The organism is Acinetobacter guillouiae (genome assembly GCF_002370525.2).
GTDB classification, from domain to species: domain Bacteria; phylum Pseudomonadota; class Gammaproteobacteria; order Pseudomonadales; family Moraxellaceae; genus Acinetobacter; species Acinetobacter guillouiae.
Genome location: NZ_AP014630.1, coordinates 1,557,131 through 1,614,801, shown reverse-complemented (window position 1 = coordinate 1,614,801; position 57,671 = coordinate 1,557,131). Strand labels below are relative to the sequence as shown.

Genomic DNA, 57,671 nt, shown 5'->3' with positions numbered 1-57,671 from the left:
TTCTGGATAAGCATTTTCCAAATAATTAATAAAATCAACAAATGGTCGACCAGCTCCAATTGGAGGTAATTGATTTGGATCGCCTACAAAGATAATTCTCTCTGCATGAGAATCAACAAGTTTTAATATGCAAGAAAACATATCTTCTGTCAGCATTGAACTTTCGTCGATAATAACTGTTTTTGCAATACTTGAGCTAGGATCAGTTGGCAATTTATAAGCCATTGTGTTCCAACTGAAGCCTTTTGCGCGAATTAAGAATTGCGCTACAGTCATAAACTCGGCTTCAACCCTATTTCTTTTAAATGAATTTTCAAGTTGAACTCTTGCTTTTCCAGTAGGAGTTAACGCTAAAACACCACCTGCTTTAATTTTTTTTGAAGAAGCAAAAATTCCTAATGCTGATGTTTTACCCGTTCCAGCTCTCCCTAATAAAACAGATATTTTAGATGATTCGAGAACTTTCAATGCTATTGCCTTTTCACTTCGAGCTAATTGATCGTTTTCTTCATTATTTTCCTCAAGTTTTCCAAAAAGATTGTTAATAACTTGTTCCCAATTTTGTTCACTTGATAAATTAGTTTCTAAACGGCTAGTTATAGTAGCCACTACCAGCTCTTTATAATCTTGATATTCTTTCAGCTTTATATATGTATTTTGTACATCAATATACAACTCACTTTCCTGCAAGAAATCTAAAATACCGTCAATCTTTTCCGTTTGAAAATTCGCTTTTTTATCTAATGGTAATTTATTAATTTCTTCAATAATTTGCTTATAACTCAGTAAAGTATGTCCTTGATTTGCAGCTTGAACTAAAACAAATATTGCCATAGCTCTAAATCGGCGCTTATCATTTTCAGTTCTCATCTTAGTTGGTTTATTTAGCGGATACTTATTTTCCACCAACGAATTCACAAACATTGCATTGTCAATTTGAGAAATAGTAACCCGATGTTCATCCTTTTCTTTGCGTGTAAGTTCAAACAATAAATATGGATTTTCAACAATTTTATCCGCATTTTCTTTTAAAACATTCCATGCATAATCAGCTTGTTTAACAGACAAATTCAATCTAGATAAAAGCTCAAAGTATCGAGGTTGTAGACTTATTTTTTAATAAACCTGTAAACTCATCCTCTTTCTCAGTTAAGCTGTAATCTAATTTCTCATCGCTTGTTTCTTTTTCCCCAGAAAAATATAGCCCCAATTCAGAAATCAACTCATTTTCTGAAGTATCAATATATTTCGCAATATCGAAACCATATCTAACACTGAAAGCTGATAAAACTGAACCTAATCCAGGAAATATTCCACGTTGATTCCAAACATTCTTTAATTGTTTATCAATATATTCAAGTTGAACATTCACCCATCCTTGGTTTGCTTTTTTAAGATGGAGTTCTGCTATATTTTTTAAAGCAATTATCGCTTGATTTAGCACATCGATAGCTGCATCGTAACTAACCCATTCGGCAGCATATGAAAATTCAGATCTAAAACCTGTTGCTTCAAATAGGATTACTTTAGATACATCAAAATCAGGATGATCCTGTATATATTCAGAAATTTCATGATACGGCATTAGAAAACCATCTCGTCCATCAACTCTGATTGAATGAGCAGCATTAGTTTCCCAAATATAATTTTTTTCATCACTACTTTTATCAGAGTCATACTCATTGATTTCAATAGTTGAAACTATATTCCCTATTCCAGCTATTACACGTCGACTATCCTCGATAAAGGGTACTTGTTTGTAATATGGAAAAATCAATGAATGACTAGGGCTAATACCTGAAAAAAAATATTCAAAAATCCCTTTTTGTGATTCTCCATGTGACACCCATGAACTTTTCCAGCTCAACATTCTTTCTGTTTTTTCTAAATCAAAATAAAAGTTGTGATATTTTTGTTTTTCAGTTGCATTGTCTTTTAAAGTCCATGAAAAAGGTCTTAAAAGAAATGAATAAGGCTTCATTTCAAAATCTGTTTCTTCAAAATGCTTAAATTTATCATTTTTCCCTTTTTTATAAGGGTGATTCATTTTCAGATTAAGCTTGGTATCACTCATAAATGCTGCATTCTCTGTAATCCAGCTTTGCATACGTAAACTTCCAACTTTTTCGTAACTTTTGCCTTTATTCAGTTGCTCAAATTCTAGATCACGAAATGTTGCAATATTTGGGATTACTTGGGCAGCTACATCATATTTAGGATTATCATCAACCCTCCCTGTATAATTATTATCTTTCCACGGAATTCTTGTTGAAAAGTGTTGTACATAATTTATCTTTTGCTTTACTTTTTCACCCATTGATATTTTCCTTCTAGAATTTTTTATTCATTATCGATAATGATAAAAATAATTTTCTTCGCTGCTTAGACTATGTAAATTAGATTCAATACTATTATATAGTTGGCTTTTCTAATAATCAAAAAAACAAAATAATATAGGCTATATAACTCCGAAAAAAATCGAACAATTACATCATATGGATGTAGATATATTTATTATAAGGATTCAGCAGGCAAAATAGACTACCCATATGAGATCTGTGAACATGTACTAGCGCATAAATTACCAGATAAAGTTTAAGCAGCTTATTTACGTGGGGCTTATCTTTAAAGCGTAAAGCATTGATAATGTATTGATTTGAATTTTATGGAAAATATGATAAAAGTATTACTTCTACCACAAGTGGCAGAAGTATTAATTGCTGGAATTTCATCTTTCAGTTGGCAAAATAATGATTTATGAAAGAGGCTTAATGGCCCATATGAAGATCATCAAGCCAACAATACCTGCAACGATCCACTCAAATTTAGAGTGACCAATAATATTATTAAAATTCGAATAATATTGATTTGGCCTGATAATTTATTTAAGTTTTTATGTGATTTATAAAATCAATAAAAACTGTATTAATATCCATTTATAAAATCATCTACGGCTTGATTAAATTGTGTCACAACCTGTATGAGATATTGAATCTTTATCTGAAATTCTTCAAAACCAACTTGTTTATCACAGTAGCTCTCTAACTCACTACTGCATCTTTCAATTTCTGAAGCACCAATTATCTGAGCTGCACCAACTAAACGATGAAAACAACGCCCCAATGCAATATAGTCTTCCTGCACCATGAACTGGCTAACTTGTTTTAAATCCTGAATATTTTCATTTTTTGTCGTAACTAATAATTGAATTAATAAATCATTATCATTTTGCACCAATTGATTTAATTTCTCTAAATCTATCAAGTGTTCAAGCAAAATTTGTGATATTTGATTTACACTCGAATTGCGATCAACTTGATTTAATAAATTTTCGAGTTGAGCCAATCGTAATGGTTTAAATAGACATTCATCCATGCCAGCCTCTAAACAACGAGCTCTTTCCTCAGCTTGAGCATTTGCAGTTAATCCAAAAATTGTCAAAGCTCCACACTGTTCCTGACGTAATAATTTTGTCAGTGTTAAACCATCCATCACTGGCATATTACAATCTGTAATCACTAAATTAAAATCATGTTTACGAAATAGTTGTAATGCTTGATCACCGTTTTCTGCCTCTACAACTGTATGCCCTAAACGGATCAATTGTGATTTTAATAGCAATCTATTTGCGGGATGATCATCTACTGCCAAAATATATAATGATTGTGAACTTATAGAAAACTCAGTTTTATCAACTACAATAGGATGAGTTGAAACCCGATGTTCAACAGGAATATCAATTGTGATTTGAGTTCCTTTTCCAAGCTGACTTTGCATATGAATTGTTCCTCCCATCATTTCGACGAGTTGCGAACAAATTGCAAGTCCTAGCCCGGTTCCAGTCTGTAACTTACCTGCAGCTGCCTGTCGATATGGTACAAAAATTTGTTGCTGATCTTCTAAGGAAATACCTACACCAGTATCTGTTACATTCAGTTGTAGGTTAATCGTATCTTCTTTTCTATCTAAAAACTTGACTAAAACTTCAACACTTCCTTGTTCAGTAAACTTAATTGCATTGCTCACGAGATTCGACAATATCTGGTGCAAACGAAGCGCATCAATATTAATTTCATCTGGGTGTAATATATCAATATGACAATAGAGTGTTAAATTTTTCTGTAGTGCTAAACCATCAAAAACACGGACCACTGGTGTAATTAGCTCTTGAACAGGAGTCCATTGAGTATCTAACGTTAAAGCTCCAAATTCTATTTTCGCCATATCTAAAATGTCACCTATGAGCCCCATCAGTGACTGAGCAGACTCATAAGCGACTTGAACAGTATTCATATCACTATGAGAAAAATTTTTATTGGTGACTATAAGTTCAAGTAAGCCAATAATTGCACTAATTGGCGTTCTGATTTCATGACTCATGGTTGCAAGAAAAGTTGTTTTACTACGATTTGCTTGCTCAGCTCGCTCTCTTGCGGTAGACAATTCGGTTAAAAGATATTCTTGTTTTGTGATATCTTGCCAGCTACAAATTACGCCATTAATCTTTTCATGAATATCAACATAAGGTACCATTTGATGCTGGATAATACGCGTTTCTTCACCATTATAAATATTATATTGATGCTTATATAAAGGCCCGTCTTGAACATGATTAAAGATATCTTGTAAGGTTGGATAGATTTCATAAAGCGGATGCGTTGGTGAGGTTAATGGTGTATTTTTGATCTGCTCCAAATCGCTTTTAAAGAACTTTCCCCAAGCCTGATTATGCTCTAATACTATACCTTGAGCATTTACAACATAAATCGGTACGAGCATACTATTAAATAATGTTTCTCTAAACACAACTTGTTCCTTAAGCTGTGTTTGAACCAAATTACGTTTTTTTATTTCTCGTCGTAAATAATAATTCCAGAATAAAGAGGTTAATACTAGAACTAAAAATATACCTGTTAACCAATAAAATTCTCTACGATATTCGACCCAAGTATCAAGATTTACTTCTGGTGTACCTTGCCATTTGTTAGCAATGATTGAAATATCTCTTGGAGCAATATCTGATAAAACTTTATTTAAGATACTGTACAGTTCTGGATTGTCCCTACCAACAGCAAAAGCCATTTGAGCAGATTGATCACTAATTTGAGTGGCAATTTTAAGATCTCCTCGAAAATAGCGATCAATTATATAATTCGCACTAATTAGATTTTGCACTGCCCCATCGACTTCATTTTCTTTAACTTTTTGCATAGCTAAACTTGCAGTTGTAGCTTTAACCAATTTAATCCTTGGATATTTTTCTTTGATCCATCCCCATAAAGCATGATCTGGCACTATTGCTAGTGATTTAATTTCTGAAAGATTTTTTGGCGCACCAGCTTTATCATGAACGATTAAAACAAAGGGAGGTTCTACATATGGACGAGTAAATAACACATGTTTTGCACGTATATCGCTATAACTCATTGAAGCAATAAAGTCGGCTTTCTTTTGGCTGATCATCTTGAACATCTGAGATGGAGATTCAGCCGTAATCACATTAAAATTGATGCCTGTACGTACATGAATCAAATGTAAAATATCAATTCCAATTCCATGAGATTTTCCTTTAGCGTCCAACATTGTATATGGTGCATATAATGGATTTATAACCACTCTTAATTCTTTATTTTGAGCTAACCAACGTTTTTCATTTTCTGTTAATACAAATGAAGATTGCGCTCTCCATATATCTTCACCTAAACTCCATTGACTCGTAATTTCTTGATGTTGTACTAAGGAAATTGTTTTTAGAACAGTGTTCACAATCCTTTGAAGCTGAGTATCATTTGCTCGAAATAGAAAATGCAAACCTTTTGTTTCAGAGGTGGGCAAAACATCTATAATAGACAATACATTGGAGTAACTGCGTTCAACAAAAAAGCTTGCCTCAGTAAGGTTACCAATAAAGTAATCATTTTCTCCAAAAGCTACTGATGATAAAGCTACAGAGGAATTAGCGTATCGTGTGATTTTTGCATGTGAATAATGTTGTGTCACCCACTCATCTGTTAAATATCCTTTTAATACAGCAATTCGAGCATTTGAAGGAATTTTCTGAGTATTTGAGAGAGATACATCACGTGCTACAAGTGCATTATAAGAAGGTGTTAAAGGCTGACTCTCAATAAAGTTCTGATCTTTGTTTGGTCTATAATCAACCATCAAATCGACTTCACCACTATTGAGTGCATTTAGTGCCGTGTCACGATCTGAATAACGTTGCACTTTCATATACTGCCCTAGGGAGCGTGCAATTAGTAAACTGTAATCAGCAGCAATTCCTTCAACAGTACCTCGTTCAGACTCTAAATCAAAAGGTGGTTTTGCAGGTAAATATATAGCAACATTGATCTCTTGTTTTTTCCCTAACCATCGCCAATCATCACTATTTAAGTCAAACTTCAATGGTGGAAATCTTTCGCGACTAAAAATTTGCATCAATTCTGGATCTTTAGCCAATAGTTGACTACTCAAAACACAGAGAAAAATGCTACAGAAAAACAATATTTTAGGCATAGAGTAAGTTAATCCAAGCTATTTCTTTTGACAAAATCGTAAAACTCCAACATATTGTTTAAGTTAAGTTTTTCCATCAACCGTCGTTTATATGTACTCACTGTTTTATCACTAATGTTCATAAGTTCAGAAATACTGATGATTTTCTCCCCTTTTGCTAAATAATGTAGGACTTGTAATTCCTTTGCAGATAAATCAGCTAGCTTATCTTGCTCACCTTTTTCACTACTTGAAGCTACATCGTTCCGCGTTAAATGGCGCGGAAAATAACTATAACCACTCCTAAGTGCACGAACTGCATCATGTAACTCTGTGGGTTGATTTTTTTTACTAATGAAACCATCAGCTCCTGCACCAGCACAACGCTTGATATAGTGTTCGTCATCTTTACCACTGAGGACTAACATTGCTCCGTCATATCTATTAGCTCGCAGTCGGTTAACAACATCAATTCCATTCATTGAAGGAATATCTATATCTATCACAACCAAATCTGGATGATGCTGTTTAATCAAATAAACTGCTTCAATCCCATCACCAGTTTCGGCGACAACATTCATTCCTTCTTTTTCCAGAAGTATACGAACAGCTAAACGTGCTACAGGGTGGTCATCAACGATCAAAACACTGTTCATATTTACCTCAATAATTTTTCAAGTTTAAGCAGTTTCAGTTATAAAGCTTATTTTACTACTTTATACAAAAGGTCCTAGACTCTACAACTTTATACAATCATTTATTAATCGATTGATTAACAACAATAAAAAAAATGACAACTAAATCAAAAACAAAGTAAATAAAAAACAATACGAATTTTATAATAAATAAATAAAACTTATTTACCTCTATTTTATTTAATTTAGCTCATTAAAAGTTCTTGAAACTCCGATATGTTTAAAAAAAATTGATTAATATTTAATAATTTCTTAAAAAACTCGTTTCAAAAATAGTTCAAGCACAACAGGCACAAGGCCTGTAAAATCACATAAAAAAGATATAGATCGATTATCTGGAAGATAATTAATAAAATTAAAAGTTAATTAAAACATTATAACATCAACTTAAAAATTAAAATTCAATCAATTTAAAAAATAAATAAAATATTAAATCTATAAACCTTACAAAAAAAACATGAAATTATTACAAGAAAATCAATACCACTTTACATTTTTAAAAAAATAAACTGGCATAATTTACTACATAAACAGCAATATGAATAAGTGATTTAAAATATGTTTACTAACTCCTTCTCATTTAATTTTTTTTCATAACACTATTTTCACTATGGATAACATTTAACATATATGTTTATTATTACTTTTTATCATATAAAAAATAAATAATAAACAATGAAAAAACCAATATTGCTAAAAACAGATATTGGTTAATTAAAAAAACTACATTTAATAAGCTACTTATATGTTACTGAAATCGTTGCCTGAGCACTAACACTACCAACTCCAACTTTTATAGGATTATTATCTTTTCTATAATAGCGTGCGTAAAATAATTTAGAAACAACTGGCATTACGCCACCACTTAAAACTCCAAAGTCATATAGCTTATTGTAATAAACAGGTAGATTCGTTGTTGCATCATAAACTCTAATCCCTACACTCTCAGTATCTTTTTCAGTATTAGTCAAAACATCACTATAATTTTTCAGGTTTGCATTATCCCCCATAGAATAATAAAGCGCTGTATTTGCCAGCCCTTCCGAACAATTGGCTTTAATAAAAAATGGAGTTTGACCTGCCTCTGCTCCAACTCCATTTAAACTATTTTGAACAGAAACTTGACTTAAATTTACTGGTGGAATATCCAAATTACAGGTTTTTGTCACCTCAGGATTAACAACTAATGTAATATAGACATCATCTCCACCTCTATAGTAATCAAAAATTTTGTCAGAATCGTATACATAATTAAAAGTCTGAGCAGTACCTAAACGTATACTAGCTCTTTCAACTACTGTGGGAGCTTGTGTAAAATAAACCCTTGTATCTAAGATCTCCAGCTTGATATGCGGAGAAAAGTTTCTATCTGCGCCTTGAGACCCATCTAAAGACCATCCATCGCCATTTGCCTTTAACATATCAAGCTCCGTTTTACGCGGGTTTTCAGGATTATTTTCTCTGAATCTAAAATAAATATAGCCATGCGTATTTAAGAAAGTTGAACTGGTATTCCTTATTTTATAATAAGTTAATCCGCTAACATTAAGACTTCTAGACATGTCAATATCTGATGATGAAAAAATCTTAAATGAAGCATTTCTCCATTCATTATCATAACGAGTCTTATAATTAGGAATTGTTGATTTACAATCTGCCAAAGTTGCACTTACATTAAGAGAACGCCCAAACCCCCAACCAGAGCCCTTACGTATGAGTGTGTCTTCAAAAGTGGTAACTTCAGGTCCCAACGGAGTATTTGGATTAGCTGGGCAACTATATGTATAAGCAAATATTTGCTGATTTCCAAGAAAACTTAAATACAGGATTGCTATAAAATTTACTAAAGTTTTCACGACTTAAACTCCACATCAATTAATTAAATCACCTGTATTCTTTTTTCTTTGAAAGAAGAACAAAAATACACCCACAAGTAGAATTAAAAATTCCATTGCTATCAGATCTTGTTTAATAGTATGCTTATTAAACAAACAATTGCCTTACCCCTTTATAAACTCTACCGAATTAAGAGAAAGCACTCGAAAGTTCAGAAAATTCGAATGCCTTTCAATCGAATCTAAAAATTATTTATAGAAAATGTTATAACTAAGTGAAGCATTCACTTTACCTTCACCAGCTACACCTGTTGAGAAATAACGAGCGTAGTAGTTAAAGTCGTTACTATTGTCTGGTGCCGCACCAACTGGAACACCCACACTTGTTGTTTGTGTAGCTGCGGAAGCAGTTAAATCAATAACTTTTTGACTATCATTTAATACTTGGATTTCAACATTCGTTGCAGCATCAGCCTCTGCATCATTAATTAAACGACCTAAAGCATTAATTTTGGCTACTTCATATTCAAAATAAGGGGTTGCTGTTTTTGCTTGATCAACACATCCAGCACCTTTTAAGTTAATCTTAAATGGCGTAACACCTGCAGTTGTTCCAGCAGTAGCTAATGACGTGATATTCACTTGTGGCATGGTTACGTTTCCTGCTGCTTCTCCACCTTCCATACCCGCATCACAAGTTTCACCAACTAACGAACCAGAGAAATTAATCGTGCCAGTCGCAGCAAATACTGTTGATGTTGCACTTAGTACTAAAGTTGCTAAACCTAAACTCAATTTTTTCACTTAAAAACCCTCACATTAAAGAAAAGCGGTATTTAAAAATTACAGCCACCGGACTCACGATCAATATAAGCCTTAAAACAACTAGAATTTCAATTTACCGAAGGGAGCATTTTATGAAAAAAAATTCAGCACAAATATCAGATAAGAATAACATTGCTGTAATACAAGCCTATAAATCTCGTAAGAAAAGGACTACAAATTTATTTTATTTATAATTAAAATAGAATTTAAAAAAATTTATAAAATTAAAAAATATTATAATCAATACTTATTATTAAAATATTACTACACATCAAAAATTTAAAAATTATTTAATAAAATTAGCAGAAATCAATGCAACCACCTTATACCACATCAAAAGCATTTACTAAACATTCGACAGTATAAAAATAGAACTTAAATACTTTTCAATGGATAATTTTCCATAGTCTTATCTTTTTCATTTATCAAAGGCAAGATTAATTAAAAAATATCAAAATCATTTGTAAATCATAAATGTTGCCGCTTGATTCTTAACAATTATAAAGCCAACAGGCTCATTATAGTTTTTTTTTGCAACAAAGAGTATAAAACTATTTTAACATACATATACCATCTTTTAAAAAATCAAAGCCAAATTAAGTAATAAATTCAACTAAGCATTTGCTTGTTGCATCATAAATTTCAAAACCGGCTTATCAGAATTTTACCCATAGAATAGTAAAATACTGTATTTACTAGCTCTTCTAAGTAATTCGCTTGAATAGCAAATTAAGAGAGAATTACTTCAGTGTTAGCCAATTTTAAAATATTTTAAGAAAGCTGTATTTAATGCTCTGTAAGAATATTTAAATCACAGTTTTTTGTTTCAATTGAATTAACAGCTAACCTAATATAGGCATTAGACTCACATTAATTAATTTATAAATATTAAGATTTGAAGTAGATGAAAATATATAAAAAGAAGCATATTTGTATTCTTCATCATGACATGATGCGTAATTAGGAATGATAGTCTTACTATCTACTAAATTTGCACTAGTGTTTAGAGATTACCAAATCCCCGACATATGCCTTTACGAACATGTACTTCTTCGAAAGTAGTTTTCCCACGCCCTATAGGGGAGAATTATCCAGGCACATAGCATTTGCATAAACCTGATGACTTTCAAACAATTGTAAAAAGAAACTTAAATAATTATTGACGAGAATTTTTACTTTCATCACTTACATTCCACGTCAATCAACTGCATTTTTTTTGTATTCTTTTGCTTAGATAAGACTCGCTGAGGCGCATTTATACGGCAAGCCTGGCGTTCTGTTGCCCCCCATTGCACCAAAATATCTTGATTTAATAAGGCCGCTTTTTCTATAAACAATTGGTTAGACTGACCAAACATTCCAACAATTTGACCATCAGTACTCAAAGCTTGAACACCTATTGGAATCTGTTTTGTCATGTCAAAATTAAGAACATTAAGTAAAATATTTGAGGTTTTTTCCACATCAAATTTAACCAAAGTTGCACTATTGCGGCGCGGAATCACTTCAGCCTGGTTAGACTTAACATTAATATCAAAATCAAGATCTTGGATATTGAGCGAAATTAAGTTTTTATCATAAGGAGATAAGTTTGCATAAACTGCATTACCAAAATAATCAATCTTGCTCCCCCACGCATTCATAATATTTGCACCGCGAGCACCTTCAGCATGAATAATTGTATAAGTATCCGAGATTTGATTGGTCGCAGTTATACCATAACGATGTGCAACCAATGCACCACGAGCACTTACACTATATTGAGATTGCTGATCACTACTACTCACCATTACACCAAATTTTACTTGAGGCAAGTTGTAACTCAAATTGGTTGAAATCGAAGAATTTTCAGCACTATTTTGATTCCAACTTTGATTGGCTGTCACGCTATAGTTCATCTGCTTTTGCTCGCCCAATGTTCCTGTAAAACCTAAGGTAGCATTGGTTGGCTGCCCTTCAGTTTTTGAATGCTGAATATTTGAATATGTATTTATATGTTTTTTTCGCCACTCTAAAGGCATTGACAAAGTCAAATACACTTTTTGATCTTTGTTATTGCTGTTATAACCACTTAAACTGCGATTACTTTGAGAATATCCGATTGAGTAATTTAACTTATTCCAGCGATTAGCATAGCCCAAATCATATTGCATATAATCATCCATACTATCCCAGTAATTACTTTTCAAAACGCTGAGTGAAATTGAACCCAACTTACTATTTGCAAAAGTTTTGTACAAAGACAAGTTAAACTGTTGCTTTAAACGATAAGATGAAAATAGATTATCTAGTTCCACTTGCCCCAAGTCTTTATAGTTAAGTAGTAGCATTGTATTATTTAAAGTTTGATACTTTTGATCTTGATATTGCGCAGTGGCGCTGATAGACAAATTAGATGGCGCATGACTATACTGATAAGCCAATTTAAAGCGCTGCCCCATATAATCTTTTTGTATAACTGTCGTTTTAGCTTGTTCTAGATCAAATCTAAAACCGCCAAGTGACGTATTTTTTCCGAGACTAAGTACATAGTTTTGATACACTTTACTCGCATTTATAGCTGCAGATACACTCGAATAATTGGTCAAACCAAATTCAGCTCCAAACTGTGCAACATAATCATCAGTAACAATGTTGTTTAATTTATACTGTCCAACTGCCATGCTATAGTTAAATTGACCTACTCGAACTAAACTCATATTACCTTGCATAGGTACAATAAACTGACGTTTTTCACCACCATTTTCAGTAACTTCAACCGTTAAATCGCCATTATTACCAATCGCGGTCAAGTCATTGAACTCAAACTCACCCACAGGTACGGTACGTTCATAGATTTTTCGTCCATTTTGATATATAGATACTAATGCATTGGTATTCGCTACACCTTTAATCAAAGGTGCATAACTACGCTGTGACATGGGTAACATACTAATATCTGATGCTAATTGCATTCCACGAATTTGTGCAGACTCTGTTACATAACTCTGTGTACTAAAATCACCTGCTGTTAATCGTGCATGTAAAGGTAAAACATCTGTCGAAATTGCATTCATATAAGAGTGATAGGAACCCAAACCTGTTCCACTTGAATCAAAACTCCCAGCATGACGAAAGCTCAAACCACCTAGATTTAGACCACCGGTTAAACTAAGATAATTACTGCTTAATTCTTTTTGCTGATGTGTTTTGCTTGTATATCGGTTAAAATCATAGCTAACAAATGCAGAAGTCACACCTTTATCGAATTGCTCTGGTGCGATATATCCATGAGGTCGTTGATTAACAATGACTAGCGGCAATGATATATTTAATGTCAAATCTGACATATTGACATCATAATAAGCATCAGCACTCAAATCTTTAATGGTAAGACAGTCTTGTTTGGGAAGATTTTCCAAAATCTCTCGTTTTAGATCTAAACGACTTAACAACTGCTTATCAATGCATAAAACAGCTGTACGACTTGCATCTAAGTGATCGAATTTAAAATCAATTAAGCCCAAAGTCTTTTCACCATTTATAGTGGTCTGAAGTGTATAGACCCCTGGTATAACACCATTAGAGCGCTTAAAATTACTCAAATCAATATCTTGGCTAGCACCACCAAATAAGGAACGTGCATTAAACGCATACAACTTAGCTGATGAATCACTACGAGCCTGTAATTCCTCAATTTCCATCTCCGCCTCTGTTGCATATGCATACTGCGTTAAAAGAATAGCCAATGCACTATACTTCACTGTAAAATTCATGACGTACTCTGTTCTACTTGCATTACAGTTTGCGAAGCTCCATTAACAAGCATTGCCTTATAATAACGATTTGCCCCAAAATCATTAATCAATGCATAATTAATTTGAGTTGGTTTAAATGTTAATTTAATTTCTACGGCTTCAGTAGAAAAAGGAGCAACCATCAACGGCTCAGAATAAACTAGATTCTCGGCACCAGTATTTATAGTCACATTGTAAAAGTTAATATAGTAAGGAGATGGGTTACTAATACTAAGTATATTGGTACGATCATCATATTTAAATGAGGTAGTCGAGAAAGCTTTATCCTGTGAAATTTTAATTTGTTGCGGACGATAGATTAACTTAATGCGAGATCGAATAGACACTTGCAATTTATTTGCTTCAGTACCAGCCTCTTGCTCTGTTGCTGCTACATCCAAGATATTAAACCAAAATAAGCTCTCGCGATCATTTGGTAGCAATGAATTATCTTTCGTAATTAGACGCAACATTTGTCCCTTTTTCGAAGGGATTTGTGTAAGAGGTGGTGTTAAAATGAAAGGAATCTCAGATGCCTTTGGAATCTCCTTTGGATCCCCGCTATCGAGCCATGCTTGAACCAATGCAGGCTTGTCATCTGGATTATTTAATTGCACTGTGACGCTTGATTGATTGGAAGGGAAAATAATCCGAGTACCAGTGATTGTCACTCCAGCAAAAGTAGCTGATGATATATAGCATGCAACCAATACAATCAATTTAAAAAAGAATTGTTGAATATTCATTTCTCTTCCCCTTTACCAATCGAATCTAAAAATTATTTATAGAAAATGTTATAACTAAGTGAAGCATTCACTTTACCTTCACCAGCTACACCTGTTGAGAAATAACGAGCGTAGTAGTTAAAGTCGTTACTATTGTCTGGTGCCGCACCAACTGGAACACCCACACTTGTTGTTTGTGTAGCTGCGGAAGCAGTTAAATCAATAACTTTTTGACTATCATTTAATACTTGGATTTCAACATTCGTTGCAGCATCAGCCTCTGCATCATTAATTAAACGACCTAAAGCATTAATTTTGGCTACTTCATATTCAAAATAAGGGGTTGCTGTTTTTGCTTGATCAACACATCCAGCACCTTTTAAGTTAATCTTAAATGGCGTAACACCTGCAGTTGTTCCAGCAGTAGCTAATGACGTGATATTCACTTGTGGCATGGTTACGTTTCCTGCTGCTTCTCCACCTTCCATACCCGCATCACAAGTTTCACCAACTAACGAACCAGAGAAATTAATCGTGCCAGTCGCAGCAAATACTGTTGATGTTGCACTTAGTACTAAAGTTGCTAAACCTAAACTCAATTTTTTCACTTAAAAACCCTCACATTAAAGAAAAGCGGTATTTAAAAATTACAGCCACCGGACTCACGATCAATATAAGCCTTAAAACAACTAGAATTTCAATTTACCGAAGGGAGCATTTTATGAAAAAAAATTCAGCACAAATATCAGATAAGAATAACATTGCTGTAATACAAGCCTATAAATCTCGTAAGAAAAGGACTACAAATTTATTTTATTTATAATTAAAAACACTATTTAATTAAAATTATTTTTTAATAAAACAAATGCGCACCCCTTAAATATATAAAATTACAAGAATTCTATTACTAGACCAAAAAAATAAAGGAAAAAACCCTAAATGTAGCTCATAAATCTTTTATAGTGGATTCAATAATTACACCCCAAACATAAAAATTACCCTATCGAACCTATTTTTAATTAACCACCAAACAATCACTATTGACTCATTCAACCACGCATAAAATATTAAAACCTAGCTTTCATCATTTGATACAATATTTTTATCATTAACACTTACACACACCAAACATATTATAGACAAGGCTTGTAGGTGTATTTTCAGGATAAACATCAACATCTTTAACTTTAAATATTTTCCCTTCCACTAAAATACTTAATAAATCTTTACGTCTCGTTAGAACAACACCTTTGGTCATTTGATTAACGCGTGCTGCAACATTCTTAACAGAAATACTATTATTAAAAAAGAACACTTTACGACCAGACTTTATCTCTGAAGGATTTACTTTCTGATATGATCTACAATGACTACAAACCCATTTTTCCATAACTAACTCCAATATTATTAATAATCAACATAATGATAAATTGTCTAGAAATTGTATATATCAAGAAAAAAAATAATATAAAGAAAGAATAATAATAGCGTAAAACAAATATGATTAATTTGTAAGGAAATAACTACAAAATTACTCAAAAACTAAAAAAATTCCTTTTGACATCTTTTTCTTACAAGTTTTGAAAGAAGTTATTAAAAATTAATATTAAAAAACTACAACAATACAATATATTTCTGATTAATTATGCAAATCAATTCCATTAAATTACTAAAACTCCAAAATCAAAACATTTACCATACAGCTCAATAGGTTTTTTATGAAAAAAATATTAGTAATCATTGGTTCATTAATTTCTTCAGTAACTTTTTCAGAACCAACAGGTGAAATTATATTTTCGGGTTCAATTGTCGCAGATACGAATTGTCAGCTTTCAACAATAAACAATAAAGTACAAATAAACTGTTATGACAGTAATCAAGCAGTACCAACACATGAAATTCTTTTCCATTCAAGATTAGAATATATTAATCAAGATAAAAACCTAGCAATCATGCATTTAACTTACAACTAAACAATATAGGTTTTTTAATAAAAATATTTATAGTTATTACATTAAATTATTAGTAGATTATCCTAAATTCCACTATCTAGACCCTTGTGAAATCAGTGCTTTATTTCATTAGCTTTTAATTTTCAAATATAGGAATACAAAAAATAAGGAGGTATATGACCTCCTTTAGTTTAATTATCAACTCTATTCTAGGGAGTATCCATGTTCATGATTTATATTGATCATCAGTTTTTTAGAAAACTCAGTGAAAGGGAGTTAGGTGCTATGATCAAGCACAGACAAATACTAAGAAAATAGAAGAAAAGTTGATATTGAGAATTAGTACGTATGGCGGACTCCTTGTGTATTAATGAAGAACTACCACGAGCACTACTAAATAATGGTGGCAGAATGAAGAAGGGCAGCAAACTGGTACACCTGATGTATCTACCTGACCAGGGAACTCCTGATGTTTCTTAATTGCTAGTTTTAGATACCTCCTCATATCTAGCCTCAATACATTCTACAGCTATATCGACATCACTATCTGACCACACATTTGTATTATTCGTATACGAGTCTTTTACATAGATCTTTAATGAACACCCTTTAAAAGGTTCATAATCATCAATCGCTTGACGAAGCATTCGTTCAACTCTTTCTTGCTCTATATTACTAGAAGGGGCTGTCCATTTAAACAAAGTGTCTTCTGAAATCATCTTGTTCCAGATCTCCTTGCTTAAGAATTTGATAAAAATTATGTATAAACAATTTCATAAGATGCTAAAGATTTAAAAACTAATTTAAGCAATACCGCCACTAAAAGGGTACAACAATAATGGCTAAGACCACAGTTAAAAACATTAAAATATAGTTTTTTGACTTACAGTTTTTTATTCATCATTCGCTGTTAGATTTATTTTATTATTAAGCTTATTCAATTATTTATTTTCCTTTAATAAAGTCTGAATATTTACTCAATCAGACTGATATTTTAAATTAGCACAATGCAGATATCTTATCATTTTTTATATTATAAAGTCATTTCATGTTTTCAAGTCCTAATGCAAATTTTACTGTTGCTCAGTCAATTCGCTTCTAAAATGTAATAAATCTTCAGAATAACTTTGATGTTAAATATTATGATCAAAATATTTATTATAAAGAATTACATAAGAATAGTAGATTAGCTCTAATATTCTTATTCATCCTTAATGTAAATTTCCTCCCAATATTTTCAAAATATTTTACAAATCTTCCAATAATTTCAAAGAAAGTTTTCTTAACATAGTCAGCTCCTCATCATTCATATGCATTGAACATCGCAACTGATTGGGTAGATCAATCACTTTTTCTTTTACCTCTAAAGCTTTATCCGTCAATATTACTTTTTTCACCCGCTCATCTTCTTTGATTGATACCCTCTTCAAAAACTCTTTTGCTTCAAGTTTTTGAACCAATGGCGTTAAGGTACCTGAGTCAAATAAAGTCTTTTCACCGAGTTCTTTTAGAGAAATGTCATCTTCTTCGTACAAAGCTAAAAGAACGATGAACTGAGGGTAAGTTAAATCGAAATCTTTAAGTAATGGACGATACTGGCGCGTAAGTGCATTCGCCACTGAATAAAGCGAGAAACAGAGTTGATCACCTAATATCTTGTTTTCTTTCATATTTAAACCAAAAATTAAAATTATCTAAAAATTATTATAAATAATTCTTGACCATAAGTATCTTGCGTGCAAGTATTATATACGCAAGATAAATATTGAACTGAGCTTTCGATAGAACCAACTTCATATTGGACACAAAGCCTTGGCTCAAAGTTGTATTTAAAATTTCTAACTTAAAGTGAGTTTTCACCATGAAAATCGCAACAGCTTTATTAACATCTGTTCTTTTCACTACAGCTGTTTCAGCTGAAGCTATCAATACTCCTGCTCCTACTGCGGGTGTACAAGCCTTTCTAAACGTACTCAATTCGGGTAACGGCAAACCAATGGAATTGATGACTCCAAACGAAGCTCGTCAAGTTTTAATCGGCGCACAAAAGGGAGCGAAACTTCCACCAGCACAAGTTTCAGAGAAAACAATTCAAATAAATGGTCAAAGCATTCAGCTAAAAATTGTTAAACCAGAAAATGCTAAAGGCGTTCTTCCTGTATTTATGTTCTTCCATGGTGGCGGTTGGGTGTTAGGCGACTTTGCTACTCATGAACGCTTAATTCGTGATTTAGTTCGTGAGTCTGGTGCGGCGGCTGTATATGTTAACTATACGCCTTCTCCAGAAGCTCACTTCCCTGTAGCAATTAATCAGTCATACGAAGCAACCAAATGGGTCGCTAAACATGGTAAAGAAATTGGTGTTGATGGTAGCCGTTTAGCTTTAGTAGGTAATAGCGTTGGTGGCAACATGGTTGCTGCTGTTGCCCTTCAGATTAAACAATCTGGTGGTCCAAAAGTGCGTTACAACGTAATGTTATGGCCTGTTACCAATGCTGGTTTCGACGATGCTTCTTACAATCAGTATGAAAAAGGATACTTCCTGACTAAGAACATGATGAAATGGTTCTGGGACAACTACACAACCAATACCAATGATCGCAATAATATTTTGGCATCACCACTTCGCGCTACAAGTGAACAGTTAAAAGACTTCCCACCTACATTAATTCAAACAGCTGAATTAGATGTATTGCGTGATGAAGGTGAAGCTTTTGGCCGTAACTTAGATAAAGCTGGTGTTCCAGTGACTGTAACTCGTTATAACGGTTTGATTCATGACTATGGCCTGTTAAATCCGTTAAGCAACGAACCATCTGTGAAAACTGCGTTATCACAAGCTGGATCTGAACTTCAAAAGCATCTGAAATAATGCTTTAAGAAAGTACTAAAATGTAAGTCTAATAAAGAAAGCATGATTAAAAAATCATGCTTTCTTGCTTTTTGGGTTCTTGAATAAACTTAATGCAAAGGCATTTTTTCAAATGAACCTTGTTGAGCACCAAGCTCGGAACGTACCACTTGTAACTCAAAGCCCTGTCTGTCTAACTCAGCTCTTTTACTTTTGTCAGTCAAAGAAACAACGATACTCACCAAAAATGCGAGTGGCATAGAAAACAAAGCTGGATTATCAAATGGGAATATTGCTTTTTCATGGCCTAGTACACCAACCCAAACTGTCGGTGATAAAACTACAAAAGTAATTGCCGAAATGATTCCGACAAACCCACCAAATATGGCGCCGCGTGTGGTTAAATCTTTCCAATACATAGAAAGAATAAGTACAGGAAAGTTAGCGGAAGCAGCAATACCAAATGTAAGTCCCATTAAAAAAGCGATGTTCATTTTTTCAAATAAAATTCCGCATGCTATGGCAATTACACCAAGAACTACCACTGAAAGTCGAGATACAACCATTTCCTGCTTTTCAGTTGCCTTGCCTTTTTTAATCACTTTTTGAAATAAATCATGGGAAATAGCAGAAGCGCCAGCAAGTGCCAAGCCAGCCACTACAGCTAAAATCGTTGCAAATGCTACGGCAGATAAGAAACCTAGCAATAAATTTCCACCAAGGGCTTTTGCTAGATGCATTGCAACCATGTTACTACCACCAATTAAATCTCCGCCTAAGTGTCCATCTACAAAGTAATTAGGGTTAGTACCTACTATGGCGATTGAAGCTAAACCTAAAATACAAACTACAATAAAGAAGTAACCAATATAACCAGAAGCATAAAAGACTGAACGGCGTGCTTCAGCAGCATTTGGAACCGTAAAAAAGCGCATCAGAATATGAGGTAAACCTGCTAAACCGAAGATCAAACCAATAGACATAGAGAGTGTATTAATCGGGTTGGATAGCATTGGACCCGGTTCTAACACCTTTTGTCCTAATTTGTGTGCATTAACGGCAGCCGCAACCATATTATTTAAACTAAAACCAAACGCTTTAAATGCCAGAAACACTAAAACTGTTCCACCAAAGAGCAAAAGAATAGCTTTAACTATTTGTATCCATGTGGTTGCAAGCATTCCTCCAAAAATGACATACACCAACATTAGACAACCGACCAGCATGATGGCAATTTTATAATCTAGACCAAACAGTAATTTAATGAGCTGACCAGCACCCACCATTTGCAAAATTAAGTAGCAACATACAACAATAAGCGAGCCGCATGTTGCCAAAATTCGAGTTCGCTGCGGATCTAGTCGATACGAAACAATATCTGCAAAAGTATATTTACCAAGGTTTCTTAGTCTTTCGGCCATTAAGAAAGTTAAAATCGGCCAGCAAACAAAAAAGCCCGTCACATAGATAAAACCATCATAGCCTTTGAAGAAAACCATACTGGAAATCCCCAGTAAGGTTGAAGCAGACATATAGTCTCCGGCAATTGCTAAGCCATTTTGCTTTGCCGAAATGGCATTGCCTGCCGTATAGAAATCTTCTTTCGATACTGTTTTCTTTGCAGCTTTAAAAGTAATAAATAATGAAAGGCCGACTACACACGCAAACATGATAATTGCGGTCCAATTTCTTGGCTCAGTTTGGGCAGCCCAAACAGCAGGACTAAGTAAAGTCAGAATAGTAAAAGCAAAATATTTATTCATAATGATATTCCTTTCTTAATTTTTCTTTTTGTTTGTCAAAATATTGATTTGTAATAAATATATATAACCCCGTTATGACCCAGCTCGATACAATAACTATTGCAGCAATCGGTAAACCAATTGTGACTTTGCTTGCTTCTAGTGGCATTGAAAGTAATTCAGGGCGAAAGGTAGCGGTTCCTATAAAAATAAAATAAATGCTGAGTACAATTGAACTTAAAAAAACGGCGAATCGATTTCGTTGCTTTACCATCTTTTTAAATTTCGCATCAAAAACGATATTTGCTTCCTGAGGGTAGTTCATATAAAAAGTCCTTTTTTATGTAGATGATTATTTACATTCAGCAAAAGCACTATTGGTGAAATAGTCGTGATAACGTTCTCTCAATATTTTTTTACTGATTTTTCCAGTGGGCGTATGCGGTATTTCTTCAACCAATATGGTTGCTGACGGAATGGCCCATTTATGTAATTTGGATGATAGAAAAACGACAATTTCAGAATGTTCAATTGTTTCTTGTGGAGATTTTGGCACCAAAATTAAAAGTGGGCGTTCTCCCCATTTCGGATGATTGGCAGCAATAACGGCGGCTTCTGCAACTTTTTCATATCCCATCGCTGCATTTTCAACTTCAACACTACTGACCCACTCTCCTCCTGACTTGATCATATCTTTGGCACGGTCTGTAATATGCATATATCCATATTTATCTATGCACGCGATATCTCCCGTATCGAACCATTTGTCCTCTTCTTCTAATGCTTTGGGTTGATTGATATATTGCTTGGCAATTGTATGACCGCGTACTTCTAGAATGCCTTCATGCATCCCATCGTGAGGAAGCAATTGATGATTTTCATCACGCAATCTCATTTGAATACCAAAGATAGGTTTGCCACATTTAATCGATTGGGTTTCGATATTATTTTTGATTTGATCTAATCGATTACAGACCGCCATTGAACTGGTTTCAGTCATTCCCCAAGCATTTTCAACAGAAATTCCATAATGGCTCAAAGACTCAATCAGCGAATATGGCGCAGCAGAACCACCAGATATCGCCCGTTTTAAACTGACTGATGAAATATGGTGATCTTCAAGATAATTTTTAAAAGCATTCCAGATGGTCGGAACAGCCATAGAAATATCGACGTGTTCTGATTGGATCAGATTAAAAATTTTCTCGGTTTGACCTGCAAATGAGTGAGGCCAAACGATTTTTGCCCCCGATAAAACCGCATTAAATGGCACTCCCCACGCGCTAATATGATAAAGCGGAACCAAAGGCATAATGCAGCTATCATGCGTTAAGCCAATCGCATTTGGCATAGCGAGTATTAATGCATGCAATACGGTACTACGATGGGAGTAAAGAACACCTTTAGGATCACCAGTAGTACCTGATGTATAGCAAAGACCACTTGCACATTCTTCAGGGATATCTGGCCAATCATAATAAGATTGCTCTGGAGCAATGATTTCCTCATAAAAGACAAAATCAAATTGTGCTTTTAAATTTTTATTGGGATCACCAAGCACAATAAAATGTTTTATGACTGGCTTTATATTGTCATAAATAGAATCAACTAATGCCAAACAATCTGGTTCAATAATGAGTACTTCATCTTGAGCAGAATTGATAATTTGAATGAGTTGTTCAGGCGCCAATTTAGGATTAATTGTATGGTAAATTCTTCCCGTACATGGAATGGCATAGTGCAATTCAAAATGCTGATATGAGTTCCATGCCATCGTTCCGACTTTAGCATCAGAACTTATATTTAATCGGTCTAGCGCATTGGCAAACTGAGCTACACGTTCAAAAGCATCTTTATATGTATATCGATGTTTAGTTATCCCATCTGCTTTCAAAGTCACAATTTCTTGATCTGCGTAAACTGTCAAAGCATGCTGCATTATTGAAGTAATGTTTAAATTACAATGCATCATTAATCCATTCGTCATTCTTATTTCCTCACACAATTTAGCAACTGATTCAGATGCTTATATGAGTCAATGCAACTATGATGCCAGATATTTTAATTATTATTTTCAAAAACTTACGTGATTTTATTATTTTTCTTTTTTGAAAAAATTTCAATTTTGAAATTAATTATTTATGAGTTTCATTCTACGCCATAAAGTCGTTCGACTAATCCCAAGTTTTTGCGCAGCAAGGTCTAAATCACCATCTACTTCTGCAAGTGTCCGTTCAATCAAACTCAACTCTTGATTAACTTTTACTTCTTTTAATAAAGGTTGCGCAGCGTGGTGACTTTGAGATTGAAATAGCTCGGGTAACTGTTGCTTTAAAAATTCTGGAGTTAAAATTTCATGATCAAGCTGTAATAGCACATTGATTCTTTCAACAATATTTTCAAGTTCGCGTATATTGCCCGGCCAAGAATAGTGTAAAAAAGCCTTCTGTAAAATACTCGGCAAATCCTCCAGTGTTTTTCTATATTTCTCTAGAAAGGAATTTGCTAAATATAAGATATCTTCTTTTCGTTCATTTAAAGAGGGTGTATACACTCTTAAAATATTTAAACGATAGTAGAGATCTGCCCGAAAAGTTCCATTTCGTACTAACTCTTCTAAGTTCGCATGAGTTGCAGCAATCACGCGTATATCTAAATGATGACTCACCACTGAGCCTAAGCGGTTAATTTGTCTTTCTTGTAAGACTCGTAAAAATCTAGTTTGTAGATGTAATGGCATATCTCCAATTTCATCTAAAAAAAGCGTACCCGTATGAGCAGCTTCAATGAGGCCAATACGCCCATTTTTCTTAGCCCCAGTAAAGGCACCTTCTTCATAACCAAATAACTCGCTTTCTAACAAGCTTTCTGGAAAAGACGCACAGTTGATTGCAACAAATGGTGCTTTATAACGGCTGCTATGATTATGAATACTTTGTGCTAAAACTTCTTTACCTGTACCACTTTCACCAGTAATGAGAATGGTACTATCGGTTTTTGCATATGCTTTGGATAACTTGATGATTTGTTGAAAATTAGCGTTTTTCGTCAAAATCTGGTCAAAGGTATATCTTGTATTAAAATTCTTTGATGAAACCTTTCTAAACTGACTATTAGACTGCTCTAATGCATTTAGTTCCTGCACTCTTAAGATATAGCCATCTATATAGTCATTTTTTAGTTTGGAAATATATACAGCAAGTTTTAAATTTTTAAATTGAACGAGCTGATGACTGTTTTCTTGATCGATATCGAAGTTTAATCCTTCAAAAATTTCGAGTGCTGATTTGTTTAAAACATCTGAAGAGTCTTTTTCAAGTAACGAACTCATTGAATTATTAATTAAAGAAATCTTTTTTTGCTTTGTAATAAAACAAATGCCTTCATTTAAGTGATTAAATATCTCGGTTAAACGTAAGGTTGAATATTGTTCTCTGCGAATTTTTTCAAGCGTACGTAAGGCATTTTGCAGAAGATCTTTTAAAGACGGCACACTAATCGCCAAATGTCCGACTAGATTTTCATTCAGTGCTAGCTCTACTGCAACAGGCGAGCCAATAATGGCATCAAAACCTTGATTTTTAATTAAATGAATTGTTTTTTTAGCATCTAAATATGAATCATAGTTAAACTGTTGTATATCTAAAGCAAAAATATCTGAGTAGTTCTCAAGATCGACCGTAGATGTATTCCCAACCAAAGCAATGCGCTTATATTGTTTTAAGTTTGATATGGCCTGAATGACATCAAAAGTACCAGTTCGAATGACCTGAATATCAATGTTTAATTTCTTTTGTAGAAAACTTGCGGTTGCTCCCGTACATAGAAGAATCTGACAGCCATTTTCTACTAAGCTTTGAGCAACATCTTGTACATCTGAAATATGGCATTCCACCAAATCAATTTCGTTCGACTCTACTTCACTAATCGCGTGCTCAACCAAAGAACGAAAACCATTAATATTAGGTTTTTTAATATAGGTGACCAAAATATTAATTGGTTTTCGATTAAGCATTTTTTACTCCATTAAAAAACGTTTTATATAGGCGCAGCGCTATGACCGCCATCGACTTTAATTTCGATACCTGTTATGCCTTGACCTGCTTGCGAAGCAAGTAACAGTAAAGGTCCATTTAAGTCATCAAATTCTACAAACTTCCTTGTTGGAATTTTCTTTAAAAGCTGTTGGCCCAATTCGCCAGTTAAATATTCTTCATTAATTTCAGTAACCATATAGCCTGGCGCGATGGCATTTACATTTATACCAAATCTAGCCAACTCTACTGCCATAACTTCTGTTAAATGGCGTAATCCAGCCTTTGATGCACAGTATGGACTAACGCCAAGGTTTGTAGACTGAGACAGAATTGACGTGATATTGATGATCGATCCTTTACGACAAGCCTTAACCATATGTTGCACAACTTCTTGTGCACATTGCCAAGGTGCTTTAAGGTTAGTATCGACAATCTTATCCCAATCTTCATCGTTATAGTCTAAGAAACGCTTGGTATCACTCACACCAGCATTATTAATTAGAACATCTACTGTGACTCCTTCAGCTTCTAAAGAACTAAGCATATCTTTCACAGCGGAACGGTCATTTATATCTAATGCAAAGGTATAAACTTTCACTCCAAATTCATTTTTTATATGCGATTCTAATTCCTTCAATCGCGCTAACCGTCTGGCACAAATAACGATATTGGCGCCTTCTTTTGCAAATAATTCAGCTATATGATGCCCTAAACCACTTGAAGCACCCGTAATTACAATATATTTATCTTTTACATCAAAAATATTCATTCTCTTATCCCTGTTTTATTATGCCTGCTTCCCTAATAGTTTCTTGGCAATGCTCATACGGTGAACTTCATTTGCGCCATCATAAATTCTGAAACCACGTGCATCTTTAAAAATCTTGCAGACTACTGATTCATCTGTCATTGCCTGTCCACCTAAAATCTGAACTGATCGGTCCACCACACGCCAGATACCTTCAGAGCTGATCACTTTGACTAGGCTTGACTCGTAGTTTCCTTTCTCACTCAAATCTAAAACCTGCGCACAATAGTGAACAGCTAATCGAGTTGTTAAAATATCCATTTCATTATCGGCAAGCATAAAACCTACGCCTTGATGATCTCCTAATCTCTTACCAAAAGATTGGCGTTCTCGTGCATATTGAGTAGCAATATCATGTGCTCTCCTTGCTTGCCCCAACCATCTCATACAATGTGTTAAACGTGCTGGTGCAAGACGAACTTGAGCATATTTAAAGCCTTTACCAATTTCACCCAACACATTTTCTTTAGGTATACGTAAGTTTTCAAAGCGTAAAATGCCGTGTCCACCTGAAAAGCATGAGTCCATAGCATTCATATTTTTTTCTAATGTAAAGCCTTCAACATTGGTGTCTGTTAGAAACATTGAAGCGGAGCCATCTTCCATTTTTGCCATAATAATCGCAACACTCGCTCCATCGGCTCCTGTAATTAACCATTTACGCCCATTAATAATATAGTCATCGCCATCTTCAATTGCTGTTGTTTGAAGCATGGATGGATCCGAGCCAACACCCGGTGCCGGTTCCGTCATGGCAAAGCACGATCTAATTTCTCCAGCTACCAATTTTCTTAACCATCTTTGTTTTTGCGCATCGTTTGCGACAGCATCTAAAAGATGAATATTTCCTTCATCTGGTGCATGAATATTTAAAGCGATTGGACCTAAAGCAGAATATCCTGCTTCTTCGAAAGCTACAGCCTTTTGCAGATGCGACCATCCAAGCCCTCCCATTTCTTGACTTGCATGGGGAGTTAGCAGCCCCCAACGACGCACACGACTCACCAATTCTTGGCGTAAAGCTTCACTTGGGCCATGACTATCTTGACGAGGATCACTTTCTAATGGAATCACCTCTTGTTGAATAAATTCTCTAACTTTCTGTTGTAGCTCTAATAATTCATTAGATAGTGTGATCATGAGTTGAGCTCCTTTAATTTAAAGCCTTGAGTCGCGATATAAGTTTCATACACATCATCCATAGCGCTATTAAATAGCTCATTTTTAATCATATTGTACGGGGTGAAATTTTGAAGCTTGATTCGTTTGCTTATTACCTTTTGATTTTCAATCGTTAGATCAAGAATATTTAAGCAGCCATAATCTTGTTCCTGCGAATAGACATCTTTAAAGTCATGTCCATATACCCAATTAATGAGTATTCGATTTACAATATCGTGTGAAGAAATCAGGATGTTCTGGTCTTTGTCTGCTGTTAAAATCATGTTTTCAAACCATGTCAGTACACGAGCAATAAAAAGCGACCAACTTTCGCCTTGTACAAATAATTCAAGATTATTTTTATGGAACTGATAGGCCTTTTTGATTTCCAGCTCAGCATGATCCAACGAAATTTCTCTTAAACGTCCCGCTCTTATTTCTCGAATATCATCGAATGATTGAATGTGTGTATGCTCGTTTTGATAGCGCTTCAAAATTTCGGCTGTTTGAATCGAACGAGACATGGTAGATGAGTAAATTTTTGCAAAATTAACATTTTGTAGTTGATGAGCCAATTGTTGTATTTGCTCTATTCCTCGGTCTGATAACTGCGCAAACTTAGGATTAATCGGGTTCTTATCTGCATCAAAATATGAAACGTGTCCATGCCGAACCAAATAAATTCGTAACCGATATTTATCCATGTTGAGCTGCCTTTGGTTCAGTAATTTTTAACTCTTCCGAATTAAGTGATTTTAATATCTCAAATGTTTGATCCGATTGTTTACCTTCACGAATATCGCTAATAAACAATTGAATTGCCTCATCAACATCTTTGATTGGAAAAGAAAAATAATCTTGCACAATGCCTGAACGATGCAATGTAGAAATATCCTTTTGCAAAATATAAGCCTGCAAAATTTCCAAGCTTCTCATGAGCATTAACAAGTTATATTTCTGACTGCCCGATTGCGGTAAAAGCTCATTCTTAATGACGGCTTGGCTGGCTTTAATCAGGTCAATTATTTTATGCTCGCTCATTCTTTTTCTCCCAATATTTCCAGGATATTTTTTTCAAGGCGGGGAACTAAAAATTCCGTTAGGGCTAATTCGAGCGATGGAGTATCCATCTCGTTGTTTCGGTCAGACTGCTGCATCGCAATAATTGCCCATCGAACATGAGACAGTACATGCCAAAACTTCATTTCAAATTCAGGGATATAAATATCGGAAATCTCAGCATAAGCATTCGCAAAGTCCTTATATGAACCTATTCCCCCCGCTATATTTTCATCTTGACCAAAACGCCAGCATTTAGAGGTAAACCATCCTAGGTCTTCTCTTCGATCACCCCATTGAGTAAATTCCCAATCTAAAATTCCTGAAATTTGATCATCATTAATCATGATGTTACCAATGCGGTAATCACCATGGACTAAGACCAAATCATCAACTTTTGGAACGTTGTTAAACATCCATTGAATAGCGTACTCAAGGATTGGACGCTGTCTTTTTAATTGATCCAGTTGCTCTAAAAAACCTGTAAGCTTTTTTTCTAAATATTGATCTTTATCTGGTTTAGGCAACAATTTTTCTAATATGTCGTCTGATTGAATGGCGTGAATTAAGGCAAGTTGCTTGCCAATGTCTTGAGTAATCTTTTTACATTTTTCTTCTTCTGTAATTCGAACTAATTTATGGCCTTCTGTTACGCCATCAATTTTTTTCATAATGAAGAAATCACTATTTAAAAAGTTAGGTGACTTCTCGAAATAAAGTGGTTCTGGTACTTTAATGCCAAAGTGATATAACCGATCTAAAAGTAAAAATTCCTGCTCCCGATCTGAACTAGCTTCTACACTAGATTCGGCATTTTTTCTCAGTACTAAAGCAAAATCTTCAGATTGAACTAACCAATTCTCTTGGATAGCTCCACCACTCATCTTTCTTAACTGAATTTCATTAGGTATTAGCCCTAGACTCTCCTGCAATATTCCGCTCAATTGCAGTATATGATTAGCATTCATTATTCACTCCTTGTAACTATTTTCATGGGAGCAAATTACATGCCATTATTTTTTTATTTAAATTCAAACACTTAAAAATTAAATACCATTTCAAATATGAAACTTATTTCATATTTGAAATTTAGTAAAAAGAAATAAATATAAACTTGTTATGAAAATATTTATTATTTGTCTTCAAGTGCCTCAATAATAGAAAGCGCTGTTACACGTGCCGAAAAAGGATTCTGACCAGTAATTAAATTTTCATCTCTCACTACGTATGGAGCAAACGGAAGCCATTTTTTCATATAGTTTGCACCATATTCTTTAGCCAACTCTTCAGCATTGTATGGTACTTTCTTTGCAACTCCCGCTAGTACCTCTTCACACCAAGCAAAGCCAGTTAAATTTTTCCCCTCAATAAGACGTTTACCATTGGATAAATACACATTTAGAAGACCACAATATCCATGGCAAACACTTGAAACAATTCCTCCTTTCTCATAGATATTCTTAGTGATTTCTTGCAATTCCAAGTTATTTAAAAAATCCCACATTACACCATGTCCACCTGTGTAATAAATCACATCGTAATCTTGCCAATTGATATCTGAAGGTTTTCTTGTATTTTCCAATAAGGCCATAAATGTGGAATCATTTTTTCTTTTCATTACTGATTCATCGGCAACCAATCGCCCCAAAGCTTTTGGTTCAAGTGGAGACCTCCCACCTTTTGGGCTTACTATATCTTGTATATAAGACTTTTTTTCAAATTGATCATAAGCATGTGTAAGTTCACCCAACCATAAACCTGTAAGGCGATTGATATTTTCATATTTATCTACATTTGTCACAATGTGTAGAATTCGTTTTGTCATTTTCATTCCCTATTTTTCAAATTAATTCGTCCATTTGTTTTTAATCTAGAGATAAATACTGAACTATTAAGTTTTAGCTCTAGATCTTGCTTTTTAACTACTATAAGCTTAAAGTTTGCTTTAATGTCAAGAGGAAAACAGTAACCATGAATATTAGTGAACTTTCTAAACGTAGTGGTCTAAGTACGCCAACTATCCGTTATTATGAACAAATTAAACTATTGCCAAAAGCAAAACGTAAAGCCAATGGTTATAGAGAATATAGTGAAAATGATTTAAAGCAATTAATCTTAATTCAGCAAGCACAGCAAGTAGGTTTTACTCTAAATGAAATTAAAGCTTTCTTACCATCCAATGTGGTGAGTTGGGATCATGATGAACTTACAAATATTATTGAAAACAAAATTCGTGAGATAGAGGATTTTGAAAGAAAACTATTTGTCAGTAAGCAAAATCTAACATCAATGCTGAATGCTATTAATAATAAGCCTGACGAAATTACTTGTGAAGAAAATGCTGAACGTTTACTAAACCTTTACTATACAAATGAAAATGTTTAAAGTCCGGAAAAACTTAATTTCTATTTTCATTAATTTCAGCTCATAAAGAACTAGTTATTTAAACTCTTTTTGAGTATTTTTAATTTAGATTCTAAATTCAGTTAATTTATTGTTAAAAAAAGCTTGACCTTAAACCTTACTTTAATCTTAGCATTAATGCATGGCCTATAGGAGGAACATATCAATGTTCAGCAAGCTTAATCTACCTCGAACAGTTACTGCATTATCCGTAAGTTTATTATTGAGTTTTTCAGCTCAAGCAGTCGAAACTAACTCAAGTTCTGTACAACAACCATCAAATTCAAGTACTTCACAGGAAACAACTGTTGTAGAGTTTGGACCATATAAAGTGAATGTTCCAAAAGGCGGCTATTACGATCGTTTTCGTATGAACCCGAATCTAGACGAAGTTGCAAAAGATCCTGCAGCTGGAAATATTGATTACTTTCGTACCATTCCTAAAAAATTGGTAGAGACTCGAGTTGGAAAAGTTTGGTCGCCTAATTTCTACTATCGTACTAGCAGTGTACAACTCTTGATGCTAGCTCCAATTTCTAAATTGAAAGCTAAACTTCCTGCTCCACTTGAACCATTACAGCCCTTCCCTGGATACGGCTTGGTTTCATTGACATTCTTCTCTTATGCTGTTGGTGATGTTGACCCATACGATGAAGTATCACTTGCTATAGTAGTGCGTCAACCGGGTGCTCATCATTTCAATACCACTGAATTATTAAGCTCAATGCGTAACCATAAATATTATGGCCATGTATTAGCTTTACCTGTAGATACCGAAATTGCTCGTGTCCGTGGTGTATATGGTTATCAACTACCAAAATGGTTAACACCTATCGATGTGAAAATTGGTGTTAAAAATGTTCAAGCTAGCATTTTTAATACTGATGGCAAGCCAGACTTAAGTTTAAACGCACCCTTACCAGAAATTAAAAATGTAAAACCACAATCACATATTGAAACAAAAACCATGTATCAGCTTGTAGATGGTAAATGGCACAGTACTTCTGTTGAATCTAACACACTTGCATTTGGACAAAAGCTATTTCCTAAGAATGTCCAACTTGTAAAAAATGGGGGTCCACTTAGTAAATTGCTTGATGAGTTGGGAGCTAATAAGGTTCTACGCTTTGATGTAGTAAAAGATGCTCAATTAGCATTGAATATGCCTGTCCCATATCCATCATTAGATAAATCTACAACTAAAAAATAATTTTTAAATAGCCCTTTCTTCTAGTCGTTGGAAAAAAGGGCTTTTATTATTTATCTTATATATTCTAAAAATTAATACATTTACCATTGTGCCTTAAAAATCTTATTAAACAAAATTTAAAATTCTATTTACTCTGTATATGTGTATATATTATGTCAGAACAATAAATTGATTTTCATTTTTAAATTATATTATTTAAACCTAAGCTTTGAAGATGATTTTTGAGTTAATGTACCAAAATCTAACTCTAGTAAAGGTATAGCTGCATCTGGTAAAGCTAATGCTTCTTGGTAGACGATTTTTGCTTGTGGGGTTAAATATAAATTATCAAGTTTCTCATCACTTTTAAAACCAATTGGGAGTTGATAATGAAATTTCAAAGGTTGTTCGACATTAAATGTAAAAACCGGTAATTGTAAATTTCTCTTATCTTTACCATACGTTGCATCAGCTAATACATAATTATGAATATAATCAATTGAAAAATTAGATAACGTCAAACTCTTCTGGTTTCCATCCTCTCCAATACGTGAATACACCATCACTGTACCTTTGGCTCTCCCGAGTATAATTTTCATCTTGGAACCAATCACAATACTGGTTATTGGATAATTAAACTTAGTTGGGTTTCCCCCAATATTCGGTTCATCAATTGGTGTAGCAGTGCCCTTGGCCTCAGCTTTAATTCCTAATTGCACCCAAAAGTCTCTTCTTAAAGTTTCTGGGAATGTATGTACTGAATCGGATGCTGTGAATCCCATAGGGATGGTTAACCCTGCTTGAACCTTGATAGTTGAGGATATAAACAAAGTCACTAAGGCTATTTTTAAAAGTAATAATCTCATATTTATCTCAAACAAATACTGAAGTAACATTCATTGTGGCAATAAAAATTAATCCAGTGCTACCAAACACTGGATTAACATACTGTATTGAATAAAATTAAGTAATACTGAATTGACTAGAGCCTGGAATTTTAGTGACCAGATCAGCACCCATTAACTTTGAAGGTGTATATGCTCCACCCTGAACATTATTTTCTAATAGATATTGAATAACGATTAAAGAGCCATTAATAGTTAAACTATAAGTATTATCTGTCTGGATACGAATAGTTTTAATCTGCCCTTGTGAATTTCTCGCCTCACCCCATACATAAGTCGGCATATTTGCTCTTACCTGCTCATCAGGTCCAACAACAGATTTTGAAATGCGATTTTTTATCACATCTTGTATAAATTCTAACTTCAATATAGGACGTATAAGGTTTAATATTTTTGCACCGCAGATCATTTTAGGGGGAGCAGGAACAAAGACCTCAATATTAGGAATTCCTGTGGTATAAAATGCAGTGGAAACATCCCCCCAAGGAATACTCATCGCTTGTTTCTCACCATCACCAAAATTAATTTTACGAACATGATGGGCCAATGCAACTTTGGTAATCTTACCATCTTTACGAATTTTTCCGCCTTCTGCCATACCCTCAGTACTGGTTTTTGCAGTACCTGGAGAAAAACCAGACTTAGAATCAAAGCCCAAAGCAAGATGGGTTGCATCGGGTAATTTTTCTTTTAATTTTGCTGCCACACAATCGGTTGGAATGACATCAAAGCCAACGCCTGGACACAGAACCACATTTGCGTCCTGCGCTTGCTCATTTAAAGATTGTGCCAATTCGAATACTGCAATTTCTCCAGTAATGTCTAAATAATGTGAGCCAGCTTTTAAGCATGCTTCCATCATTGGTTTTGAAGTCGCCGAAAAAGGGCCGGCACAATGCATCACAAGCTTTAAGCCTTTGAGTTGCTCACTCACTTGCACCGTATTATCTAAGCCAAATGTTTTAAACTCTAGCCCAAGCTCCCTAGCAAGGGCTTCTACTTTCGCACGATTACGACCTGCCAATATTGGCTTTAGTCCTTGTCGTACTGCTTTGCGAGCAATAAGTTCTCCTGTATAGCCATTTGCACCATAAATCATCCAGCTTGAATCATTTACATTTATCATAATCAACTCCTTCAGATTTAAGATACAAATGAGTATTTACGCATTTGGTCTTTATATTGGCGAGTACGACGTGCCATTGCTGCCTGTTGTAAAATAAGTGCCCATAAAGGTGAAATTTCTGGTTTTGGTGTTTTGCCAAGACTAAGCTTACGTAATTGGTATTTAACTGTCGCCATATTAGCGAGAGAAGCTAATGTCTTATTTTTCCATTGAATTGGTTTTAATTGAGGAGCTGAGTTTGCTCCATTTTTCCATTCACTTGGTAAATTAGGATTAATTGCTAAAGCAGTAGCAATACCTACCATATCAACACCACTTTCAACTACTTGCTCTGCCACTTGTTTACGACGAATACCACCTGTAACCATCACTGGCATTTTTGCAACTTTACGAATTTCTTGCGCAAATTCTAAGAAATAAGCTTCACGAGCTAGAGTACGACCATCACGTGCTTGCCCCTGCATGGCTGGGGCTTCATAGCTACCACCAGAAAGTTCAACCATGTCAACAGAATATTCATTTAACATTAGAACGACTTGTTGCGCGTCTTCCGCACTAAAACCTCCACGCTGAAAATCAGCTGAATTTAGTTTAATTGCAACTGCAAATTTTGCAGAAACTACCGACCTTACAGCCTTAACAATTTCAATTAAAATTCGGGCTCGGTTCTCTAATGAACCTCCCCAACGATCTTGACGCTTATTACTTAAAGGTGAAAGGAACTGGCTCAATAGATACCCATGTGCAGCATGAATTTCTACACCAGTAAATCCTGCCTTTTCACCTAAAAGTGCTGTATTCGCAAAACGTCTAATCACCTCTTGAATCATGTCTTCTGTCATTTCTATTGGCGTATTAAAACGGTTTGACATTTTTCCTAAATCTAAAGCAATTGCGGAAGGTGCCCAAGTTTGCTGCCCTAAATTTGACTGCATTTGACGCCCAGGATGGTTGATCTGCAACCAAACCTGTGCTCCTTTGGAACGTCCGATCTGTGCCCAACGTTTGAAAATGCTCAAAGATTTTTCATCCTCTAGCACCACTCCGCCCGGTCCAGTCATAGCGCGGCGATCAACCATCACATTACCAGTGATGATCAACCCGACACCACCATCCGCCCATGCCTGATATAAACGCATAAGTTCTTCTGATGGTGCATGGTTAATATCTGCCATATTTTCTTCCATAGCAGCTTTTGCAATACGATTCGGAATACGTGAGCCATTAGGGAAAATCAGTTTTTCAAATACTTTCATTTTTTTAACCTCATTCATAATGGATACACTTTAAGATTAAAGCCTACTTTAATGTCAACATTTTTTTTATAAAAAATAATTATTCTGGAAATTAATAAATAAACAGCTGAATTTACATAATTTAATATTTAATTAATTTTAATTCTTTAAACTTTAGGAACTGTTTTTATTAAGTAAGATCATTATGATGAATTTAAGAAGATTACGGGTAAATACAAATGTTAGAAATTTGGTTAAAGAAACAAACATCCATTTAAATGAATTAATTTACCCCATCTTTGTAGAAGAAAATTTAACCAAAAGGCAAGAAATAAAAACTTTACCTGGTCTCTATCGTTTTTCTGAAACAGAATTAGGTGAAGAAATAAAAGAACTTTATCAATTAGGAATACGAGCTGTTATGCCTTTTGGTATTTCACATAATAAAGATGAAGAAGGTACAGATACGTGGTGTGAAAACGGTTTACTTAGTCGCATGATTAAAATCATTAAAACAACATGTCCGGATATGATTGTGATTCCAGATATATGTTTTTGTGAATACACTTCTCATGGGCATTGTGGTGTAGTGTGCAATGAAACAGTCGATAATGATAAAACACTAGAAAATTTAAAAAAACAAGCAGTTACTGCTGCAAAAGCTGGTGCTGATATTTTAGCACCATCCACTATGATGGATGGCCAAGTTCTTGCTATTCGAAAAGGATTAGATGATGCAGGTTTCCAACACGTTGGTATATTAGCGCATACTATAAAATTCTCCTCTGCTTTCTATGGCCCTTTCCGTTCCGCTGTTGATTCTCAGTTAAAAGGTGATAGAAAAACTTATCAAGCTGACTTTCATAATGCATATCAAGCATTAACCGAAGGAGATTATGATGAGCAAGAAGGTGCAGATATTTTAATGGTTAAACCTGGGACACCTTACCTAGACATTTTAAGTAAATTACGTAATAGAACAAATCGCCCCCTTGCAGTTTATCAAGTTGGAGGTGAATACGCCTCAATTAAATTTGCTGCTTTGGCAGGTGCTTTAGATGAAATACAAACTGTATATGAGACTTTAATCGGATTTAAACGTGCTGGGGCAACAATGATTGTTAGCTATTATGCAAAGCAATATGCTGAATGGATAAATGATAAAAAAATAGATTAGTGAATATATAAATTAAGTATAGGGATAATGGGTCTTACCTCCCGTTTTCCCTATATACCTTCAAATTAAAACTATATTATTCATTTAAAAGTTAATTTTATAAAGTAACGTGCACTATATTTTATAAAAGCTATCTTTTTGAATATTTTAGACCTTAGAGAAAGCTAGGTAAACCACGCGCAGGATCAGTCTCTCTAGCTGATTGAGCATTTTCAACTGTCAGACCAAGAGCCTTAGCGACACCTTCACCATAAGCTGGATGGCATGCATAACAGTTACGAATGTGACGATATTTAATGAAATCAAGAGCATCGCCCATTGCACGTGCAGTATTATCAAATAAAGCCTGTTGTTGTTCAGGAATCATAAGTTCAAACAAAGCACGAGGTTGACTGAAATAATCGTTGTCATCTTCACGATAGTTCCAAAAATCAGCATCCCCACTGATTTTTAACGGTGGTTCTTTGTGCTGAGGCTGCTCTTGCCATTGTCCAAAACTATTTGGCTCGTAATGTGGAAGACCACCATAATTGGCATCAATGCGTCCTTGACCGTCACGGTGATTACTATGAACTGGACAACGCGCTGCATTTACAGGTATTTGCTGATAATTCACACCTAAACGATAACGCTGAGCATCAGCATAGTTAAATAAACGTGCTTGCAACATGCGGTCTGGTGAAGCGCTAATGCCAGGAACCAGATTACTTGGTGCAAAAGCAGATTGTTCAACATCTAAGAAGAAATTTTCAGGGTTCAGGTTCAGCTCAAACTCACCCACTTCAATTAATGGATAATCTCCATGAGGCCAGACTTTTGTTAAATCAAATGGATGATATGGAACCTTTTCAGCATCTTGCTCAGGCATTACCTGTACATACAAAGTCCACTTAGGGAAATCTTTTCGTTCAATCGCATCGAATAAATCACGTTGATGACTTTCACGATCATGCCCCACTAATTCACCAGCTTCAGCATCTGTTAAATTTTTAATTCCCTGTTGGGTCCGGAAATGAAATTTCACCCAGAAACGTTCATTCGCACTATTGATTAAACTATAGGTATGGCTACTAAAACCGTGCATATGGCGGTAAGAAGCAGGAATACCTCGATCAGACATGACAATAGTGACCTGATGTAAAGCTTCAGGTAATAAAGTCCAGAAATCCCAGTTATTTGTTGCGCTACGCAAGTTAGTTTTAGGATCGCGTTTTACTGCTTTATTTAAATCTGGAAATTTACGTGGATCACGTAAGAAGAACACAGGTGTATTATTCCCCACCATGTCCCAGTTACCTTCCTCTGTATAAAACTTTAAAGCAAAACCGCGAATATCACGTTCTGCATCTGCAGCTCCACGTTCACCAGCTACTGTGGTAAATCGAGCAAACATTTCGGTTTTTTTACCAATTTCGCTAAATATTTTAGCGCGGGTATATTGAGTAATATCATGAGTCACAATGAAAGTACCGAATGCACCTGAACCTTTTGCATGCATACGACGTTCTGGAATTACTTCACGTATAAAGTTAGCTAATTTCTCGTTTAGCCATAAGTCTTGAGCAAGTAGAGGGCCTCTTGCACCTGCCGTCATACTATTCTGGTTGTCTACAACTGGAGCCCCAAAATCAGTAGTAAGTTGGGAAAAAGGACATTTTTTAGTTTCGTCATTCATTAATATGCACCCGAAAAATAATCAATCGAATCAATATAAAAAAGGCAGTCAATTTTGGCTGCCCTCTTTTTTAAACTTAACTTCTAATAAATGCTAAAAGATCTTTATTAATTGTTTCTGCTTCTGTAGTTGGCATTCCGTGAGGGAATCCTGGATAACTAATCAAAGTACCGTTTTTAACGAGTTCCGCAGATTTTTTACCAGAAATTTCAAAAGGAACCACCTGATCATCTTCACCATGTAAGATAAGAACTGGAACTTCGATCTTTTTAAGAGCTTCAGTAAAATCTGTTTGAGAGAAGGCAACAATTCCGTCGTAATGAGCTTTTGCTCCACCCATCATGCCCTGACGCCACCAATTTAACACCACAGGCTCTGATACTTTCGCTCCTGGGCGGTTAAATCCATAAAATGGACCTGCTGGTACATCGTGATAAAATTGTGAACGATTTTTAAAAAGTTGATTTTGAAGGTCATCAAAAACTTCTTTTGGTAAACCATCTGGATTACTTTCAGTTTTTACCATGAGTGGAGGAACGGCACTAATTAAAACAGCTTTAGCTACAGGGTCATTAGGATAACGAGCAACGTAATACGCTACTTCACCACCACCTGTTGAATGCCCTACATGCACCGCGCCTTGTACACCTAAATGCTCAACCACAGCAGCAACGTCATCTGCATAATGGTCCATATCATGACCATCCCAGACTTGAGTTGAACGACCATGGCCTCTTCGATCATGAGCAATTACTCGGAAACCCTCTTTTAGGAAAAAAAGCATTTGAGCGTCCCAGTCATCTGCGCTTAGAGGCCAACCATGATGAAAGAAAATAACAGGAGCATCTTTTGGACCCCAGTCTTTATAAAAAATTTCAACGCCGTCTTTTGTAGTTACATATCCCATTTTTGTTACTCCTGTGTAATGTTTACACTTTGGATTAATTGGTTGTGCTTTAATTTTCTTCAAAGCTTTATTAAAAGAAATATATTAAGGATGACTTTGATAAAGCTTTAAAATCATAGTAACCTTAAAGTTAACTTCAAGGTCAAGGTTTTTCTTAATAACAACTGTTTAGAAATGTAAATATCAGTTTTAACTATAAATTTATTTAATTTTTTTTGTACTAACGGAACCAGAAGTCTTAAAAAACCACTTGACATTAAAGCAAACTTTAACCTTATAGTGATCTCATACCTCGTAATGGCCTTGTTCTTATACAAGTTGTCTGAGTGGTTTAATCAATGTAAAGGTTAACTAATATGAATACAAATAAACAGTTTACTGAAGTTGAATTTGGTCAACAAAAAGTCAAAGTTCCCAAAGATGGCTATTATGATCGCTTTCGTATGAATCCTGATCTGAATGAGGTTGCAAAAGATCCTGCAGCTGGAAATATAGATTTTTTCCGTAGTATTCCAAAAAAATTAGTTGAATCAAGAGTTGGTCCTGTTTGGGCACCAAATTTTTATTATCGTAGCGGCAATGTACAAGTTTTGATGCTTGCTCCAATTAAGCTCTTAAAGAAAAAATTACCTTCTCCTTTAGTACCATTAGAAGCTTTTCCTGGCTATGGATTAGTTGCCCTAACTTTCTTTACTTATTCTGTTTGTGATAACGATCCATATAATGAAGTATCTGTAGCTATTGTAGTTCGTAAACCTAAAGCCCATGGCCCTCATGCCTTAGAGCTGATTAACTCTATTCGTAAACGTCATTTTTACGCACACGTATTAGCTTTACCTGTCGACACAGAAATTGCCCGAGTGCGCGGAGTATATGGTTATCAATTACCAAAATGGCTAGCTGAAATTGATGTAAAAATTAATAACAAGAAAGTTGAAACTGCACTTTCAACGTACAACAAATTAGATGTAAGTCTCACAACCGCAACTCCTCGTTTAAGGCAAGTTAAATCTGAATCGCGCATGGGTAAAACTACAATGTTGCATTCAGTGGATGGAGAATGGCATCAAACTTTAGTTCAAACCAACATTCTCTCATTTGGTGAAAAACTCTTTCCGCGAAAGGTAAAAGTGACACGCCATGGAGGCCATGTGAGCCAGCTCTTAGATCAGTTAGGTGCTTCTACTATTCTTCGCCTCGATGTTATTGATGATGCTCAGGTAGTGTTAAACCTACCGACTAAGCTTTAAAAATCAGCTATTTAACCAGCTTGGGATAGTTAAGCAATGAGCAATACAAATTATGATCTGGTTGTATTTGGTGCAACAAGTTTTGTTGGAAAGATTCTCACAAAATATCTAGTGGAATACTTTTCTACACACAATGAACAGTTAAATTGGGCAATAGCAGGAAGGTCTCAAAAGAAATTACAAGAGGTGAAAGATTCTCTTGGTCCATCTGCTCAATCTTTACCGATTCTTATAGCCAATGCCACAAATGAAATAGAACTCAATAATTTATGTTCCCAAACACACGTTATTGTTTCTACGGTTGGGCCATATGCACTCTATGGTGAACCCTTAATCAAAGCATGTGTAACCAATGGTACAGATTACTGTGATCTCACTGGGGAAACTCAGTGGATTAAAAAAATGATAGAGAAATATGAATCTCAAGCTCAACAATCAGGTGCACGTATTGTTCATTGCTGCGGTTTTGATTCAGTTCCATCAGATATGGGCGTTTACTATCTTCAACAGCAAGCAATTAAACATTTTGGTGAACCTGTCACTCAAGTCAAAATGCGTGTAAAAACCTTAAAAGGTGATGCTTCTGGTGGGACTGTCGCAAGTTTAATTAATGTTATTCAAGAAGTTGCTGCTGACCCAGCATTACGTAAAGACCTTATTAATCCTTATTCAATTTGTCCTAAAAACCATAGTTTTATTCAAAAGCAAGATTATGTAAAAGCAGCAAGATTTGATTCTGATTTCGACACATGGATTGCTCCATTTGTCATGGCCGCTATCAATGAAAGGGTTGTCCATCGCTCCAATGCCTTATCTGGTAAAGCATATGGGCACAACTTTACTTATAACGAAGCCATCCTGACAGGAAAAGGTTTTAAAGGCCGTTTAAAAGCAATTGGTATTGTCGCAGGTTTACGGGCTTTTATGCTTGCGGCTGTCAACAAGCCAATTAGCCAAATAATGGAACATTATCTTTTGCCTAAATCTGGTGAAGGACCAACACCTGAACAGCAACTTACTGGACGTTTTGATTTACGTTTTCTAGGTAAAACCAATGACGGTAAAAGCCTACGAATTAAAGTAACGGGTGATCAAGATCCAGGTTATGGCTCAACAGGAAAAATGTTAGGTCAAGCTGTACTTAGTCTTGCAATTGATCACGTTGAAAATGGACAAAAAACTGGCCGTAAAGGTGGTTTTTGGACACCATCCACTATGTTTGATGATCGATTTATTCAACGATTATCCAAACATGCAGGAATAGTTTTTGAGGCTGTTTAAATATCCCAAATTCCAAATTAATAGCAGTTTATCTGCCCAAAAATCATGAGGTTTAAGATGAACACTCTCAATGAAGTAAGCAGCACATTAGATTTATCAGAGATACTCTCTCGACAACGCAAAGCTTTTTTGAAAGCTGAACCACCAACACTTGAACAGCGTAAAGCAAATCTCGCAAAGCTTCGTGCTGCGGTCATTGAATATCGTAGTGAATTACAAGTTGCTGCAAGTGAAGACTTTGGACACCGTTCATATCATGAAACAGATGTGATGGAACTTGTTGGTATCATCCAGTCCATCGATTATTTAACGCGTAATTTACGACGTTTCATGAAGCCAGAAAAGCGTCATGTCAGCTTATTCTATCGCTCGGCTAGTGCTCACATAGAATATCAACCTAAGGGAGTTATTGGAGTTATGGCTCCTTGGAATTATCCTATTTCTCTTACACTTATTCCGCTTGCTACAGCTATTGCTGCTGGTAACCGAGCAATGCTTAAACCATCAGAACTCACGCCTCGAACAAGTGAAGTAATTTCACGCATGCTTGCAGCGAACTTCTCAATCGAAGAAGTTGCAGTTGTTTTGGGCGGGCCTGAAGTTGGTGCAGAATTTAGTACGCTGCCTTTCGACCATTTATTGTTTACTGGAAGCACGCCTGTAGGTCGTAAAGTTATGAAAGCGGCAAGTGATAACCTAGTTCCGCTCACTCTTGAATTAGGTGGTAAAAGCCCGGCTATTGTAAGTCGAGGCCACGTAAATTCGAGAACCATGACCAGTATTGCCTATGGAAAATTATCCAATGGTGGACAAACGTGTGTTGCTCCAGATTATGCTCTTGTTCATGAAGATGATTTAGAAGCATTTATTGAAGAATACAATGCGACCGTCTCTCGATTCTATCCAAACGGACCAAATTGTGATGACTATACTTCCATTGTCAATGAACGTCATTATGCTCGTTTACAAGGCTTACTTGATAGTGCAAAACAAAATGGCGCACGAGTCATTGAACTAGGAATCAAACCTGAATCGGCAAAGAATCGCACGCGTACTCTTGTTCCAACACTTGTTGTAGGAGCAAAAGATGATGATGCAATTATGAAAGAAGAAATCTTTGGCCCAATTCTACCCGTACATACCTACCGTGATATTGATGAAGTGATTAGCTATATCAATGAACGAGACCGTCCACTTGCCTTGTATTATTTTGGTGAGAAAGATGCAGAGTGTAAAAAATTGCTTCGACGTACAACATCTGGGAATGTTGGTATTAACAATACAATCATTCATGTTGCACAAGACGATTTACCTTTTGGTGGTGTCGGTCCAAGTGGTATGGGGGCTTATCATGGTATTGAAGGATTCCGTTCAATGAGTCATGCAAAAGGCGTTTTTGATCAAGGTCGTTGGAATTTTCCAAGTCTACTACATGCCCCTTTTGGCAAGTTTATGGATTTTGCTCTTTTAATCACTTTAGGCAAGAAAAAATCGACACGTTAATCATGGCTTTTGCTCAAAATCATAAGGAAAGCAGTTTATGAAATGTATTACTTTTAACGGTGCTGGCGGTCCTGAAGTGATCACCATTAGTGAAAGACCCGTTCCAGAATTAACCGATGATGGTATTTTGATTGAAGTGGTTGCTGCGGGAATTAATGGCCCAGATGTCATGCAGCGTCAAGGTTTATATGCACCTCCTCCTGGTGTGACTGATATTCCAGGTTTAGAAGTCTCAGGAATTGTGAAACAGGTCGGTAAATCAGTCACAAGATTTAAAGAAGGAGATGAAGTGTGTGCCTTGGTTCAAGGTGGTGGTTATGCAGAATATGTTGTTGCGCATCAGAATAATGTGCTCTTTATTCCCAAAGGGCTGACTTTAATTGAGGGTGGTATTTTATTAGAAACCTTCATGACCGTTTGGTCGCATTTGTTTCAACATGCCAAATTCCGTCCGAATAGCTCAATTCTGATTCATGGCGGTACTTCAGGTATTGGGACAACAGCCACCATGTTGACTCGTGCATTTGGTGCTACCCAAATTTTTACGACTGTTTCGAGTGCAGCACAGCAACAAGCGAGTCTGAATATCGGCGCAGATGTTGCGATCAATTACAATGAGCAAGATTTCGTTGAAGAGGTTAAAAAGCATACCGATAGTCAAGGTGTTGACTTTGTTTTGGATATTATCGCAGGCGATTATATCCAGCGAAATTATGATGTCGCTGCAATGAATGGCACCATCTTACAAATTGGTGTGCTTAAAGGGCTTGCACAGAATGTGAATATTTTCCCAATGTTGGCAAAACGCCTAACACATACAGGTGCAACATTACGCTCGCAATCTGCTACGGCTAAAGCGGAAGTTATGGCAGCGCTTCAAGAAAAAGTTTGGCCATTGATTTCTAAAGGGGAACTAAAACCTTTGTTGTATAAATCTTTTGATTTTGCAGAAGCTCGTCAAGCACATGAGTTTCTCACTCAAGGGCAGCACGTGGGTAAGTTGGCACTCATTTTTAAACAGTGATTTTTTAATCATCTAGTTTTCACATCATTCTAAAATTAAAATTTACCTTACAAAAAAGCTAGACAATGTACGCCTAGCTTTTTTACTTTGAAATCGTTCTATTACTTAATTGTGTTTAAACGCTTTACAACTTCTTCACCGACTTCACGTGGTGATTGTGGGTTTTGACCAGTAATAATTCGATCATCAACAATCACATACGATGTAAATGGAAATAAACCTTGCTTATAGTCTGCACCCTTAGACTTCAAATTATCCTCAAGAAAAAAAGGCACTTGTTTTTTCATACCAGATAAAGACTCTTCAATATTCGAAAAACCTGTGACTTTACGATTTGCGATCAATGGCTGACCTTGTTCATCTTTCAATGCAAGTAATCCTGCAACACCGTGACATACAGCCGAAACAACACCGCCTTGGCGATAAATTTGTTCACTTAGCAGTGTTAATTCAGGGTTATTTGGAAAATCCCACATCACACCATGACCACCTGTAAAATAAATCGCTTTATAATCAGATGCCTTTACATCACTTGGTTTCATCGTATGATTCAGTCGTGACATAAATGCTTTGTCCGCCAAATGCGCATGTGCTTCTTTATCCATATAAATCCATTTTTGACTACGTTCATCGAGTGGAACGACTCCACCTTTTGGACTGATGAAATCCATTTCATAACCTGCTTGACGTGCAACATCATAAAAATGAGTTAACTCCGTTACCCAAAGCCCTGTTGTGTCCTCACGTGATGGATATTTCGCATGATTTGTCATCACCACTAAAATCTTACCTTTAGTAGGTGTTGTTGATGGGTTACTATTATTTGCTTCAGATGCGTAAGCAAAAGGCATGCTGAATAATAATGCAATGACAACCAATAAACTTTGTATTACGCGCTCGTTCATCGCTTGAAGTGTAGCCATGATCTTTCTTCTCCGTATTTGTCCATGTTTAACTATAAGCTTAAAGTTAAGTTTAAGGTCAAGTGTTTATTTTTCTTATCATATATGTTTAGCACTGTTTTTAAATTCTTACTATTTCTATTTTAAAAAAAAATTTAGCTTACACATAAGCTTAGAGAATCTTACGATTCTCTAAGCTTATCTTCAATTCACCGCCCTCACACTGCCCTGCAAACCTTTCTGAACATCCTGCACAAAGCCATCCCCTTTATTGAATTTAGGCTTAGTCTTGGCTTTAGCCTCAGACTGTACCTGTTCATACTCAACAAGCTCATCCATATAAAACTCCTCTACCAAATCCAATCCCTCCTCCGAATTCACCTCAAACCTCGCATTGCCATACCCTTGCCGTGCCATCTGATCTAAAGCCATCTGATTAAATCCTGAAGCTTTACTTTGTTGATCAATGTCTTTTGCCATCTGAATCGCTTGTTGCAGATTGACACCATCACGTAGTGTTAAATCCACGTAATACACAGGGATACGATAACTTTGTGTTGTGGACTTGCCTCGTAGGGTGAGTTGTAGTGGTAGGCATGAAAGTAAACCGTTGGATGCTGCATGGTAATAGCTCAGTCGTGCTGCCAAAGTCCGAATGCTGTTAAAACCTGTCGTTCTAAAGATGAATGTACCCAGTTCATCAGATTCATCTAAGTTCACATGCAAACGTCCATAAAGTTTACAGTTGCCACCTTGTGCCAATGGACATAGATCAGGCGATGGACATGGATGTTGCTCTATCCCTTGATTGGTCAGTCGTTGACAGAGCTCACCATTCCCTACACACACAGGACGTCCTGTTTGACGGTCAAATAAATTGTACTCCGCACGTAGATTGAGTTCAGGATCATTGAAGATCATACGGATTGGTATGGTTCTGAGTTTTTGGTTTTGTGCTTTGGCTCGCAGTTGTTCATCAAGCGGATGCTTGACCCATCCATCCTTGCCTTGAATTTGACTGGTAATGGTGAACTGGTCATCTTTTTCGGGCAGTCGCTTGCCATTCTTTTCTACCACTTTACCGATACTGATGCGCCCAAGTATATGTGGTGTAATGGCTAAACCTTTAATCATATTAATGTCCTCTATGCTGTTGTATGGTTTGGAACCGTTTTGCGTTGTTGGGTTAAAAATAAAATGGCATAAAAAATCCCATACACCGAAGTATGGGATTTGGGTTTGTAAGGGGTTAGGTATTTTGCTTAGGCTAATCGATATAAATATTAAAGCGCCGTGAACCTGTTTTACTTTGTGGAAATTGATTGAGATATTCAGGATGCTGTTTGAGTAAAGCCTTGCTGTCTAAGCTGATTGAGTCTTTGACCTTTTTCCACGTAACTGAACCTGTTAAAAATATTGCTCGTTCTGCCTGTTGCATCTTGGCTTGCAGTTGGTGTTTAAGTAGATCAAATTGCTCCTGATGTTTTTCAATTTGATGGCGTGCTTGTATCAATTGTTCAAATTGTTGATTGGCTTGTGTATCTTCGGATAAGTCTGTAGTGCTGAGTGGTACGTGTTCTGGATAAAGTACTTGTAAAGCTTTCGCGGCTGATTCAGATGCATTTGCATCAGGTGGTGTATCTTTTACCACACACTCCCAAAAGTGTCGTTCAGCATTGATGATATGTTGGATCACTGATTCTGAACGGGTTACTTTAAAAATACGGGTTTCATGCCCACAGATCAGTACGCAGATATGTGCTGCTTTCTTGCCTGTGACTGCCAACTGATGTTGTACTTGGCACAACACGTATAGAGGTACGCCATCCCGCCATAGTTTTGCGCCATGTTCCCCTGCGGTTTTACATTCCAATATCTGTACATCTGCATCACCAACAACAGAGTAATCCAAGTTTGCCAACATAAAGTGTTTATCAGGTTCAGGGTGTTGTAATACTGCATTGACTCGACGTACCTTATAATTGGTATGGATACTGTAGTATTCAGCCACCAAAGGCTCTAGGCGTTTGCCCCAGTATAAGGGTGCATGCCCTTCACTTTCATCTTCTATATCTTGTTGGATACGACCTGTTTTAATCATCCACAGTTCCAGCATCGACATATAGGGATTCAGCCCACAGGCTGCGGTACAATCACTGCTACCAATGCCTTGTTTACGCACATTGAGCCATTCGGCTTGTGACATGCTTTTGGTTTCAGCTAAGCGTTTGGGTTGCTTTTTTCGTCTTGAAGGTAATGAATAAGCTTTTGATCCTATTACAGGACCTATGATGGGTTGGGGTAAATTTGCTATATTTTGTCTCATGATGTATTCCTCTAAATTCTAGTTTGAAAGACATAAAAAAATCCCATGCCTTTTTGGCATGGGATTAGAATTGAAATCGGTATGTTTAAATGGTATTTAGTCGATGCGATAACTCAGCTTAATTTCGTCAAACGTTGCAAGACGGATAAAGTCAGTATGGTAGATGTGTTGATACCCATCTAAGACCAGATATTAAGGGTGTGGTATTTCATCCACTGTCCTCACCTGCACATCGTGAAAGGGGTAAAGTAAAACCACGAAATCCCCATCCTTTCTAACAACACTTTCAGCTTGTCTATGCCCTAAAACTGCAACTACATCAGCATATAGAGTTCGCCTTGCTTCAAGTTGTCCTTTTAAATTTCGTGCACCTGGTACATTTTTTTTAACTCCAGAACTAGGATCAATAATTACCTTATCTTCAATTACTTCAGTTAAATATAGGTCAACTACATCTTTTACGGTTAATACTTTATCTGCCTCGAGTTGCTTTTCTTTTTTATTTTTCAGCACATTTTTTTCTGCTTTTTTCTCTGTAGCTGGACATATCCCTTGTGACCTTAATAACTTCAAACGCTGAAGTTCAATGCGAGCCTCAGCAAGTGACATATCGGGATAACGCCCCAATGTAATTTTTTTTAAAGAATTATCTATCGGGCTTCTATAACGATAAACGAAGCTTTTCAAACCAGTCTTACCACAAACTACTCTCAAACCTGAATATTCACCAATATCGATCTTTACAGCATCTCCTTTCTTCATTTTATCTATAGCTCGTGCAGATCATGCCATTTTCTTTTTGTTGCTAATTTCCGCACTCATCTTCGGATTCCTTTTTGTGAATCAGCCTCAATTTGTTAAGATGGCGACCGAGAGAAACCAATTTGTTTCCTCACACATTGTTGACTCAATTTTGGCACTAATAAAAGTACACTAAAGCGATGCTTTTTCCTTTGCTTAGGTCAGATTTGCACAGAAGTTGTTAGAATTGGTTAGATAGCCAAACTTTCAAAATAAACTTATTTATTATTTAAATTTAGAGATTTAACATACATGAATAGCATGGAAACAATGGCTGACTTATCCTCCCACACCCCAATGATGCAGCAATATCTAAAAGTAAAAATGCAGCATCCACACTCTTTAATGTTCTATCGCATGGGCGATTTTTACGAACTGTTCTTTGACGATGCTAAAAAAGCCGCAAAACTTTTGGGTATTACCCTCACTCATCGTGGTAAAGCCAATGGTGAACCTATTCCAATGGCGGGTGTTCCATACCATGCTGCGGAAGGCTATTTGGCGCGTTTGGTTAAAAAAGGCGAAGCGGTTGTCATCTGTGAGCAAATTGGTGAAGTCACAGGTAAGGGACCTGTTGAACGCGGTGTAGTGCGAATTATTACCCCTGGAACATTGACCGATGATGCCCTGTTAACCGCAACACAAGCATCGAATCTTGTTGCAATCTGCTTTCAACAAAACCAAATTGGTATGGCACTGCTGGATTTAAGTGCTGGTATTTTTAAAGTTCAACAACAAGAATTTAAATCTGAAAGCTTGGCGATTGAATTAGCTCGCTTAATGCCAAGTGAGATATTGGTCGATGAGGACATTGTCGACCCAAATATTATTGAAGATATTAAACGACAAATTGAATGCCCGATTACCAAACGGCCCAATGTCGATTTTAATTTAAATAACGCACAAAAAACCTTATGTGACCAATTCGCAGTTTCCACACTTTCTGGTTTTGGTATTGACCATCTACCCTTGGCTAAAGCGGCTGCTGCTGCACTGATTCATTATGCCAAAGAAACTCAAAAAACTGCGTTACCACATATTCGTTCAATTAAATTAGAACAAAGCTCAGATTTTATTGCGCTTGATCCTGTTACACGCCGTAATTTAGAAATTATTGATCCTTTATTTGAGCACGGCACTTCGCTGTTTAGCTTAATCAATGACTGCCAAACAGCAATGGGCGGACGATTGCTGGCACGTACTTTGATGCAGCCCATTCGTGATACTCAAATCTTAGATGCGCGTTTAGATGCGACGGATACTTTACTCAAAGGCTATCATGAAAGTCCTGTTCGCTTAGTCTTAAAAGAAATTGGCGATATTGAACGGGTTTTAAGTCGTGTTGCACTTGGCAGTGCACGTCCTCGTGATTTGGTGCAGCTTCGTCAAGCATGTGCACAAATCCCATTCTTAAGACATGCAATCCAACCGATTCTTGAGACTCAGCAATCTAAATTGATTGTGCAATTGAATGAAGAATTGGGCGATTTTAATGGATTACACCAACGTTTACTGTCTGCGATTGTTGAACACCCACCTGTATTACTGCGTGATGGCAATGTAATTGCAGAAGGTTTTGATGATGAGCTCGATGAACTGCGTAAAATCCGTGATCACGCAGGCCAATTCCTGATTGATTTAGAAATCAAAGAGCGAGAAAACACGGGCATTAATACCCTGAAGATTGGTTATAACCGTGTCAGTGGTTACTATATCGAACTCACCCGTGCCCAAGCTGAACAAGCGCCTGATCATTACATCCGTCGTCAGACGCTGAAAAATGCCGAGCGTTATATCACCCCAGAATTAAAATCTTTTGAAGATAAAGTACTTTCCAGTGAATCACGTGCGCTTGCGCGAGAAAAACTACTCTTTGAAATGTTACTGGAAGAATTAAGAGCGGATATTGCCAATTTACAAATGATGAGTGCATCGATTGCCCATATCGATTTATTGGCAAACTTTGCCCATCAGGCCCGTTTGAATAATTGGAATCGACCTGAATACAGCCCAGAAATCGGGATCAAAATTACCGCAGGTCGCCACCCTGTAGTTGAGTCACTCAGTAAAACGCCATTTACCCCTAATGATACCCTACTCGATTTCAATCATCGTATGGCGATCATTACAGGGCCAAACATGGGCGGAAAATCAACCTTTATGCGTCAAACTGCTCTGATTAGTTTGCTGGCGTATTGTGGTAGTTTCGTCCCAGCTAAAACAGCGAAGTTAGGACCAATTGACCGTATATTTACTCGAATAGGCTCTGCTGATGATTTATCTACTGGTAAATCTACCTTTATGGTAGAAATGACAGAAACATCTCAGATTTTGCACCATGCAACCAATCAGTCTTTGGTGCTTATGGATGAAGTTGGTCGTGGTACAAGTACTTATGATGGACTATCCCTAGCTTGGGCATGTGTGCTTGATCTAACCAAACGAATCAAATGTTTATGTCTCTTTGCCACACATTATTTTGAATTAACTGAACTTTCAAAAGAAGTGGCAATTGATAACTACCATGTGACTGCCAAAGAGTTAAATGGTAATTTGATTCTATTGCATAAAGTACAACAAGGTCCTGCCAGCCAAAGTCATGGTTTACAAGTTGCAAAACTTGCAGGGATCCCTGCGGGGGTGATTAAAGAAGCGCAAAAGCGTTTAAAAATTTTAGAGAAACAACAACAGCAACAATTGCAATCCGTTGTGCAAAATGACTTATTTGCAGAAGTTGAAACCGTTGAGCCTGAAAAGTTTGAACACATCATTGAAATTGAAAAAGTCGTTGAAGTTGAAAAGTCATCACCAGTACTCGATGCTTTAGCAAATATTGATGTCGATGATTTAACCCCTCGCCAAGCACTTGATCACCTCTATGCATTAAAAGCAGTACTAAATGCATAAGCAGTAACAGCTATCCAGTCTAAGTAAGTTTGAAATCCTCTACTTAGGCTGGAAATAACTTGCGTCTATTGATCTTTAAAGAGCAATCTAGACGATAATTTAAAGCACTCCATAATAGGTGATTGAGTACTAAGTTTTAGGAGAATAATATCAATATCTCACTTAAGCCCCTGCAGCTTTCCGATATAGATCTCATTTGGCAACATATTGATCGACGTGAATTAATCACCCAAATGTATCTACAACAAAAGCAAAAATTACATTTGGTCGATTGTTTTTATGATGTGCAAAGCTGGGATGAATATCATTTAGAAAATGATCCTCCGCTGTTAAAGCAGCATCTTATTCAAGGTGGACGATGTGTGGGTGCATTCAATCAATTGAATCGATTAATTGGTGTGCAACTGGTATCTAATCAAGTCATCGCAGATTATCCTGAAGCGAAGCTATTACAGTATTTTTATGTCGATGCAAATCATCAAGGCCTTGGTCTTGGTACACAGCTCATGCACTCAACGATAAAATCAGCTGAGCAACTTGGTGCACAACAACTGTATATTTCAGCAACACCAACCCAGCGTACTGTTGACTTTTATCTTAAACAAGGCGCGCAGGTCTTAGAAAAACCTGATCAACAATTATGGGAATTAGAACCTGAAGATATTCATCTTATCTATACATTGTCATGATCTAACGGATACTGAAAATACAGCTCTAAATAATTATAAAGATGATGGCTGACTAAAAAACCAGCACACGAAGGTGATAATCCCATTTCGCTTCTGTGATTTAGTCTCATATTTATGTTCTTTTTTGAATATGTTTAGCATTTTTTCACCTATGGCTACATCAAAATAACAGCGCATATTTTAAAAAATGCATAATTCATCACAAGTTAGGAGAATTTTCTATAAAAAAAATTGATTTAGCAGGTTCTTCTATATTAAATATCAATAAAAGCAATTGTTAGTTTGCGGCGTTTTCCCTAAAATACAGCATTATTAATTAGAACCATATTTTTAGGTAGCTGACGCCATGACCTTTGTTGTCACTGAAAATTGTATTAAGTGTAAATATCAAGACTGCGTAGAAGTATGTCCAGTAGACTGTTTTTATGAAGGTCCAAATTTCCTAGTCATTAGTCCAGACGAATGTATTGACTGTGCGCTATGTGAACCTGAGTGTCCTGCAAATGCAATTTTCTCTGAAGATGAACTCCCTGAAGGTCAAGAAGTATTTATTGAACTAAATGCTGAACTTGCTCAAAAATGGCCAAACATTACTCAAATCGGTGATCAACCTGAAGATCGTGAAGAGTGGAATGGTAAAGCCGATAAATTACAATACTTAGAAAAATAAGTATTGTATAAAAAAGATCAGCTTAGGCTGATCTTTTTGCATTTTAATATGTAAATTGTACATTTATTTGCAATTTATCCATAATACACGCACCAAACTAGACTAAAATAGCCCGTTACTTGCTTTAGCTAATATTGAGAATGAAATTTATTTTGAAAGGTTTACTTGCTGTCGGTGTTACTACAATGATTCTGGCTGGATGTACATCTTCCCCTCAAAAGAATCCAACAATTAGCACGTCGCATGGTCAGCGTATTTACATCCCCGAAGAAAAAATTACGATTGAGCGCCCCATTCCTCCTAAAACCATGCCTTCATCTTATCGCCAATGGTTGATCTATGGCGATAATCAGTCACGTGCACGTGATTATGAACGTTTTCTTGAACAAAATAATGCTGGAAATATTATTCCTAGTTTTGAGTTATTTAAAACTGCGCGTGATTGGGACAAGTGTGGTAAGTCTGAATATATGATTCCAAGTCGTGAGCTTTGGAGTAATCAATTACCGACATTAAAAGTATTTAAATACTTGGTTGCCTCTAAAGTTCTGACTGATTTTACTGTAACCTCGGTATATCGAGACTTACCTTTAAACCAATGTGCCGGTGGTGCTGGATCTTCACGTCACTTATTCAATTCAGCCATTGATTTCCGTATTGGGCCAGAAAATCCTCAACCTCAAGATTATGCGTATATTGAACATACCAAATTCAAATTATGCCAGTTCTGGTCGCAGTATGGCCAAAGCTTAAACATGGGCTTAGGACTGTATGCTTCAGGGCAAATCCATATTGATACTCAAGGTTATCGTACTTGGGGACCTGATCTCACCCGTAATAGCTCAATGTGTAATTTTTAATACCCCATATTCAATTTAAAAGAGATCGATAAGATCTCTTTTTTATGACCAAGCATTTGATCATTGGCTATATTTTAGTTCAAAACACTCTTAAATAAAAAACGCCCAATGAAATTCATCGGGCGTTTTTTGAAATAAAATCAATCTATTTCAAACGTCAATCAACTGGATATCAATCTAGTCAATTGCAGGCGTATAGGTACCATCAGCAATCGCATCTTTAATACGATCCGCTTCTTCTAATACCAAGGCAAGAAGATTCTTGACGTTTTCTAAAGTTGCAACTGGACTTAAAGTGGTCATTTTCAAAGATTGAACCTGTCCAACTTTAGTTACACCAATATTGGCTTCACCACGCGCAAATAATTCATCTGCAACGTTTTGATTCAAAGTATCAAGTAATTCAACTGGATAATTGTCAGGTATTACACGGAATAATACCGATGCAAATTGTGGATCAATCAGCATTTCCAAACCAGCAGTAGCATTGATGTAATCTGCCACTTCACGAGTTAGCTTAACGCCATGGTCAATCATTGAACCATAAAGCTCTTCACCTAGGTTTTCAATCGTCATCCACAATTTCAACGCATCAAAACGGCGTGTAGTTTGTAGAGATTTAGACACTAGGTTCGGTACACCATGCTCTTCATCATAAGCAGAATTTAAATATTCAGCTTCATAATGCATGAAACGATAGTTCGCTTCATCTTTCAACAAGAACGCACCACATGAAATACTTTGGAAATAATGCTTATGGAAATCCAATGTAATCGAATCAGACAATTCAATACCATCAAGCATTGAACGGTAGTCATTCGATAAGATCAGTGCACCACCCCACGCTGCGTCGATATGCATCCACGCGCCATATTTATTGGTGATTTCACGCACTTTCTTCAATGGATCAATCGCACCTGCATCGGTTGTCCCTGCAGTCGCAACGACACAAGCAACAATTTTACCTTCAGCCTGTAAATGCGCCATGGTTTTTTCGAGCGCATCAACATCCATCTGCGCATTTTCATTGACTGGAACAGTCACCACAGATTGGAAGCCCATGCCCATCATCGCCATGTTCTTTTGCACAGAAAAATGTGCATTTTCAGAACAGATCACTTTGACATTACGCATGGCATCACTTGGAACGCCATCACGTTGCACAGACCAAGGCAGACCATTTTCGTCTTTCCAGTTCTTGGCAATACACCAGTCACGCGCTAACAATACGCCCATCAAGTTAGATTGAGTACCGCCAGAGGTGAACACACCTGCCTGACCTGCACCATAACCTACTTTTTGACGCAGCCAGTCGATCAATTGAACTTCCATCAAAGAACCTGCTGGGCTTTGATCCCATGAGTCCATTGATTGGTTGGTCGCATTAATCAAGACTTCAGCAATTTGACTTGTCACCATGGTTGGGCAATGCAAATGTGCTAAAGAGTGCGGATGATGTACTTTCAAACTTTTGTTCAGGAAAAGCTCAACCATACGCTCAAGCGATTGGTGTAAACCTAGACCTTGTTTAGACGGTGCAAAAGAAATCGCTTCACGAAGTTCTTTAATGCTCCCACCTGTGTACATTTTGTCATTTTGCAACCATGCTGCGACCGCTTTAGTCGCCTCACCCATTGCTGACTCATAGTCAGCAATAGATTGAGCATCATTGCAGAGTAACGCTTTACGATGTTCTGCAAAATCTACCATGAATTAAGCGCCTCGAACTGCAATAAGAGCCTCTGCAACCGCTTTCTTAAAGCGCGCAATAGCTTCTTCACATTCTTCTTGAGTAATGATCAATGGGCAAAGTAAACGAATCACCGTACCGCTACGGCCGCCTTTTTCTAACAATAATTTATTGTTAAAACATGCCGTTTGAATTGCAGCAGCCAATTGTGAATCCGCAGGAAGAGAACCCATATGATCCGCTTGCTTACGCTCATCCACAATTTCGATACCGATCATTAAACCGCGACCACGAACATTACCAATACATGGGAATTCTTGCGCTAATTTTTTCAATTCAGCTTGTAAGAAATCACCACGTTGTTGCGCATTTTGTGCAAGGTTTTGCTCTTTAATGGTATTGATCGTTGCAAGACCAGTACCCATTGCAAGTTGGTTACCACGGAAAGTGCCTGTGTGACCTGCAGGTTGCCAAGCATCAAACTTACGTTTAATACCCAAAACAGCCAATGGTAAGCTACCACCCACTGCTTTTGACATCACCACAACATCAGGTTCAATACCAGCATGTTCAAAAGCAAACATTTTGCCTGAACGTGCAAAGCCCGCTTGAACTTCGTCCAAAATCAACACAATGTTATGACGCTCAGTCACTTCACGGATTTTTTGCAACCATTTCGCAGGTGCTGTAACCACACCGCCTTCACCTTGAATTGCTTCAAGAATCACAGCTGCAGGCTTAGTTACACCGCTTTCGACATCTTCAATGAAGTTTTCGAAATAATAAGTTAAGGCATCAACACCTGCTTCACCGCCAACACCCAACGGGCAACGGTATTCATGCGGGTATGGCATAAATTGTACGCCTGGCATTAAGCCATTTACCGCATTTTTAGCAGATAAGTTACCTGTCATCGCTAACGCGCCATGAGTCATCCCATGGTAACCGCCAGAGAAACTGATAACTGTATTGCGACCTGTATAGGTTTTCGCCAATTTAATCGCTGCTTCTGTACCATCTGCACCAGATGGGCCACAGAACTGTAAGCAATACTCTTCTTGCCCACCCGGAAGTTGTGCAAGCAGTGCTTCAGTGAAAGCATCTTTTAAAGGCGTTGTTAAATCTAAAGTATGTAAAGGGAGACCACTCGCTAAAGTGTCTTGAATACTTTTAATCACCGCAGGATGGTTATGGCCTAATGCCAATGTTCCTGCCCCAGCTAAACAATCGAGGTACTTTGTACCTTCAACATCGGTAACCCAACAACCATGTGCTTCCGCTATCGCTAACGGTAATTTACGTGGATAACTACGAACATTCGATTCCATCTGACTTTGGCGAGTCAAGTAGTATTCGTTTGTGGAAGTGGCAGCAGGATTTACAGAAGTAACGCTCATATCGAATTACCATCTCTGATATGGGTTGAAAGAAATAAGTCGGGTGACTTGTGGTCCTTTGACTCGGTGCTTTATAGAAATCTAGTTAGAGTGCTTTTAATCTTCATAACTAGGAGCGCGATAATACAGTTTTTTACAAGAAAATAAATATCTTTTATGTACTTATCCACACTCCATTTATCGAAAAAAACATTTAGCTAAATCTAATTGGTTATTATCATCATACTATGTGACAAAGCAAAGAAAAGCCGATAATTAAAATCACTTTATAAATCTTAACCATTCTGATCATTTTTTATCACAACCAATCTCGATAAGCTTTTAATTTTTAAAATATTTTACTCAAAATAAAATTGCAATTCATATGCAAATTATTACAAATGCACCACAAAATCTGCCATAGTTTTCCGCAAACCAGATTTATGATTAAAAACAGATTCAATTTATACAATATATCTTTCGGTCATAAAATTTAGTCAAACAATTTTAAGGATTCATTATGCGTTATTTAGCTTTAACTACTTTACTCTTGGGAACCACACTGAGCACAATGACGATGGCAGCAGAAAATGACCCGTTAAACTACAATATTGTCAACGTTCAAGCAGATGCGACACGTCAAGTGTCTAATGATGAAATGCATGCTGTACTTTTTATTGAGAAAAACAACAAGCAACCTGCTGAGTTATCTTCTCAAATTACTCAGTTAATGAATCAAGCCATTAGCATTTCGAAAAAGTATCCACAAGTTAAAGTCGAAACAGGCTCACAAACCACTTATCCTGTTTATGACAATGACAACCAAAAATTGAAAGAATGGCGTGGTCGTGCAGAAATTCAAATTGAAAGTAAAGATTTTAAAGCGGCAAGCCAGTTAATCAACGAGTTGCAAACCAGCTTCCAAACACAATCGATTAATTTCACAGTATCTGATGAACAACGTAAAAAAGTTGAAAATGAATTGATGGTTGAGGCTTCAAAGAACTTCCAACAACGCGCGCAAATTTTGACTCAAGCATGGAATAAATCGTCTTATAACTTGGTCAATATCAACATCAATACCAGTAACTCTTATCCGCAACCAGTATATGCAGCACGTGCATCTATGGCTAAGTTCGAAGCTGCCGATGCAGTCGGTGGTCAGAACATGGCCGCTGGTGAATCAAAAATCACAGTCAATGCCAATGGTTCGATCCAGTTTAAATAAGCTTTTGATGAGTACAATGACCGTGCTTATGCGCGGTTTTTTGCTATTGCGTTATATAAATTTGCTATTGCAATATAAAAAAGTAAATATTTGATTAAAAAATCTATTAATTTGAATTAAACAATAGTTTTAAATGATAATCATCCTGATTTAAAAATATGCTTGAAGAGATTAAGATACGCACAATTTCAAATGCCTAGCTCTTTATGAAAATTTCAAGCCATAGAACACCTGACTTCACCCTGTTTAAACCCTCACATCTCAGCCTTGCAATTGCTGTTTCACTTAGCTTTATATCCAATACTGCTTTTGCCGAAGACAATCAAGAAACGTCAACGCAAACACTTAAAACAATCACCGTACAAGCTGAAGGAAACTGGCTTGAAGCAGCCAATGCTGAAAAAGTTCACAAGCATGCAGGCGCACGTACCATTATTGATCGTAAAAAAATGGACGAATCTGCGGTGACCTCTATCCGTGATGCGCTAAAACAAGTGCCTGGGGTTCAGGTTCAGGACAGCAATGGCACAGGTGGTAGTGATGTTTCACTCAATCTGGGTGTACGTGGCTTAACCTCTCGCCT

At 36.2% G+C, this 57,671-nt stretch carries 48 protein-coding genes and 1 pseudogene (2 of these 49 running past the window's edge); 16 read left to right on the top strand and 33 right to left on the bottom strand.

Going from position 1 to position 57,671, the window contains the following annotated elements; all coding sequences use genetic code 11:
* Together AS4_RS07445 and AS4_RS07440 are read right to left on the bottom strand one after the other, a co-directional pair.
* A protein-coding gene (locus tag AS4_RS07445) for a DEAD/DEAH box helicase (RefSeq protein WP_126606909.1) crosses the window boundary here: on the bottom strand, window positions 1-1,068 show its 5' portion. Its footprint begins 138 nt before the window's first position; 1,068 of the gene's 1,206 nt are visible here — the first part of the coding sequence; its start codon is at window positions 1,066-1,068; the stop codon falls past the left edge of the window.
* 19 nt (window positions 1,069-1,087) lie between these two features.
* A complete protein-coding gene (locus tag AS4_RS07440) occupies window positions 1,088-2,317 on the bottom strand; it encodes a hypothetical protein (RefSeq protein ID WP_096733725.1) in 1,230 nt (409 codons plus the stop codon).
* A gap of 124 nt (window positions 2,318-2,441) precedes the next feature.
* On the opposite strand from AS4_RS07440, the pseudogene AS4_RS22110 reads away from it, so the two are divergent.
* Window positions 2,442-2,596, top strand: a pseudogene (locus tag AS4_RS22110) (tyrosine-type recombinase/integrase); the annotation flags it as partial.
* Window positions 2,597-2,925: 329 nt separating this feature from the next.
* Here the strand turns inward: AS4_RS22110 and AS4_RS07435 are convergent.
* From AS4_RS07435 to AS4_RS07400, 8 genes are all read right to left on the bottom strand, one after another.
* Window positions 2,926-6,462 carry a transporter substrate-binding domain-containing protein gene (locus AS4_RS07435; RefSeq protein WP_319922700.1) on the bottom strand — a complete coding sequence of 1,179 codons (3,537 nt, stop codon included), beginning with the start codon at window positions 6,460-6,462 and terminating at the stop codon, window positions 2,926-2,928.
* 65 nt (window positions 6,463-6,527) lie between these two features.
* The gene (locus AS4_RS07430) at window positions 6,528-7,154 is read right to left on the bottom strand and encodes a response regulator (RefSeq protein WP_096733723.1); all 627 of its coding nucleotides are present in this window, start codon (window positions 7,152-7,154) and stop codon (window positions 6,528-6,530) included.
* A 776-nt stretch (window positions 7,155-7,930) separates the two neighbouring features.
* Complete coding sequence (locus AS4_RS07425; RefSeq protein WP_096733722.1) at window positions 7,931-9,049, bottom strand: fimbrial protein; 1,119 nt, start codon at window positions 9,047-9,049, stop codon at window positions 7,931-7,933.
* 228 nt (window positions 9,050-9,277) lie between these two features.
* On the bottom strand, window positions 9,278-9,832 hold the full coding sequence (locus AS4_RS07420) for a fimbrial protein (RefSeq protein ID WP_096733719.1): 555 nt from the start codon (window positions 9,830-9,832) through the stop codon (window positions 9,278-9,280).
* A 1,202-nt stretch (window positions 9,833-11,034) separates the two neighbouring features.
* A complete protein-coding gene (locus tag AS4_RS07415; RefSeq protein WP_096733721.1) occupies window positions 11,035-13,608 on the bottom strand; it encodes a fimbria/pilus outer membrane usher protein in 2,574 nt (857 codons plus the stop codon).
* Entirely contained in the window at window positions 13,605-14,375 is a 771-nt protein-coding gene (locus AS4_RS07410; RefSeq protein WP_096733720.1) for a fimbrial biogenesis chaperone, read from the bottom strand. The genes AS4_RS07415 and AS4_RS07410 overlap by 4 nt, the downstream gene beginning before the upstream one ends.
* Before the next feature lie 32 nt (window positions 14,376-14,407).
* Entirely contained in the window at window positions 14,408-14,962 is a 555-nt protein-coding gene (locus tag AS4_RS07405; RefSeq protein ID WP_096733719.1) for a fimbrial protein, read from the bottom strand.
* A gap of 500 nt (window positions 14,963-15,462) precedes the next feature.
* Entirely contained in the window at window positions 15,463-15,744 is a 282-nt protein-coding gene (locus AS4_RS07400; RefSeq protein WP_096733718.1) for a hypothetical protein, read from the bottom strand.
* Between the two features lie 328 nt (window positions 15,745-16,072).
* Here AS4_RS07400 and AS4_RS07395 point away from each other — a divergent pair, with 328 nt between their 5' ends.
* A complete protein-coding gene (locus tag AS4_RS07395; protein WP_096733717.1) occupies window positions 16,073-16,327 on the top strand; it encodes a hypothetical protein in 255 nt (84 codons plus the stop codon).
* 455 nt (window positions 16,328-16,782) lie between these two features.
* On the opposite strand, the gene AS4_RS07390 is transcribed toward AS4_RS07395, so the two are convergent.
* Window positions 16,783-17,025 carry a hypothetical protein gene (locus AS4_RS07390; protein WP_197724428.1) on the bottom strand — a complete coding sequence of 81 codons (243 nt, stop codon included), beginning with the start codon at window positions 17,023-17,025 and terminating at the stop codon, window positions 16,783-16,785.
* 528 nt (window positions 17,026-17,553) lie between these two features.
* Window positions 17,554-17,976 carry a MarR family winged helix-turn-helix transcriptional regulator gene (locus tag AS4_RS07385; protein ID WP_096733715.1) on the bottom strand — a complete coding sequence of 141 codons (423 nt, stop codon included), beginning with the start codon at window positions 17,974-17,976 and terminating at the stop codon, window positions 17,554-17,556.
* 191 nt (window positions 17,977-18,167) lie between these two features.
* Here AS4_RS07385 and AS4_RS07380 point away from each other — a divergent pair, with 191 nt between their 5' ends.
* Window positions 18,168-19,178: an alpha/beta hydrolase gene (locus AS4_RS07380; RefSeq protein ID WP_096733714.1), complete on the top strand. Its 1,011-nt coding sequence runs from the start codon at window positions 18,168-18,170 to the stop codon at window positions 19,176-19,178.
* An 89-nt stretch (window positions 19,179-19,267) separates the two neighbouring features.
* On the opposite strand, the gene actP is transcribed toward AS4_RS07380, so the two are convergent.
* The 10 genes from actP to AS4_RS07330 form a co-directional block, all read right to left on the bottom strand.
* A complete protein-coding gene (actP, locus tag AS4_RS07375) occupies window positions 19,268-20,920 on the bottom strand; it encodes a cation/acetate symporter ActP (RefSeq protein WP_096733713.1) in 1,653 nt (550 codons plus the stop codon).
* Complete coding sequence (locus tag AS4_RS07370; protein WP_096733712.1) at window positions 20,913-21,224, bottom strand: DUF485 domain-containing protein; 312 nt, start codon at window positions 21,222-21,224, stop codon at window positions 20,913-20,915. Before AS4_RS07370 ends, actP begins: the two co-directional genes overlap by 8 nt.
* A gap of 27 nt (window positions 21,225-21,251) precedes the next feature.
* Complete coding sequence (locus tag AS4_RS07365; RefSeq protein ID WP_096733711.1) at window positions 21,252-22,886, bottom strand: long-chain-fatty-acid--CoA ligase; 1,635 nt, start codon at window positions 22,884-22,886, stop codon at window positions 21,252-21,254.
* A gap of 144 nt (window positions 22,887-23,030) precedes the next feature.
* Window positions 23,031-24,914 carry a sigma 54-interacting transcriptional regulator gene (locus AS4_RS07360; protein WP_096733710.1) on the bottom strand — a complete coding sequence of 628 codons (1,884 nt, stop codon included), beginning with the start codon at window positions 24,912-24,914 and terminating at the stop codon, window positions 23,031-23,033.
* A 23-nt stretch (window positions 24,915-24,937) separates the two neighbouring features.
* Window positions 24,938-25,705: an SDR family NAD(P)-dependent oxidoreductase gene (locus AS4_RS07355; protein WP_096733709.1), complete on the bottom strand. Its 768-nt coding sequence runs from the start codon at window positions 25,703-25,705 to the stop codon at window positions 24,938-24,940.
* An 18-nt stretch (window positions 25,706-25,723) separates the two neighbouring features.
* Window positions 25,724-26,884 carry an acyl-CoA dehydrogenase family protein gene (locus AS4_RS07350; protein ID WP_096733708.1) on the bottom strand — a complete coding sequence of 387 codons (1,161 nt, stop codon included), beginning with the start codon at window positions 26,882-26,884 and terminating at the stop codon, window positions 25,724-25,726.
* On the bottom strand, window positions 26,881-27,609 hold the full coding sequence (locus AS4_RS07345) for a histidine phosphatase family protein (protein WP_096733707.1): 729 nt from the start codon (window positions 27,607-27,609) through the stop codon (window positions 26,881-26,883). The genes AS4_RS07350 and AS4_RS07345 overlap by 4 nt, the downstream gene beginning before the upstream one ends.
* Window positions 27,602-27,946 carry a hypothetical protein gene (locus AS4_RS07340; protein WP_096733706.1) on the bottom strand — a complete coding sequence of 115 codons (345 nt, stop codon included), beginning with the start codon at window positions 27,944-27,946 and terminating at the stop codon, window positions 27,602-27,604. Before AS4_RS07340 ends, AS4_RS07345 begins: the two co-directional genes overlap by 8 nt.
* Window positions 27,943-28,932, bottom strand: coding sequence for a phosphotransferase family protein (locus AS4_RS07335; protein ID WP_096733705.1), 990 nt, complete (start codon window positions 28,930-28,932; stop codon window positions 27,943-27,945). The genes AS4_RS07340 and AS4_RS07335 overlap by 4 nt, the downstream gene beginning before the upstream one ends.
* 164 nt (window positions 28,933-29,096) lie before the next feature.
* Complete coding sequence (locus tag AS4_RS07330; protein WP_096733704.1) at window positions 29,097-29,789, bottom strand: type 1 glutamine amidotransferase domain-containing protein; 693 nt, start codon at window positions 29,787-29,789, stop codon at window positions 29,097-29,099.
* 146 nt (window positions 29,790-29,935) lie between these two features.
* On the opposite strand from AS4_RS07330, the gene AS4_RS07325 reads away from it, so the two are divergent.
* Both AS4_RS07325 and AS4_RS07320 read left to right on the top strand, forming a co-directional pair.
* On the top strand, window positions 29,936-30,349 hold the full coding sequence (locus AS4_RS07325) for a MerR family transcriptional regulator (protein WP_096733703.1): 414 nt from the start codon (window positions 29,936-29,938) through the stop codon (window positions 30,347-30,349).
* 184 nt (window positions 30,350-30,533) lie between these two features.
* Window positions 30,534-31,577, top strand: coding sequence for an acetoacetate decarboxylase (locus AS4_RS07320; RefSeq protein ID WP_096733702.1), 1,044 nt, complete (start codon window positions 30,534-30,536; stop codon window positions 31,575-31,577).
* Window positions 31,578-31,768: 191 nt separating this feature from the next.
* On the opposite strand, the gene AS4_RS07315 is transcribed toward AS4_RS07320, so the two are convergent.
* The 3 genes from AS4_RS07315 to AS4_RS07305 form a co-directional block, all read right to left on the bottom strand.
* Window positions 31,769-32,422, bottom strand: a complete 654-nt coding sequence (locus AS4_RS07315) for a hypothetical protein (protein ID WP_096733701.1) — start codon at window positions 32,420-32,422, stop codon at window positions 31,769-31,771.
* A 97-nt stretch (window positions 32,423-32,519) separates the two neighbouring features.
* Entirely contained in the window at window positions 32,520-33,587 is a 1,068-nt protein-coding gene (locus tag AS4_RS07310; protein ID WP_096733700.1) for a saccharopine dehydrogenase family protein, read from the bottom strand.
* Window positions 33,588-33,604: 17 nt separating this feature from the next.
* Window positions 33,605-34,843, bottom strand: coding sequence for an NADH:flavin oxidoreductase/NADH oxidase family protein (locus AS4_RS07305; RefSeq protein ID WP_096733699.1), 1,239 nt, complete (start codon window positions 34,841-34,843; stop codon window positions 33,605-33,607).
* 184 nt (window positions 34,844-35,027) lie between these two features.
* Between AS4_RS07305 and hemB the strand changes: the two genes are divergently transcribed.
* Window positions 35,028-35,999: a porphobilinogen synthase gene (gene hemB / locus AS4_RS07300; RefSeq protein ID WP_096733698.1), complete on the top strand. Its 972-nt coding sequence runs from the start codon at window positions 35,028-35,030 to the stop codon at window positions 35,997-35,999.
* A 154-nt stretch (window positions 36,000-36,153) separates the two neighbouring features.
* Here the strand turns inward: hemB and AS4_RS07295 are convergent, their stop codons facing one another.
* Both AS4_RS07295 and AS4_RS07290 read right to left on the bottom strand, forming a co-directional pair.
* The gene (locus AS4_RS07295) at window positions 36,154-37,674 is read right to left on the bottom strand and encodes a catalase (RefSeq protein ID WP_096733697.1); all 1,521 of its coding nucleotides are present in this window, start codon (window positions 37,672-37,674) and stop codon (window positions 36,154-36,156) included.
* Between the two features lie 76 nt (window positions 37,675-37,750).
* Window positions 37,751-38,581, bottom strand: a complete 831-nt coding sequence (locus tag AS4_RS07290) for an alpha/beta fold hydrolase (RefSeq protein ID WP_096733696.1) — start codon at window positions 38,579-38,581, stop codon at window positions 37,751-37,753.
* A gap of 356 nt (window positions 38,582-38,937) precedes the next feature.
* On the opposite strand from AS4_RS07290, the gene AS4_RS07285 reads away from it, so the two are divergent.
* From AS4_RS07285 to AS4_RS07270, 4 genes are read left to right on the top strand one after another with little or no spacing between them, the layout of a single operon-like run.
* Window positions 38,938-39,831: an acetoacetate decarboxylase family protein gene (locus tag AS4_RS07285; protein ID WP_096733695.1), complete on the top strand. Its 894-nt coding sequence runs from the start codon at window positions 38,938-38,940 to the stop codon at window positions 39,829-39,831.
* Window positions 39,832-39,867: 36 nt separating this feature from the next.
* Window positions 39,868-41,112, top strand: coding sequence for a saccharopine dehydrogenase family protein (locus AS4_RS07280; RefSeq protein ID WP_096733694.1), 1,245 nt, complete (start codon window positions 39,868-39,870; stop codon window positions 41,110-41,112).
* Window positions 41,113-41,169: 57 nt separating this feature from the next.
* Entirely contained in the window at window positions 41,170-42,615 is a 1,446-nt protein-coding gene (locus AS4_RS07275; RefSeq protein WP_096733693.1) for a coniferyl aldehyde dehydrogenase, read from the top strand.
* A gap of 37 nt (window positions 42,616-42,652) precedes the next feature.
* A complete protein-coding gene (locus AS4_RS07270) occupies window positions 42,653-43,639 on the top strand; it encodes an NAD(P)H-quinone oxidoreductase (protein ID WP_096733692.1) in 987 nt (328 codons plus the stop codon).
* Between the two features lie 101 nt (window positions 43,640-43,740).
* Here AS4_RS07270 and AS4_RS07265 read toward each other — a convergent pair whose 3' ends face one another.
* The 4 genes from AS4_RS07265 to AS4_RS07250 form a co-directional block, all read right to left on the bottom strand.
* Window positions 43,741-44,562, bottom strand: a complete 822-nt coding sequence (locus tag AS4_RS07265) for a type 1 glutamine amidotransferase domain-containing protein (protein ID WP_227548139.1) — start codon at window positions 44,560-44,562, stop codon at window positions 43,741-43,743.
* Between the two features lie 183 nt (window positions 44,563-44,745).
* On the bottom strand, window positions 44,746-45,675 hold the full coding sequence (locus tag AS4_RS07260) for a recombination directionality factor (protein WP_096733691.1): 930 nt from the start codon (window positions 45,673-45,675) through the stop codon (window positions 44,746-44,748).
* Between the two features lie 133 nt (window positions 45,676-45,808).
* Entirely contained in the window at window positions 45,809-46,867 is a 1,059-nt protein-coding gene (locus AS4_RS07255) for a YqaJ viral recombinase family nuclease (protein WP_096733690.1), read from the bottom strand.
* A 192-nt stretch (window positions 46,868-47,059) separates the two neighbouring features.
* Window positions 47,060-47,638 (bottom strand): Arm DNA-binding domain-containing protein, encoded by a 579-nt coding sequence (locus AS4_RS07250; RefSeq protein ID WP_264757331.1) that lies wholly within the window; start codon window positions 47,636-47,638, stop codon window positions 47,060-47,062.
* Between the two features lie 282 nt (window positions 47,639-47,920).
* Between AS4_RS07250 and mutS the strand changes: the two genes are divergently transcribed.
* The 4 genes from mutS to AS4_RS07230 all read left to right on the top strand — a co-directional run bounded on the left by mutS (window position 47,921) and on the right by AS4_RS07230 (window position 52,794).
* Window positions 47,921-50,575 (top strand): DNA mismatch repair protein MutS, encoded by a 2,655-nt coding sequence (gene mutS / locus AS4_RS07245; RefSeq protein ID WP_096733689.1) that lies wholly within the window; start codon window positions 47,921-47,923, stop codon window positions 50,573-50,575.
* Window positions 50,576-50,730: 155 nt separating this feature from the next.
* Window positions 50,731-51,264, top strand: a complete 534-nt coding sequence (locus AS4_RS07240; RefSeq protein WP_406565195.1) for a GNAT family N-acetyltransferase — start codon at window positions 50,731-50,733, stop codon at window positions 51,262-51,264.
* Between the two features lie 346 nt (window positions 51,265-51,610).
* Complete coding sequence (fdxA, locus tag AS4_RS07235; RefSeq protein ID WP_004721686.1) at window positions 51,611-51,934, top strand: ferredoxin FdxA; 324 nt, start codon at window positions 51,611-51,613, stop codon at window positions 51,932-51,934.
* Between the two features lie 140 nt (window positions 51,935-52,074).
* A complete protein-coding gene (locus AS4_RS07230) occupies window positions 52,075-52,794 on the top strand; it encodes a D-Ala-D-Ala carboxypeptidase family metallohydrolase (protein WP_004721687.1) in 720 nt (239 codons plus the stop codon).
* 177 nt (window positions 52,795-52,971) lie between these two features.
* Here AS4_RS07230 and AS4_RS07225 read toward each other — a convergent pair whose 3' ends face one another.
* Window positions 52,972-54,504 carry a pyridoxal phosphate-dependent decarboxylase family protein gene (locus AS4_RS07225; protein WP_096733687.1) on the bottom strand — a complete coding sequence of 511 codons (1,533 nt, stop codon included), beginning with the start codon at window positions 54,502-54,504 and terminating at the stop codon, window positions 52,972-52,974.
* Window positions 54,505-54,507: 3 nt separating this feature from the next.
* Window positions 54,508-55,881 (bottom strand): diaminobutyrate--2-oxoglutarate transaminase, encoded by a 1,374-nt coding sequence (locus AS4_RS07220; RefSeq protein ID WP_004721690.1) that lies wholly within the window; start codon window positions 55,879-55,881, stop codon window positions 54,508-54,510.
* 499 nt (window positions 55,882-56,380) lie between these two features.
* Here AS4_RS07220 and AS4_RS07215 point away from each other — a divergent pair, with 499 nt between their 5' ends.
* Both AS4_RS07215 and AS4_RS07210 read left to right on the top strand, forming a co-directional pair.
* Window positions 56,381-57,088, top strand: a complete 708-nt coding sequence (locus AS4_RS07215) for an SIMPL domain-containing protein (RefSeq protein WP_004721692.1) — start codon at window positions 56,381-56,383, stop codon at window positions 57,086-57,088.
* Between the two features lie 206 nt (window positions 57,089-57,294).
* Window positions 57,295-57,671, top strand: the 5' end (the start) of a protein-coding gene (locus AS4_RS07210; protein ID WP_096733686.1) for a TonB-dependent receptor family protein. 1,828 nt of this gene lie beyond the right edge of the window; only the first 377 of its 2,205 coding nucleotides appear in the window; its start codon is at window positions 57,295-57,297; its stop codon lies beyond the right edge, outside the window.

Bases quoted from the DNA above. Each gene is read 5' to 3' on its own strand.
- AS4_RS07270 (WP_096733692.1), top strand. From the start codon at position 42,653: ATGAAATGTATTACTTTTAACGGTGCTGGCGGTCCTGAAGTGATCACC.
- AS4_RS07285 (WP_096733695.1), top strand. From the start codon at position 38,938: ATGAATACAAATAAACAGTTTACTGAAGTTGAATTTGGTCAACAAAAA.
- AS4_RS07400 (WP_096733718.1), bottom strand. From the start codon at position 15,744: ATGGAAAAATGGGTTTGTAGTCATTGTAGATCATATCAGAAAGTAAAT.
- AS4_RS07275 (WP_096733693.1), top strand. From the start codon at position 41,170: ATGAACACTCTCAATGAAGTAAGCAGCACATTAGATTTATCAGAGATA.
- AS4_RS07335 (WP_096733705.1), bottom strand. From the start codon at position 28,932: ATGAATGCTAATCATATACTGCAATTGAGCGGAATATTGCAGGAGAGT.
- hemB (WP_096733698.1), top strand. From the start codon at position 35,028: ATGATGAATTTAAGAAGATTACGGGTAAATACAAATGTTAGAAATTTG.
- AS4_RS07365 (WP_096733711.1), bottom strand. From the start codon at position 22,886: ATGACGAATGGATTAATGATGCATTGTAATTTAAACATTACTTCAATA.
- AS4_RS07280 (WP_096733694.1), top strand. From the start codon at position 39,868: ATGAGCAATACAAATTATGATCTGGTTGTATTTGGTGCAACAAGTTTT.
- AS4_RS07415 (WP_096733721.1), bottom strand. From the start codon at position 13,608: ATGAATTTTACAGTGAAGTATAGTGCATTGGCTATTCTTTTAACGCAG.
- fdxA (WP_004721686.1), top strand. From the start codon at position 51,611: ATGACCTTTGTTGTCACTGAAAATTGTATTAAGTGTAAATATCAAGAC.
- AS4_RS07410 (WP_096733720.1), bottom strand. From the start codon at position 14,375: ATGAATATTCAACAATTCTTTTTTAAATTGATTGTATTGGTTGCATGC.
- AS4_RS07440 (WP_096733725.1), bottom strand. From the start codon at position 2,317: ATGGGTGAAAAAGTAAAGCAAAAGATAAATTATGTACAACACTTTTCA.
- AS4_RS07330 (WP_096733704.1), bottom strand. From the start codon at position 29,789: ATGACAAAACGAATTCTACACATTGTGACAAATGTAGATAAATATGAA.
- AS4_RS07295 (WP_096733697.1), bottom strand. From the start codon at position 37,674: ATGAATGACGAAACTAAAAAATGTCCTTTTTCCCAACTTACTACTGAT.
- AS4_RS07260 (WP_096733691.1), bottom strand. From the start codon at position 45,675: ATGATTAAAGGTTTAGCCATTACACCACATATACTTGGGCGCATCAGT.
- AS4_RS07355 (WP_096733709.1), bottom strand. From the start codon at position 25,705: ATGAATATTTTTGATGTAAAAGATAAATATATTGTAATTACGGGTGCT.
- AS4_RS07220 (WP_004721690.1), bottom strand. From the start codon at position 55,881: ATGAGCGTTACTTCTGTAAATCCTGCTGCCACTTCCACAAACGAATAC.
- AS4_RS07340 (WP_096733706.1), bottom strand. From the start codon at position 27,946: ATGAGCGAGCATAAAATAATTGACCTGATTAAAGCCAGCCAAGCCGTC.
- AS4_RS07350 (WP_096733708.1), bottom strand. From the start codon at position 26,884: ATGATCACACTATCTAATGAATTATTAGAGCTACAACAGAAAGTTAGA.
- AS4_RS07430 (WP_096733723.1), bottom strand. From the start codon at position 7,154: ATGAACAGTGTTTTGATCGTTGATGACCACCCTGTAGCACGTTTAGCT.
- AS4_RS07385 (WP_096733715.1), bottom strand. From the start codon at position 17,976: ATGAAAGAAAACAAGATATTAGGTGATCAACTCTGTTTCTCGCTTTAT.
- AS4_RS07390 (WP_197724428.1), bottom strand. From the start codon at position 17,025: ATGATTTCAGAAGACACTTTGTTTAAATGGACAGCCCCTTCTAGTAAT.
- AS4_RS07315 (WP_096733701.1), bottom strand. From the start codon at position 32,422: ATGAGATTATTACTTTTAAAAATAGCCTTAGTGACTTTGTTTATATCC.
- AS4_RS07225 (WP_096733687.1), bottom strand. From the start codon at position 54,504: ATGGTAGATTTTGCAGAACATCGTAAAGCGTTACTCTGCAATGATGCT.
- AS4_RS07230 (WP_004721687.1), top strand. From the start codon at position 52,075: ATGAAATTTATTTTGAAAGGTTTACTTGCTGTCGGTGTTACTACAATG.
- AS4_RS07320 (WP_096733702.1), top strand. From the start codon at position 30,534: ATGTTCAGCAAGCTTAATCTACCTCGAACAGTTACTGCATTATCCGTA.
- actP (WP_096733713.1), bottom strand. From the start codon at position 20,920: ATGAATAAATATTTTGCTTTTACTATTCTGACTTTACTTAGTCCTGCT.
- AS4_RS07255 (WP_096733690.1), bottom strand. From the start codon at position 46,867: ATGAGACAAAATATAGCAAATTTACCCCAACCCATCATAGGTCCTGTA.
- AS4_RS07290 (WP_096733696.1), bottom strand. From the start codon at position 38,581: ATGGGATATGTAACTACAAAAGACGGCGTTGAAATTTTTTATAAAGAC.
- AS4_RS07215 (WP_004721692.1), top strand. From the start codon at position 56,381: ATGCGTTATTTAGCTTTAACTACTTTACTCTTGGGAACCACACTGAGC.
- AS4_RS07325 (WP_096733703.1), top strand. From the start codon at position 29,936: ATGAATATTAGTGAACTTTCTAAACGTAGTGGTCTAAGTACGCCAACT.
- AS4_RS07380 (WP_096733714.1), top strand. From the start codon at position 18,168: ATGAAAATCGCAACAGCTTTATTAACATCTGTTCTTTTCACTACAGCT.
- AS4_RS07305 (WP_096733699.1), bottom strand. From the start codon at position 34,843: ATGAAAGTATTTGAAAAACTGATTTTCCCTAATGGCTCACGTATTCCG.
- AS4_RS07265 (WP_227548139.1), bottom strand. From the start codon at position 44,562: ATGGCTACACTTCAAGCGATGAACGAGCGCGTAATACAAAGTTTATTG.
- AS4_RS07370 (WP_096733712.1), bottom strand. From the start codon at position 21,224: ATGAACTACCCTCAGGAAGCAAATATCGTTTTTGATGCGAAATTTAAA.
- AS4_RS07395 (WP_096733717.1), top strand. From the start codon at position 16,073: ATGAAAAAAATATTAGTAATCATTGGTTCATTAATTTCTTCAGTAACT.
- AS4_RS07360 (WP_096733710.1), bottom strand. From the start codon at position 24,914: ATGCTTAATCGAAAACCAATTAATATTTTGGTCACCTATATTAAAAAA.
- AS4_RS07310 (WP_096733700.1), bottom strand. From the start codon at position 33,587: ATGATAAATGTAAATGATTCAAGCTGGATGATTTATGGTGCAAATGGC.
- mutS (WP_096733689.1), top strand. From the start codon at position 47,921: ATGAATAGCATGGAAACAATGGCTGACTTATCCTCCCACACCCCAATG.
- AS4_RS07345 (WP_096733707.1), bottom strand. From the start codon at position 27,609: ATGGATAAATATCGGTTACGAATTTATTTGGTTCGGCATGGACACGTT.